This window comes from Vibrio sp. BS-M-Sm-2, from assembly GCF_041504345.1.
GTDB lineage: Bacteria > Pseudomonadota > Gammaproteobacteria > Enterobacterales > Vibrionaceae > Vibrio > Vibrio satsumensis.
This window is the reverse complement of record NZ_CP167894.1, coordinates 1,960,829-2,018,499: the sequence shown is the minus strand read 5'-3', so window position 1 is coordinate 2,018,499 and position 57,671 is coordinate 1,960,829. Positions and strand designations below refer to the sequence as shown.

Below are 57,671 nucleotides of genomic sequence, written 5' to 3'. Positions count from 1 at the left end.
AAACAGAGCGGTAATTAATTTTTTCATTTTGCATATCGTGATTATTAACTCAATGCCCCCTATAATCGCACCACACTCAGGAAAAGCAATAGGATAGAAAGGATGAACGAGACTGAATTTCATCAACTAGTCGATATACAGATGCAAAACATCGAAGAAGCTATCGACGATTCAGAGGCAGATATTGATTACGAAGTGACTGGTAACGTGATGACGCTCGAGTTTGAGAACCGCAGCCAAATTATTATTAACCGCCAAGAACCAATGAAAGAAATCTGGTTGGCGTCTAAATCTGGTGGCTTCCACTTTAAATTAATCGACGACAAGTGGACATGCTCTAAGACGGGCATGGAGCTGTTTGAGATGGTAAAAGAAGAATGCGTGAAGCACGCAGGTGAAGAGATCGATTGGGTCTAATCATTTGTAAGCAAAACTAAAAAGGAGTGAATCAATCACTCCTTTTTTAATATCAATCAGTCTCAATAAGCCTAGATGTTGACTATCTTTGAACTCCGAGAAGACAAGGTAGCGTCGTTACGGTAAGGCACAACATAAGAGTTACCCTCTTCAGGGTGCACGATCTGGTAGTACTGAGGGAGATTGAAGTTAATCAACTTAGACGACATCTTCGACTCATCTTTTACCGATGTGTAGAAAGAATTCACGTTCGCGATCATCTCATCTTTTTCACCATTGTACTGGTGATACACCTCTACTTGATTCGACTCGTCCAATACATAGATATTGAAACCTTTATCGGTATCTTCAAAGAAGAACTGAATTAAACCCTCACTCGCAAAACCATCCACCACTTCTGGCAGTTGATACTCCTGCTCTTTATCGAGCATCAGTAACGGTGAACCCTTCAACTTATTGGTTGAGATACTACGGTAGAAATCAACCGAGTTTTCCAACATCTGTACCGATACACCACGACGCTCGAAGAACAGACCAAACATCTTATTAGCTAAACGAATAGCCTTAAAGCGGCGACGCTTCTCTGGTTCAATCGGTTTCAATCGTAAGTCGATACACTCAGCAAGCAGTTGATACACCATATTACGCATCACACCACGCAGGTTTTTGCTGTAACAGAACACATCCACCGACTCTGGCGGCAACGCATCTTGGTGCATTTTGCCAAGAACCGTTTTAAGTGCATCCAGCATTGCTGTATCACCTTGGAAATGAAGCGTACGTACTTCATGCCAAGAGTTACGATAAACCAGATCGACACTGCCGACTAAGCTCTTACCTTCTTCACCAAAGCTGAAGATATCAGCATTCTTGAGGTCCACTTTTAATGCACGACCACTTAACTCAGAAGTTGGGTCATTTTCAAAGTTGATGAACATCGCGAGCTGGCTTATCTCACACGGACTCGCCAGTGCTTGCATACTCGGGCGACGCTTACGCAAAGAAAACGTATTACGCAGATCGCTCACCATTTGATAGAACTTATCGATATCAATGTGAGCATCACGCACCACAGAGTGCAAACGCGTCGACTCCGTAATCAAGCCATTAAAGAATGACCAAGCAACCAGTTTACTCAAGTACTCATGGTGCTCAAGTGAAGGCTGACCAAGAATACGATGCGCTACCAATGGCTGCTTATACAGGTACCAGCCGGCTTTATTCGACTGACCCTGACGAACTTCGATAAAGCTCAAGTCTGGTTCATGCAGATCAGGAGAGATTTGCGGATTCAGTAACGTCACTTTACCTGGCAATACCTCAAACGCAGCGTAAAGCTTACGCGCCAAAATACTAATATCTTGTGGGCTAATTGCAGAAGTGATGTCGTTGCGACGCGCAAATTGAATCAGATTACGATAGCTCAGCATCAAGGCATCAAGCAGTGCATGGTGTACCACTTTAACCTGCTCAACCTTCCAGTTACGGCGGTTATCGAGCTCAGCAATGGTTTCATGTCCCCAATTCCAAGACTTAGTCATCTCAGTTAAGGCTTCACGACGCCACGCAACAGAACCAATGCCCGCATCTCGTGACAACTTCTCGTGGGTCTTAAGGTAGAAACAACGTCTCACCAAGTCCAATCGAGTGTGGTCGTTAATGCGTTCTAGATAGCGCGTTACCTTCTCAAGCATCAGATAGTAGCTATCCATGCCATACAGATCCGGTTCATCCGCGAAGAAGCGACGCTTGGTATCAATACTCAGCAGTTGAGTGTTTGGGTATTCCCATGAATAGGCTTCTAACAGGATCGCCTTTAACACCGATTTATACGGAGAGTCGATACTCTTATAAAGCTGCCATAAGTTTGAACCAAAGTACTCTTCAGCGGGAATACGATTTAGCTTACCGAAATCGATCCACTGCGAGCAATCAAGATAGCCGTCCTGACATAAACCTTGAACATACTCGTCGTAGCACTCTTCCATTTCAGGCGGAATGATTTGCCACAACAAACGTTGACCGGCTAAACGAACCGCTGAGCGATAGAACTCATCAAGCAGTAACAAGTGCTGTGAAGAACCACAGTTATCACCGGTCATCTCTTCCGAATGATTCGAACGGAAACGCTGTTCATCCATCAAGAAGAAGTTAGCTTCCACACCTAAGGTCTCAGCCCAATCGGTAATAAGCAGACACTTGTTGGTCAAGCTATCACGAGATGCGCCATCCATATCTGGAGAAACACACACCCAGATATCAAGATCACTTGAGGTACTTTGCCCAATAGAAGAAGTACTACCCATGGTGTACAAGCCAAGGATTGCAGGTTCAGCAGCCTCGGTAAGTTTGCCACCCAGCGTTAATTCGGTATCAGAGACAAATTGCTTTTGGAATTCATTAAGCGTGAAGCTACGAATTCCAAAAGGAACTTGTTGGTCATAATAACCCGGCATCATCGGGTGATTGAAGTGAAGCAGTGCGGGAATAAGGTTGAAAACTCGCTGGCCTTGCACATTCATCAACGCCAACGCACGATCAATGCGCTGCTGATTTAGATTGTCTAATCGTTGAATCAAAGTTTGAGTGTAAGCCTGCAAGGTAAGTCCTTGGTTTGAGGTTAAGTGCAGTTCTGTTTAGTTACTGAACGAAAGCAGCAACAAAACGTGATCAATTTAACACTTTTACCCTTAGTGGTAAAGCAAAGGAATCCGTCATACTGGTCAATTCCTTGATGACAGAAAGTTAAACTCACGGCGCCGTAGTGTCCTCTTTATTGACTATTTCTAATAATAGCCCATGTTTCAAATGAGATACCAATCACACTATTTTGGTGAACTAATGAAAATCTCTCAGCTATCAAAGTATCGAATGATCAAACAGTAAGAATTCTCGCCTCATAATGGTAGGATTAGGCTATTACAGAACCTATATCGGAACCACCATGACAAATTCAGCACCAATCCGTATCGCGACCAGAAAAAGCCCTCTTGCCCTTTGGCAGGCATACTTTGTAAGGGATGCACTGCAAGCTGCTCACCCTGGTTTAGAGGTTGAGTTGGTAACTATGGTGACCAAAGGTGACATCATCCTCGATACTCCGCTTGCTAAAGTTGGCGGTAAGGGCCTGTTCGTTAAAGAACTTGAAGTAGCAATGCTAGAAGGTCGTGCTGACCTAGCAGTTCACTCAATGAAAGATGTCCCAGTAGACTTCCCAGAAGGTCTAGGTCTGGTGACGATTTGTGAACGTGAAGATCCTCGTGATGCTTTCGTTTCAAATACCTACAACAATATCGACGAGCTACCACAAGGTGCCGTCGTGGGTACATGCAGCCTGCGTCGTCAGTGTCAATTACTTGAGTCTCGCCCTGACTTAATCATCAAAGAGCTGCGCGGCAACGTTGGTACTCGTCTAGGTAAACTCGATGATGGTCAATACGATGCGATCGTACTGGCTGCTGCTGGCCTTAAGCGTTTAGAGCTAGAAGAGCGTATTCGCAGCTTCATCGAACCAGAACAGTCTCTACCAGCTGTAGGCCAAGGCGCTGTTGGTATTGAGTGCCGTCTAGATGATGAACGTCTAATCAAGCTTCTTGAGCCGCTGAATCATAAAGACACGGCTGATCGTGTACTTTGCGAGCGAGCAATGAACCTTACTCTAGAAGGTGGTTGCCAGGTGCCTATCGGTAGCTATTCACTATTAGATGGCAACAACATCTGGCTACGTGCATTAGTTGGTGAACCGGATGGTTCGAAGATGGTTCGTGGTGAGATCTCTGGTCCTCGTAAAGACGCAGAAGCGCTTGGCGTGACTCTAGCAAATCAATTGCTGGATGATGGTGCAAGAGAAATCCTAACCAAACTCTACGCTGACCAAGAATAACCATGACTGTGTTGGTGACTCGCCCCGGTTCAGAGGGGCAATCGCTTTGCCAACAACTAGCGGATGAAGGAATTCAAGCAATCCATCATCCGCTGATTCGTATCGTTGATAATCCAAACTCTTCGGATTTAAGCACCCAGCTTAATAACAGCGATATCATTATTGCAGTCAGTCACCACGCCGTGACCGCTGCTCAAAACATCCTTTCGAAAACCTCATCCATTTGGCCCACTTCGCCGCTTTATCTTGGCGTTGGTCAAAAAACTGCGCACGTTTTAAGCAAAGTCTGTAAACAAAAAGTAAACTACCCTCAAGTTAGTGATAGTGAACATCTTCTTAAACTTACTGAACTTAATGGCGTAGAAAATAAGTCCGTTTTGATACTACGTGGTAATGGTGGGCGTGAGCTCATTAGAGATTCCCTACTCAATCGAGGTGCACAAGTCTCTTATTGTGAGACCTACCGTAGAGAATATATTCCCATTAGCGACCACAATACCTATCAAACATGGATAAACAAAAAAGCGTCCAAAGTTGTCATCACTAGTCAGGAACAATTGGAGTATCTCTGCTCAATTACCCCTGATGAGTATTTGGCTTGGCTGTCAACAAGACATCTATTTGTCCCAAGCCAGCGCATTGTAGAACGAGCACAACAACTCGGTTTCTCGAACGTGACCAATACTCACAGTGCTACGAACCAAATATTACTGGCTGCTCTCCGGCCCTAGCTAGAAACAGGAAATAAGCATGACAAGCAAAAAAAATAATGAGCATATTGAACCTGAAAAGAAACAAGACACTCAGCCAGTTGTTGTTGAAAGCGAAAAAGCTGACTCTACAGAGACAAAACAATCTGAACAGAAGCTCGATGCCTCTGTCTCAAATACCGCTAATAATGAACAGCCTCAAGCTGAGCATAAAGAGCAAATAGAGAAAGCAGAAAAGCAAGGTAAGCGCGGTGTCAAGCTAGGTGCTATTGCGATCGCTATTTCTATTATTTTCAGTGGCGGTATCGCATTTCAAATGCAGCAAAAGAGTGCTGAGTACTCAGCTCAAATCGCCACTCTTCAAGCGCAACTTCAGAATACCCAATCTGCAGTAAATAAAGACCTGCAAACCATCAAGCAAGAGACTATCCAAGAAGCGTCGCACGCGGTGGAGAAAACTCAGGTAGTACAGTCTCAACAGCAAAAGAGCATTCAAAGCCTACAGTTAGCAGTGGCTGACGTTAAAGGTCGCCGCCCGAATGACTGGTTACTTGCCGAAGCCGATTACCTTGTGAAACTAGCAGGACGTAAACTGTTTCTAGAGCATGATGCCGTTAGCGCAACTAAGTTAATGGAAAGTGCCGATCAACGTATCGCAGCACTGAACGACCCTAGCTTAGTGTCACTGCGTCAATCAATGACCAATGACATTACCAAGCTTCGCACTATTCCTCTGATCGACCGTGATGGCTTAGTTCTACGCATCACAAGTCTTCAGCAGCAAGTCGATTCGCTGCCACTTGCCAATGCTATTCTTCCAGAAGCCGCAATTGTTGAGAAAAAAGCAGTATCGCAAGATATTAATGATTGGCAAAATAACCTGATGACGTCGATGAAAGACTTCTCAGAAAACTTCATCACATTCCGCAGTCGTGATGGCGAAGTTATCCCTCTACTTTCTCCTGAGCAACACTTCTACCTGCGTGAAAACATCAAAGGTAAATTAGAGACCGCTATTCGCGCCGTCTACAAAGAGCAAGGTGAACTCTATAGTGTAGCTCTTAATACCGCTAGCGAGTGGTCGAAAGCGTACCTAAACCAAGATAACAACTCAGTGATTGAATTTGAGAAAGCGATTAAACAGTTAAGTGAACAGAACATCTCTGTGAAATACCCTGTAAAGCTTGAGTCTCAGAATGAGTTATCAGATGTGATACGTGAGCGCCTACGACGTGAAGTCACCGTTATGACCACGGAGGAAAAATAATGATTCGTTGGATTTTTCTTTTTCTCGTTCTCGGTGCTGGGTTAATTGTTGGTACTCAGTTCTCTGGTCAACAAGGCTACGTTCTGATCTCAATTGCCAATAAGACCATTGAGATGAGCGTGACAACACTGGTTATCTTTGTTATTGCTCTTCTAGCTGCTCTGTTCGGCTTAGAGTACTTGTTTAAAAAGCTTATGTACGCAAGCTCGACAACTTGGAACTGGTTCAGTGTTCGTAAACTGAAACGCTCTCGTCGTTATACCAATGAAGGCATCATCAAACTTCTTGAAGGTGACTGGAAAGGCGCAGAGAAGAAGGTAACTCGTTGGGCTAACCACCACGACATGCCGCTGCTTTGTTATTTAGTCGCTTCTCAAGCGGCACACGAACAAGGGAATACGGGTGAACGTGACAAATACATCGAGCTCGCTAGCCAGCAAGACAACTCATTACTTGCCGTTGAGCTAACCAAGGCTAAACAACAGATCAGTGAATCGAACTACGAAGCGGCTTTCGATACACTTTCAACATTGAAAGGTTCGTACCCGAATAACACTGCTGTACTTGGCCTGCTAAAAGCCACTTACATGCAGCTTAAGTTGTGGCAGCCATTGTTAGAGCTAACGCCTAAGCTAGCTAAGAACAAGCTTCTTACAGCTGAAGAGCAAGTTGAGTTGGAGCAGAAAGCACAATGTGGCTTACTTCACGATGTGGCACAGCAGCAAGGTAGCGAAGGTTTAATCAGCCATTGGAACAAGCTTTCCAGAAAGCAGAAACAAAGCTCTCATCTTGTTTCCTGTTTTGTGAAACAACTGATCGCTCGTAAAGCTGATTCAGAAGCCTTCACAGTGATTAAAGAGAACATCGCGAAGAATAGTTCAAATGAACTCTATATGTTGCTTCCTGAGCTAAACCTTGCTGATCACCACCCAGTCGTCGTAATGCTAGAACGCGCTATCAGTAAAGATGGTAGCAATGCTGAAGCACACAGCGCATTGGCTCAGTTCTACCTCAGAGAACAGAAGTGGGCAGAAGCACAAAGTCACTTTGAAAAAGCACTGGCACTTCGTTCAAACGTTTCAGACTACGGATACTTGTCTGATGCACTGGAGAAACAGAACCTAACCAAAGCAGCCCATGAAGTTTCTCGTAAAGCGCTCGCTCTAGTTCAACCCGCTTAACTCGAAGCAACTCAAACGAAGCCGATGCCTAGCATCGGCTTTTTTATATCTGTTGTTTATCCCCAGATAACCTCAACGATACTTATAAACCATATTCTATCGAGCCCTTACTCGCCTTCCCCACCAAACCAAGTGTATTAAAGTAACTATGAAATTGTGCGTTAGGGCCTCCCAAACACACATAGAACTACTTTAATTGTGTCTGTATGTAGTTTACGATTTTTATAAACAAGCTCTTAGAAGAGATTCAAGAGGAATCATAGAGAAAAGTGACACCTTTAAGCCCAAGAGTAAATGGAGATCACCTTGAGAAAAGGCGTTTAAAGATATTTACCCGCAGACAGATGCCCACTTAAAGTCACGCTGAATTAACAAAATAGCCATCAATAGTCCAACTATAAACCGTTATAACCGAGGCTTCACGTAACGGCCCTGTAGATTCATTCATGAAGTAAAAGGGATAAAGCAAGAGTTACAGACCAACAAAACCTTGTTATTAAAAACGAAGCATCTTTATCAGCCAGTTAAAATTAATAGGAAGTAAAGATCTCGGAGACAGATAATAAAACTCAGATATCGGAAACGACGAAAGCCTAGTCGTCAAACTAGGGTTTCTAATACGTAATGAAGGGAGTAGCGAGAACGCTAAACGCAGGGTCGCCAATTGAGGACTAAACCTTTGTGGGACTGATTCTGCTAGAGAAAAACACTTTTCTTCAAATGTAAAAAAGCCCTGCTATTGCTAGCAGGGCTTTTCTAATAAGTGGCGGAGTGGACGGGACTCGAACCCGCGACCCCCGGCGTGACAGGCCGGTATTCTAACCAACTGAACTACCACTCCGCAGTGGAAGACTTGTCGTCGCTGACAAGTGTTCAAATTTAAAGCCTGGCGATGTCCTACTCTCACATGGGGAAGCCCCACACTACCATCGGCGCTATTGTGTTTCACTTCTGAGTTCGGCATGGAATCAGGTGGGTCCACAATGCTATGGTCGCCAAGCAAATTTTAAAATTCGGAAAACTGCTTCTCTATTTAATAGAGCTATAAAAGTTATTTCTCTTCAAACTCATTCAAGGTCTGTCTTTGAGTCCACAAAACCCCTTGGGTGTTGTATGGTTAAGCCTCACGGGCAATTAGTACAGGTTAGCTCAATGCCTCGCAGCACTTACACACCCTGCCTATCAACGTCGTAGTCTACGACAACCCTTTAGGACACTTATAGTGCCAGGGAAAACTCATCTCAAGGCTCGCTTCCCGCTTAGATGCTTTCAGCGGTTATCGATTCCGAACTTAGCTACCGGGCAATGCCATTGGCATGACAACCCGAACACCAGAGGTTCGTCCACTCCGGTCCTCTCGTACTAGGAGCAGCCCCTTTCAATTTTCCAACGCCCACGGCAGATAGGGACCGAACTGTCTCACGACGTTCTAAACCCAGCTCGCGTACCACTTTAAATGGCGAACAGCCATACCCTTGGGACCGACTTCAGCCCCAGGATGTGATGAGCCGACATCGAGGTGCCAAACACCGCCGTCGATATGAACTCTTGGGCGGTATCAGCCTGTTATCCCCGGAGTACCTTTTATCCGTTGAGCGATGGCCCTTCCATTCAGAACCACCGGATCACTATGACCTGCTTTCGCACCTGCTCGAATTGTCATTCTCGCAGTCAAGCGGGCTTATGCCATTGCACTAACCACACGATGTCCAACCGTGTTTAGCCCACCTTCGTGCTCCTCCGTTACTCTTTGGGAGGAGACCGCCCCAGTCAAACTACCCACCAGGCACTGTCCGTAATCCCGATTCAGGGACCAACGTTAGAACATCAAAACTACAAGGGTGGTATTTCAAGGACGACTCCACCACATCTAGCGACGCGGTTTCATAGTCTCCCACCTATCCTACACATGTAGGTTCAATGTTCAGTGCCAAGCTGTAGTAAAGGTTCACGGGGTCTTTCCGTCTAGCCGCGGGTACACTGCATCTTCACAGCGATTTCAATTTCACTGAGTCTCGGGTGGAGACAGCGTGGCCATCATTACGCCATTCGTGCAGGTCGGAACTTACCCGACAAGGAATTTCGCTACCTTAGGACCGTTATAGTTACGGCCGCCGTTTACCGGGGCTTCGATCAAGAGCTTCGACCGAAGTCTAACCCCATCAATTAACCTTCCGGCACCGGGCAGGCGTCACACCGTATACGTCATCTTACGATTTTGCACAGTGCTGTGTTTTTAATAAACAGTTGCAGCCACCTGGTATCTGCGACTCTCGTCTGCTCCATCCGCAAGGGACTTCACTGATAAGAGCGTACCTTCTCCCGAAGTTACGGTACCATTTTGCCTAGTTCCTTCACCCGAGTTCTCTCAAGCGCCTTGGTATTCTCTACCCGACCACCTGTGTCGGTTTGGGGTACGATTCCTTACAATCTGAAGCTTAGAGGCTTTTCCTGGAAGCATGGCATCAATGACTTCACTACCGTAGTAGCTCGACATCGTATCTCAGCGTTAGTAGCGGTCCGGATTTACCTAAACCACCCGCCTACGTACTTGAACCTGGACAACCGTCGCCAGGCCCACCTAGCCTTCTCCGTCCCCCCATCGCAATTGTAAGAAGTACGGGAATATTAACCCGTTTCCCATCGACTACGCCTTTCGGCCTCGCCTTAGGAGTCGACTTACCCTGCCCCGATTAACGTTGGACAGGAACCCTTGGTCTTCCGGCGAGGGAGTTTTTCACTCCCTTTATCGTTACTCATGTCAGCATTCGCACTTCTGATACCTCCAGCAGCCCTTACAGACCACCTTCAACGGCTTACAGAACGCTCCCCTACCCCACGCACCCTAAGGTACGTAGCCGCAGCTTCGGTGTATAGCTTAGCCCCGTTACATCTTCCGCGCAGGCCGACTCGACCAGTGAGCTATTACGCTTTCTTTAAATGATGGCTGCTTCTAAGCCAACATCCTGGCTGTCTGAGCCTTCCCACATCGTTTCCCACTTAGCTATACTTTGGGACCTTAGCTGGCGGTCTGGGTTGTTTCCCTCTCCACGACGGACGTTAGCACCCGCCGTGTGTCTCCCGGATAGTACTTACTGGTATTCGGAGTTTGCAAAGGGTTGGTAAGTCGGGATGACCCCCTAGCCTTAACAGTGCTCTACCCCCAGTAGTATTCGTCCGAGGCGCTACCTAAATAGCTTTCGGGGAGAACCAGCTATCTCCAGGTTTGATTGGCCTTTCACCCCTAGCCACAAGTCATCCGCTAATTTTTCAACATTAGTCGGTTCGGTCCTCCAGTTGATGTTACTCAACCTTCAACCTGCCCATGGCTAGATCACCTGGTTTCGGGTCTAATCCTAGCAACTGTACGCCCAGTTAAGACTCGGTTTCCCTACGGCTCCCCTAAACGGTTAACCTTGCTACTAAAATTAAGTCGCTGACCCATTATACAAAAGGTACGCAGTCACACCACGAAGGTGCTCCTACTGCTTGTACGTACACGGTTTCAGGTTCTATTTCACTCCCCTCACAGGGGTTCTTTTCGCCTTTCCCTCACGGTACTGGTTCACTATCGGTCAGTCAGTAGTATTTAGCCTTGGAGGATGGTCCCCCCATATTCAGACAGGATATCACGTGTCCCGCCCTACTCGTTTTCACTGATGATGAGATGTCGATTACGGGGCTATCACCCTTTACTGCGGCACTTTCCAGAGCCTTCATCTGTCTCATTAAAAGCTTAAGGGCTAATCCAATTTCGCTCGCCGCTACTTTCGGAATCTCGGTTGATTTCTCTTCCTCGGGGTACTTAGATGTTTCAGTTCCCCCGGTTTGCCTCCTATTGCTATGTATTCACAACAGGATACTTACTTATGTAAGTGGGTTTCCCCATTCAGGAATCCCAGACTCAAAAGGTTATTACTACCTAATCTGGGCTTATCGCAAGTTATTACGCCTTTCATCGCCTCTGACTGCCAAGGCATCCACCGTGTACGCTTAGTCACTTAACCATACAACCCGAAAGGGTCTTGTGTATGGCAACTAACCAAGGTTTTTGGTTGTCATCAAGAAGGGTTAATTCTTGATAACTGTTTGCCGGACTCAATGTGATTCAAACAAGTTTGAATCGAATACAAGACACTTGAATGTGTTTGTTGTGTTTACCATAAAGGTAAACATTGAGAACTTTTAAATTTGATTGAATTACTCGTAAGTAATCAATCAGTCAGCTTTCCAAATTGTTAAAGAGCTTGATTCAATAAATTGAACCATTTTTAAAGACTCTCTTAAGAGAATACTTAAAGATGGTGGAGCTATGCGGGATCGAACCGCAGACCTCCTGCGTGCAAGGCAGGCGCTCTCCCAGCTGAGCTATAGCCCCATCTAGGTCGATATTGGTGGGTCTGAGTGGACTTGAACCACCGACCTCCCGCTTATCAGGCGAGCGCTCTAACCAGCTGAGCTACAGACCCAATATCGTCTCTTAACTTTTCTAAACCTAATCAATCTGTGTGGACACTTATCGTGAATATCTTCGTATAAGGAGGTGATCCAGCCCCAGGTTCCCCTAGGGCTACCTTGTTACGACTTCACCCCAGTCATGAACCACAAAGTGGTGAGCGTCCTCCCCGAAAGGTTAAACTACCCACTTCTTTTGCAGCCCACTCCCATGGTGTGACGGGCGGTGTGTACAAGGCCCGGGAACGTATTCACCGTAGCATTCTGATCTACGATTACTAGCGATTCCGACTTCATGGAGTCGAGTTGCAGACTCCAATCCGGACTACGACGCACTTTTTGGGATTCGCTCACTATCGCTAGCTTGCTGCCCTCTGTATGCGCCATTGTAGCACGTGTGTAGCCCTACTCGTAAGGGCCATGATGACTTGACGTCGTCCCCACCTTCCTCCGGTTTATCACCGGCAGTCTCCCTGGAGTTCCCGACATTACTCGCTGGCAAACAAGGATAAGGGTTGCGCTCGTTGCGGGACTTAACCCAACATTTCACAACACGAGCTGACGACAGCCATGCAGCACCTGTCTCAGAGCTCCCGAAGGCACACCTGCGTCTCCGCTGGCTTCTCTGGATGTCAAGAGTAGGTAAGGTTCTTCGCGTTGCATCGAATTAAACCACATGCTCCACCGCTTGTGCGGGCCCCCGTCAATTCATTTGAGTTTTAATCTTGCGACCGTACTCCCCAGGCGGTCTACTTAACGCGTTAGCTCCGAAAGCCACGGCTCAAGGCCACAACCTCCAAGTAGACATCGTTTACGGCGTGGACTACCAGGGTATCTAATCCTGTTTGCTCCCCACGCTTTCGCATCTGAGTGTCAGTATCTGTCCAGGGGGCCGCCTTCGCCACTGGTATTCCTTCAGATCTCTACGCATTTCACCGCTACACCTGAAATTCTACCCCCTCTACAGTACTCTAGTTCACCAGTTTCAAATGCAGTTCCGAGGTTGAGCCCCGGGCTTTCACATCTGACTTAATGAACCACCTGCATGCGCTTTACGCCCAGTAATTCCGATTAACGCTCGCACCCTCCGTATTACCGCGGCTGCTGGCACGGAGTTAGCCGGTGCTTCTTCTGTTGCTAACGTCAAGAGATAACGCTATTAACGCTACCCCCTTCCTCACAACTGAAAGTACTTTACAACCCGAAGGCCTTCTTCATACACGCGGCATGGCTGCATCAGGCTTTCGCCCATTGTGCAATATTCCCCACTGCTGCCTCCCGTAGGAGTCTGGACCGTGTCTCAGTTCCAGTGTGGCTGATCATCCTCTCAGACCAGCTAGGGATCGTCGCCTTGGTGAGCCATTACCTCACCAACTAGCTAATCCCACCTAGGCATATCTTGACGCGAGAGGCCCGAAGGTCCCCCTCTTTGGCCCGTAGGCATTATGCGGTATTAGCCATCGTTTCCAATGGTTATCCCCCACATCAAGGCAATTTCCTAGGCATTACTCACCCGTCCGCCGCTCGACGCCCATTAACGCACCCGAAGGATTGTTAGTGTCGTTTCCGCTCGACTTGCATGTGTTAGGCCTGCCGCCAGCGTTCAATCTGAGCCATGATCAAACTCTTCAATTTAAGATTTTGTGACTCAACGAATACTGACTTCAAAACTAATATTCATTCGAAAATGAACATGTAATTCTAAAGCTATTACCATTCCAACAGAATGATAATGAATTGACTGTGCCAAATAACCGAAGTTATTTGTATTGTTCACTCAGTTCATTGAAATCAATTTTGATTCCGAAGAATCTGTTTTATCTAACGATAAAACGTTTTGATATTCATCAACGAGTGCCCACACAGATTGATAGGTTTAAATTGTTAAAGAGCTTTGCTTTCAGTGCCTTAGCACTTAAGCAGGACGCGTATAATACGCTTTCTACTTTGAAAGTCAACATAAAATACTAAGAAAACTTAGAACTCTATGGTGACTTGTCTACTTTGTAGACAAAGTCGAAATTAAAGCCTGGCGATGTCCTACTCTCACATGGGGAAGCCCCACACTACCATCGGCGCTATTGTGTTTCACTTCTGAGTTCGGCATGGAATCAGGTGGGTCCACAATGCTATGGTCGCCAAGCAAATTTTGCTTTTACTTTCAGCTTTTTAAAAACTGAAGGCAAAATAATCTGGAAAGCTTATCTAAAAGTTATTCTCTTCAAACTCATTCAAGGTCTGTCTTTGAGTCCACAAAACCCCTTGGGTGTTGTATGGTTAAGCCTCACGGGCAATTAGTACAGGTTAGCTCAATGCCTCGCAGCACTTACACACCCTGCCTATCAACGTCGTAGTCTACGACAACCCTTTAGGACACTTATAGTGCCAGGGAAAACTCATCTCAAGGCTCGCTTCCCGCTTAGATGCTTTCAGCGGTTATCGATTCCGAACTTAGCTACCGGGCAATGCCATTGGCATGACAACCCGAACACCAGAGGTTCGTCCACTCCGGTCCTCTCGTACTAGGAGCAGCCCCTTTCAATTTTCCAACGCCCACGGCAGATAGGGACCGAACTGTCTCACGACGTTCTAAACCCAGCTCGCGTACCACTTTAAATGGCGAACAGCCATACCCTTGGGACCGACTTCAGCCCCAGGATGTGATGAGCCGACATCGAGGTGCCAAACACCGCCGTCGATATGAACTCTTGGGCGGTATCAGCCTGTTATCCCCGGAGTACCTTTTATCCGTTGAGCGATGGCCCTTCCATTCAGAACCACCGGATCACTATGACCTGCTTTCGCACCTGCTCGAATTGTCATTCTCGCAGTCAAGCGGGCTTATGCCATTGCACTAACCACACGATGTCCAACCGTGTTTAGCCCACCTTCGTGCTCCTCCGTTACTCTTTGGGAGGAGACCGCCCCAGTCAAACTACCCACCAGGCACTGTCCGTAATCCCGATTCAGGGACCAACGTTAGAACATCAAAACTACAAGGGTGGTATTTCAAGGACGACTCCACCACATCTAGCGACGCGGTTTCATAGTCTCCCACCTATCCTACACATGTAGGTTCAATGTTCAGTGCCAAGCTGTAGTAAAGGTTCACGGGGTCTTTCCGTCTAGCCGCGGGTACACTGCATCTTCACAGCGATTTCAATTTCACTGAGTCTCGGGTGGAGACAGCGTGGCCATCATTACGCCATTCGTGCAGGTCGGAACTTACCCGACAAGGAATTTCGCTACCTTAGGACCGTTATAGTTACGGCCGCCGTTTACCGGGGCTTCGATCAAGAGCTTCGACCGAAGTCTAACCCCATCAATTAACCTTCCGGCACCGGGCAGGCGTCACACCGTATACGTCATCTTACGATTTTGCACAGTGCTGTGTTTTTAATAAACAGTTGCAGCCACCTGGTATCTGCGACTCTCGTCTGCTCCATCCGCAAGGGACTTCACTGATAAGAGCGTACCTTCTCCCGAAGTTACGGTACCATTTTGCCTAGTTCCTTCACCCGAGTTCTCTCAAGCGCCTTGGTATTCTCTACCCGACCACCTGTGTCGGTTTGGGGTACGATTCCTTACAATCTGAAGCTTAGAGGCTTTTCCTGGAAGCATGGCATCAATGACTTCACTACCGTAGTAGCTCGACATCGTATCTCAGCGTTAGTAGCGGTCCGGATTTACCTAAACCACCCGCCTACGTACTTGAACCTGGACAACCGTCGCCAGGCCCACCTAGCCTTCTCCGTCCCCCCATCGCAATTGTAAGAAGTACGGGAATATTAACCCGTTTCCCATCGACTACGCCTTTCGGCCTCGCCTTAGGAGTCGACTTACCCTGCCCCGATTAACGTTGGACAGGAACCCTTGGTCTTCCGGCGAGGGAGTTTTTCACTCCCTTTATCGTTACTCATGTCAGCATTCGCACTTCTGATACCTCCAGCAGCCCTTACAGACCACCTTCAACGGCTTACAGAACGCTCCCCTACCCCACGCACCCTAAGGTACGTAGCCGCAGCTTCGGTGTATAGCTTAGCCCCGTTACATCTTCCGCGCAGGCCGACTCGACCAGTGAGCTATTACGCTTTCTTTAAATGATGGCTGCTTCTAAGCCAACATCCTGGCTGTCTGAGCCTTCCCACATCGTTTCCCACTTAGCTATACTTTGGGACCTTAGCTGGCGGTCTGGGTTGTTTCCCTCTCCACGACGGACGTTAGCACCCGCCGTGTGTCTCCCGGATAGTACTTACTGGTATTCGGAGTTTGCAAAGGGTTGGTAAGTCGGGATGACCCCCTAGCCTTAACAGTGCTCTACCCCCAGTAGTATTCGTCCGAGGCGCTACCTAAATAGCTTTCGGGGAGAACCAGCTATCTCCAGGTTTGATTGGCCTTTCACCCCTAGCCACAAGTCATCCGCTAATTTTTCAACATTAGTCGGTTCGGTCCTCCAGTTGATGTTACTCAACCTTCAACCTGCCCATGGCTAGATCACCTGGTTTCGGGTCTAATCCTAGCAACTGTACGCCCAGTTAAGACTCGGTTTCCCTACGGCTCCCCTAAACGGTTAACCTTGCTACTAAAATTAAGTCGCTGACCCATTATACAAAAGGTACGCAGTCACACCACGAAGGTGCTCCTACTGCTTGTACGTACACGGTTTCAGGTTCTATTTCACTCCCCTCACAGGGGTTCTTTTCGCCTTTCCCTCACGGTACTGGTTCACTATCGGTCAGTCAGTAGTATTTAGCCTTGGAGGATGGTCCCCCCATATTCAGACAGGATATCACGTGTCCCGCCCTACTCGTTTTCACTGATGATGAGATGTCGATTACGGGGCTATCACCCTTTACTGCGGCACTTTCCAGAGCCTTCATCTGTCTCATTAAAAGCTTAAGGGCTAATCCAATTTCGCTCGCCGCTACTTTCGGAATCTCGGTTGATTTCTCTTCCTCGGGGTACTTAGATGTTTCAGTTCCCCCGGTTTGCCTCCTATTGCTATGTATTCACAACAGGATACTTACTTATGTAAGTGGGTTTCCCCATTCAGGAATCCCAGACTCAAAAGGTTATTACTACCTAATCTGGGCTTATCGCAAGTTATTACGCCTTTCATCGCCTCTGACTGCCAAGGCATCCACCGTGTACGCTTAGTCACTTAACCATACAACCCGAAAGGGTCTTGTGTATGGCAACTAACCAAGGTTTTTGGTTGTCATCAAGAAGGGTTAATTCTTGATAACTGTTTGCCGGACTCAATGTGATTCAAACAAGTTTGAATCGAATACAAGACACTTGAATGTGTTTGTTGTGTTTACCATAAAGGTAAACATTGAGAACTTTTAAATTTGATTGAATTACTCGTAAGTAATCAATCAGTCAGCTTTCCAAATTGTTAAAGAGCATAAAGCAAAAAGCTTTAATCAATAACTTACGTTATTAATTAAAGCTCTGGCTTTAACTAAATCTAAACCATCAATCTGTGTGGACACTTATCGTGAATATCTTCGTATAAGGAGGTGATCCAGCCCCAGGTTCCCCTAGGGCTACCTTGTTACGACTTCACCCCAGTCATGAACCACAAAGTGGTGAGCGTCCTCCCCGAAAGGTTAAACTACCCACTTCTTTTGCAGCCCACTCCCATGGTGTGACGGGCGGTGTGTACAAGGCCCGGGAACGTATTCACCGTAGCATTCTGATCTACGATTACTAGCGATTCCGACTTCATGGAGTCGAGTTGCAGACTCCAATCCGGACTACGACGCACTTTTTGGGATTCGCTCACTATCGCTAGCTTGCTGCCCTCTGTATGCGCCATTGTAGCACGTGTGTAGCCCTACTCGTAAGGGCCATGATGACTTGACGTCGTCCCCACCTTCCTCCGGTTTATCACCGGCAGTCTCCCTGGAGTTCCCGACATTACTCGCTGGCAAACAAGGATAAGGGTTGCGCTCGTTGCGGGACTTAACCCAACATTTCACAACACGAGCTGACGACAGCCATGCAGCACCTGTCTCAGAGCTCCCGAAGGCACACCTGCGTCTCCGCTGGCTTCTCTGGATGTCAAGAGTAGGTAAGGTTCTTCGCGTTGCATCGAATTAAACCACATGCTCCACCGCTTGTGCGGGCCCCCGTCAATTCATTTGAGTTTTAATCTTGCGACCGTACTCCCCAGGCGGTCTACTTAACGCGTTAGCTCCGAAAGCCACGGCTCAAGGCCACAACCTCCAAGTAGACATCGTTTACGGCGTGGACTACCAGGGTATCTAATCCTGTTTGCTCCCCACGCTTTCGCATCTGAGTGTCAGTATCTGTCCAGGGGGCCGCCTTCGCCACTGGTATTCCTTCAGATCTCTACGCATTTCACCGCTACACCTGAAATTCTACCCCCCTCTACAGTACTCTAGTTCACCAGTTTCAAATGCAGTTCCGAGGTTGAGCCCCGGGCTTTCACATCTGACTTAATGAACCACCTGCATGCGCTTTACGCCCAGTAATTCCGATTAACGCTCGCACCCTCCGTATTACCGCGGCTGCTGGCACGGAGTTAGCCGGTGCTTCTTCTGTTGCTAACGTCAAGAGATAGCGCTATTAACGCTACCCCCTTCCTCACAACTGAAAGTACTTTACAACCCGAAGGCCTTCTTCATACACGCGGCATGGCTGCATCAGGCTTTCGCCCATTGTGCAATATTCCCCACTGCTGCCTCCCGTAGGAGTCTGGACCGTGTCTCAGTTCCAGTGTGGCTGATCATCCTCTCAGACCAGCTAGGGATCGTCGCCTTGGTGAGCCATTACCTCACCAACTAGCTAATCCCACCTAGGCATATCTTGACGCGAGAGGCCCGAAGGTCCCCCTCTTTGGCCCGTAGGCATTATGCGGTATTAGCCATCGTTTCCAATGGTTATCCCCCACATCAAGGCAATTTCCTAGGCATTACTCACCCGTCCGCCGCTCGACGCCCATTAACGCACCCGAAGGGTTGTTAGTGTCGTTTCCGCTCGACTTGCATGTGTTAGGCCTGCCGCCAGCGTTCAATCTGAGCCATGATCAAACTCTTCAATTTAAGATTTTGTGACTCAACGAATACTGACTTCAAAACTAATATTTACCGCTCTTTCGAAAAAGAACAGAAACATGTAATTCTAAAGCTATTATCATTCCAACAGAATGATAATGAATTGACTGTGCCAAATAACCCCTCTCTATAAAGAAAGTAATTATTTGTATTGGTCACTCAGTTCATTGAAATCAATTTTGATTCCGAAGAATCTGTTTTATCTAATGATAAAACGTTTTGATATTCATCAACGAGTGCCCACACAGATTGATAGGTTTAAATTGTTAAAGAGCTTAACTTCTTGAGCGTTCCTTTTAAGTAAGGGACCTCTCGAAGTGGACGGTCATTCTAGCGAATTAACATTCAGTGTCAAACACTTTTTGAAAATTAATTTTTTGTCGCTTTCCGTCTTACTGATTCTTGCTGAAGCCTTGTGGCGTCTGCCGTCTCAGTGGTGTCGCATTATAGGGAACCCTCTCAGCTTAGCAACTACTTTTTCATAAAAAATGAATAAATAAGGGTTAACTGCCTAATAGTTCACCTAAACGTAAAAAAGAGAGCATTTCTGCTCTCTTTTTGCTCAAAACCTAAGGGTATTGTTAGATAAATGCGTAAGCATCTGCGTACATATGGTCACGCTTTGCTTCTTTATTCTGAGTAAATAGGTCTCTTGCAGCGCCCGCCATTTCAAAACGACCTGCAATATAGATATCGAAATCAGCTAATGATTCGAAACTTTCCGTAATAGCCTCAAGCACATTACCAGTTTGACCGTGCCAAACTTCCGGTGCTTCTTCTACTACCGGTACAAAGTGCACATTGCTATGCTTTTCTGCAATGCCAACCAGCTCTTCTTTCGCATATAACTGGCACTCATCTTTTGCGCCCCAGTATAGGTAGATCTCTTTCGAGCTATTTTGCGCGATGCAGTGATCAAGAATAGAGCGCACGTAGCTGAAACCCGTGCCACCAGCAATAAGTAATAAAGGGCGATCGCTTTCTTCTTTGATCCAAGCATCTCCGTGTGGAGCATCAATAGCAATATCGCCATCTTCAGCTTGTGCCTTCTTCATCGCTTCAACTACTTCTAGTGCGTAAGCATTATGCTCGGCAGCACCAATATGTAGCTCAAGCTCACCTTCGTGCCGGCAAGGGCTACTTGCGATAGAGAATGGGCGCTTATCTTTCTCGCCCATTTCAACCATCAGGTACTGGCCCGCTTTAAAAGCGACCGGTGTTTCTGGGTGAAGTAGGATTTGGTAAGTATTACAAGCCAAAGGCTCGATAGACTTCACTTTACATTTAATAGTCATGTTCTTCCTCTTACTAACCCTTAATCGGCAAAGGTTAGAACTAAATTACTTTCTGCAAATGCTTGGCAAGCAAAAATCCAGCCTTGTTGCTGCTCTTTCTCTGTGAGCATGGGTTCAAGGTGGTAACTCACTTGCCCTTCTAATTTTTTGCACATACACATTGCGCATGCGCCAACTTGGCAACGGTTTGGGAAATAGATATCGCTGTTGAGCGCAGCATCCAAGACCGTTTGCCCTTTTTCTACTGTGAAACTGATGTTTTCTGGGTATAAGACTACTTGGTAGCTCATGAAATTCCTAGCTGTTCCCAGATGCTATCAATCTTTTTCACAACATCAGGATCTTTTGTGATTGGTACACCCCACTCACGCAAGCATTCACCTTCCCACTTATTGGTCGCATCGAGGCCCATTTTTGAGTGTCCAGTTTCATTCTGTAGGAATAACGTATCTCTGGCCGGATCCATTCTTGTCGTTACCGCCCAAATGATGTCATTCCAACCACTCACATTGACATCGCCGTCACACACGATAACAAACTTGTTCTCATCAAATTGAGACCAAACCGCTTCCATGATTTTCTTGCCATTACCGGCTGCTTGCTTATCAATACACACCACAATCATGCTGGCATTGTCGTTTTGCAGGTGAATATCAATAATTTCAGGGTGAGCCTTGGTTAGCTCAGCCAAGCTACCCTCTATATATTCACTATTTACAGGTGCTGCTTGGACATCTGGCGATAGCGCTAACTCTGCGTCCCACTTCTTAGTGATATCTAGGCCCATCTTAGAACCTAACCCAACCACGGGTGAGGCAAAATCCAATGAATCGATCGGCGTGTTCTCTATCATCAGGCTATCGCGTGACGGATCCATATGTTCGCACATCGCTGCGGTTACTTGAGACCAATCGCGTGCATTCACATCTTCATCGCACACCAATACAAATTTGGTGTACATGAATTGGCGTAAGAAAGACCATACACCCATCATCACTCGCTTAGCGTGACCTGGGTATTGCTTCTTCATGGTCACTACTGCCATTCGGTACGAACAACCTTCAGGCGGTAGATAGAAATCTTCAATCTCTGGGAACTGCTTTTGAAGAATAGGAACAAACACTTCATTTAGCGCAACCCCCAATACCGCAGGCTCATCCGGTGGACGGCCAGTATAGGTGCTGTGATAGATCGGGTTCTCGCGCATGGTTACATGAGTAATAGTAAACACATGGTGCTTTTCTTTCTCGTTGTAGTAACCAGTATGGTCTCCGTAAGGCCCTTCATCCGCAAATTCATTCGGGTCGATGTAACCTTCCATCACGATTTCCGCACTTGCAGGAACCTCTAAGTCGTTGCTGATTGATTTAACGACCTCAGTTTTACTACCACGTAGTAAGCCTGCAAACGCGTACTCAGATAAAGTATCCGGCACTGGCGTAACCGCACCAAGAATGGTAGCTGGGTCAGCACCAAACGCTACCGATACCGGAAATGGTTTACCAGGGTTGGTTTCCATCCAATCGCGTAAATCCAGCGCTCCACCACGGTGGGCTAACCAACGCATGATGATTTTATTCTTACCGATTTTTTGCTGGCGATAGATGCCTAAGTTTTGGCGCTTCTTGTTTGGACCACGAGTAACCGTTAAACCCCATGTTAGTAATGGTGCGACATCGTCAGCCCAACAGCTCATCACCGGGATTTTATCTAAGTCGACGTCATCGCCTTGCCATACCACTTGTTGGCAAGCCGCTTTGCGAAGGCGTTTAGCCGGCATATTTAAGACTTGCTTAAATACAGGTAATTTATCAAGAGCGTCTTTAAAGCCTTTCGGTGGCTCAGGTTCTTTTAGGTAAGCAAGCAACTTGCCCACTTCACGTAGTTCTTTGACTTCCTGACGACCCATACCAATAGCAACACGGTTAGGTGTACCAAATAGGTTGGTCAAAACAGGCATGTTATAGCCTACTGGATTTTCAAACAAAAGAGCCGGGCCACCAGCACGTAGAGTACGGTCGCTAATCTCGGTCATTTCGTAGTCTGGATCGACTGGATGAGAAATGCGTTTCAACTGACCAATACTTTCAAGATGGTCGATAAAATCACGTAAATCTTTAAAACTCATAGGACTTCTACATGCTGATTATTCTGCACTCAGTATATCAAAAAGGGTGACGCTGAGATCCCCCTTTTTAGTGTGGTTATTGAGAGGCAAAATCCACTTTACGGTAATGCTTGCTCGATCAAAGAGCTCTTCACCTGAGGGTTATCATTGACGAGATCTTGCAACCATCGCGTATGACCTTGTTTGGCAAGTTCACGCGCGACTAAAGGCGCTTCATCGGCAATCGCCATCCTAGAGACAAGAAACTGCTTCACCTCTTCTGATAACGGGTTAACCTTGGTAAGCAAAGTAATCGCTTCATCTTTCAAACGCGGGTTTTTGGTCGCTGCCATCACCTGTTCAAGTGCGAACGTTTGTTTGGTTCCAGCAAGGCGCACTAGCTCAGCTTGGCTATGATAATCGGCCTTCATTCTCCATAGAATTTTGTAGACCTCTGGGTCTTCGCTCACTTGCGCTAATCGAACCACCACCTCAGTAGAAGGTAACCAACTAACAATAGAAGATGCAGTGAGCTGCTTAGTTAGGTAATCAACCGCTTCAGGAGACAAACTGCCTAACTCTCTGATGAGCAGCGCTTCTCGCGTTTGAACTTGATGTTCAGATCCAGATAACCACTCTTTTAGGTCGAGTTCCTGCTTCTCTGCATCTAGTACAAACACCAGTGTCTTCTGATCTTGACGCCACTGTTTGATGAGACGATTAGCTATTGAAGGATAATTAAAGGCAGGTACCGTAAACTCGTAGCCATCTCCACGCTCTAATACTTGATAAGTGGGCGTGATAGCGAGTTGCTGCTCGACGAAGATGGACATCTTAGGTGTGAGTACGGTTTTTTGCTGTTCGAGCTTCTTCAAGAGTTGGTAACGAGCCACCTCTTGTTGGGGAAATGTCAGGCGCTCAAGTGCAAAACGTAGCGAATTGACTTCGTCACGTACGACAAGCTCGAGTAGTTCAGCAGTTTTCAGTTTTACTTGATCATTCTCAAGCCAAGACTCTACTGTAAATGGAGACATCTCGGTGGCATAGCTCATACCAACCGGTGAAAATAACAGTGAAGTAGACAGGAGTAATGATGACAACAGTCCATGTTGCATTTTAACTTCCTTGTAACACTTTTGATCATTCTGCAAGCTGTCGCTACAAAATGCAAATAAAAAGCGCCACCCGAAGGCAGCGCTTATTAAATAACGATCAGCTAATCAAGATTACTGACGACGCATTGCGTCAAAGAACTCATCGTTCGTTTTGGTCATTGCTAGCTTATCGATAAGGAATTCCATTGCGTCGATTTCGCCCATTGGGTGAACAATCTTACGCAGAATCCACATCTTCTGTAGTTCATCGTTCTTCGTAAGAAGCTCTTCACGACGAGTACCAGAGCGGTTGAAATCAATCGCTGGGAATACGCGCTTTTCCGCAATCTTACGGTTAAGGTGCAGTTCCATGTTACCTGTGCCTTTGAATTCTTCGTAGATAACTTCATCCATCTTAGAACCAGTATCAACCAGTGCTGTTGCGATGATCGTTAAGCTACCGCCTTCTTCTACGTTACGTGCCGCACCGAAGAAACGCTTTGGACGATGTAGAGCATTCGCATCAACACCACCAGTAAGAACTTTACCTGATGAAGGAATCACAGTGTTGTAAGCACGAGCTAGACGAGTAATAGAATCCAGCAGGATAACCACGTCTTTCTTGTGTTCAACAAGGCGTTTCGCTTTCTCGATAACCATTTCTGCAACTTGTACGTGGCGAGATGCTGGCTCATCGAATGTTGAAGCAACTACTTCGCCTTTAACTAGACGCTGCATTTCAGTTACTTCTTCTGGACGCTCATCGATAAGTAGAACCATTAGTTCACATTCAGGATGGTTACGAGCAATGCTTTGGGCAATGTTTTGCAGAAGCATTGTCTTACCCGCTTTAGGCGGAGCAACAATCAGACCACGCTGACCTTTACCAATAGGAGATGCAAGGTCAAGAATACGGGCCGTAATATCTTCAGTCGCACCATTACCCGCTTCCATCACCATACGTTCGTTGGCGTGAAGAGGAGTAAGGTTTTCGAAAAGAATCTTGTTACGAGCGTTGTCTGGCTTGTCGTAGTTAACCGTGTTTACTTTAAGCAGTGCAAAGTAACGTTCGCCATCTTTAGGTGGACGGATTTTACCGCCAATAGAGTCACCAGTGCGAAGGTTAAAACGACGAATTTGGCTTGGAGATACGTAGATATCATCTGGGCCAGCCAGGTATGAACTGTCGGCGCTACGTAGGAAACCAAAACCGTCTTGAAGAATTTCTAGAACACCATCACCAAAGATGTCTTCACCACTTTTTGCATGCGCTTTAAGGATGGAGAAGATAATGTCTTGTTTTCTTAGGCGAGCTTGATTTTCAAGACCTAAGCTTTCGCTAAGTTTAACAAGCTCAGACACAGGTCTGTTCTTCAGTTCAGTAAGATTCATAGTGGTGGAAGTTTGTTTAGTCAAAATAGGATCTGTTTTCTTAAGTTAAGAAGGATTTGGTCACAGGATCGACCAAGAAGAGAAATTCGTTCAATTAACGTGCGATAAATTAGCACTAAAACTAAGACTAGTCCATAGCTTAGAAAAAACAAAACCGCGCATTTGTTAACTGCACGGTTTCTTTTCAAATGCTGACCCGATTAAAGGTTAGCGTCTAAGAACTCTTTAAGTTGAGTTTTAGACAATGCACCAACTTTAGTCGCTGCTACGCCACCATCTTTGAAAAGAAGTAGCGTTGGAATACCGCGAATACCAAATTTTGGTGGAGTACCAGCATTTTGGTCGATATTTAATTTACCGATTGTGAGCTTGCCTTCGTACTCGTCTGCGATTTCATCAAGAATCGGCGCAATCATTTTACATGGACCACACCATTCTGCCCAAAAATCAACAAGAACAGGGCCTGCAGCGTTGATTACATCGTTATCAAAACCGTCATCAGTTAGCTGCAAAATCTTATCACTCATCTTCCACTCCAATGTATTTTTTAGAACTGGTTGGATGATAACCAGTAAATAGATGCCCTATTGGAATGTATTTACTTTCGTATTGCAAGCTTAAGCTGATATTCTATAGCAATGAAAAAGACGCATATCACAGAGCAAAAGTTCGCCGACTTGGATTTACTTCCGCAAGTCATTGAAGGATTGGAGAAAAAAGGGTTCGATTATTGTACCCCTATTCAAGCCTTGGCGCTCCCGGTACTGCTCACCGGCCAAGACATTGCAGGCCAGGCCCAAACGGGTACTGGTAAAACGCTTGCGTTTCTTACTGCTACTTTTAACCACCTGCTAAAAACACCTGAGCATGAAGGGCGTAAGCCTAACCAGCCACGTGCGATTATTATGGCACCAACGCGTGAACTCGCGATTCAGATCTACAACGATGCTGACTCTCTGGTTGAAAGCACAGGTATCAAGGCAGCACTTGCTTACGGTGGCGAAAGCTACGACAAGCAACTAGGTAAGATCGAAGAAGGCGCAGATATCTTAATTGGTACGACTGGCCGCATCATCGATTTCTACAAGCAAAAGGTATTTAACCTTAACCACATTCAAGCCGTTGTTCTTGACGAAGCTGATCGCATGTTCGATCTTGGTTTCATCAAAGACATCCGCTTCTTATTTCGCCGTATGCCTGAGCCAAAAGATCGTCTGAACATGCTGTTCTCTGCGACATTGTCTTACCGCGTACAGGAGCTAGCGTTCGAACACATGCACAACCCAGAGCATGTTGTTGTTGAGCCAGAGCGTAAAACAGGTCACCGTATTCAGGAAGAGCTGTTCTACCCGTCAAACGAACACAAAATGGCACTTCTGCAGACGCTAGTTGAAGAAGAGTGGCCTGAACGCGCTATCATCTTCGCTAACACTAAGCACAAGTGTGAGTCTGTTTGGGGTCACCTAGCTGCAGATGGTCACCGTGTTGGCCTGCTAACTGGCGATGTTCCTCAAAAGAAACGTGAAAAGATTCTTGAGCAATTCACTAAAGGTGATGTTGACCTGCTTGTCGCAACCGACGTTGCAGCACGTGGCCTACACATTCCTCAAGTAACACACGTATTCAACTTCGATCTACCTGATGACTGTGAAGATTACGTTCACCGTATCGGCCGTACCGGTCGTGCTGGTGCAAGTGGTCACTCAATCAGCTTTGCTTGTGAAGATTACGCAATCAACTTGCCACCAATCGAAGAATACATTGAGCACGCTATCCCTGTGTCTGACTACGATGCTTCTGCACTGCTAGAAGATCTACCAGCACCATTGCGTTTACGCACACGTAACCCGCAACAACGCCGCTCAAATAACAATGGCCCACGCAACGGCAACCGTAAACCAAACCAGAACCGTCGCCCACGCCAACCGCGTCATAACAAGGAAGCTTAGTCGCTTATGAGTCAAACAGTGTCACCACCGCTTTACGCTGCAATCGACCTCGGGTCGAACAGTTTTCATATGCTCGTTGTGCGTCATATCGATGGCAGCGTACAAACCATGGCTAAAATTAAGCGCAAAGTGCGTTTAGCTGCAGGCTTAGATGAAAATAATGCGCTTAGTACAGAAGCCATGCAGCGCGGTTGGGACTGTTTGAGTCTCTTTGCAGAGCGACTGCAAGATATTCCAAAAGAAAATATCCGCATTGTCGGTACAGCGACCCTACGTACCGCTATCAATGTGGATATCTTTCTTGAGAAAGCGAACCAGATCCTTGGTTACGACATCAATGTTATCTCCGGTGAAGAAGAGGCTGCGACTATCTATAAAGGCGTAGCACACACTTCTGGTGGCAGTGGCCGCCGGCTGGTTGTTGATATTGGTGGCGCAAGCACCGAGATGATCATTGGTGAAGGCTTCTCAGCGAAAGCACTAACCAGCCTAAAGATGGGCTGTGTTACTTGGCTTGAACGCCACTTTAAAGATCGCCAATTAACCGCAACCAACTTTAACAACGCTATTGAAGCGGCGAAGTCGACGTTGGCTCCTATCCTCGATAGCTACACTGATATCGGATGGGATGTGTGTGTGGGCGCCAGTGGTACCGTTCAGGCACTACAAGAAATCATGTTGGCTCAAGGCATGGATGAAGTAATTACTCATGCCAAACTTAAGCGCCTACAGAAACAAGCGATGATTACTGAGCGCTTGGAAGAGCTAGAAATTGAAGGACTGACTCTTGAACGCGCATTGGTGTTCCCGAGTGGACTTTCAATTCTTATTGCTATTTTTGAGCTGCTTGAAATTGATTCAATGACACTCGCAGGCGGTGCACTCCGTGAAGGCCTAGCCTACGAGATGGTTGATGAGTTGCGCCAAGAAGACATTCGTGCACGTACCATTAAGAGTGTTCAATCACGCTACCAAATGGACGTAAGCTACGGTGAACAAGTTGCTGTAGTCGCACAAACGCTGCTAGAGCAAGCAGGCGCCGAAGCGTGGGTTTCAGAACCTCAAGCTGGTGTGCTACTGCAAACGGCAGCTAAACTTCATGAGATTGGTTTAACCATCGATTTCAAAAAAGGCGGTGAGCACAGCGCATACCTACTGCAGAACTTAGACCTACCAGGCTTTACTCGAGCGCAAAAGCACTACTTGGGTGAGTTAACTCGTCGCTACCGTGAACAGTTAACCTCATTACCAGAGCAGCACGCTATCTCAGGCACCAGCAGCAAGCGTATTTTACGTATTTTGCGTTTAGCTATTTTGTTGACTCACCGTCGCAATCCAGCACTAGAGCCTGAGTTTAAGCTTGCAACCGATGGTAACAATCTGACCTTGACGCTTTCTAAGCAATGGCTAGCAGACAACCCGCTGACCGCTGCTGAGCTAGAGATCGAGTCGAATAGACAAACCGATATTGGCTGGCCATTGAATATTGAATGCCTCTGATATTAGTACCTGACGCTAGGAATTAAAAAAGCCCAAGTTTGAACTGACCCCCAATAGTTGGACACCAATTATTGGGGGTCTTTTTATGTCCAAATATAGCCGAGAGCTAAAATGTATCATTGCTAAGCAATACTTAGATGGCACGTCATCTCTCTACTTAGCAAAACAATATTCAATTTCTTCAAGACAGATACGGTATTGGGCTCAAGTCTTTGCCATCCATGGTACTGATTCATTTTTACCAACTAACCATGCGGCTACTGCTCAGACAAAACGAAAAGCATTGAATTTAATGTGGACGAATGAATGGTCTCTCACGCACACTAGCGCAGTATTAAACCTCTCATCCCCTGGGATACTCTCAGTCTGGCTCAAACGATTTAATGAGCTCGGTATCAAAGGGCTCAAAATGCGCCAGAAAGGAAGACCCTCAATGAAACAGCAACCTCAACGTACCACTAAGCCTGATAATGAAATGACGCTTGAGGAGCTAAAAGAGGAGTTGGTTTACTTACGAACCGAGAATGCCGTTCTAAAAAAGTTGGAAGAGTTGGAGCAGGAAAAAAACCGTCGAACAAAGAAAAAGCGGTCATAGCTCTAACTCTTAAAGGCAAGTACCCGTTGAAGCACTTACTGCACACTCTACAGCTGGCAAAAAGTGTCTTTTATTATCAGGCTCAAACGAGCAAGCGCCCAAATAGCTACGAACGTGAGCTGCGGTTGATAAAGTCAATTTATCATGAGCATAAGGGCCGATACGGCTACCGCCGTATTCACTTGGAATTAAAAAATCAGGGGTTCGTGCTTAACCACAAAACGGTTCAAAGGCTTATGGCTCAGCTCAACCTTAAATCGACGGTCAGGATTAAAAAGTATCGTTCATACCGAGGAGAGTCTGGAACAGCTGCTCCCAACGTGCTTGAAAGAGATTTTAGTGCGACTCAACCCGACGAAAAGTGGGTAACTGATGTCACGGAGTTCAAAGTCAAAGAGCAGAAAGTATACTTGTCTCCCGTTGTCGACTTGTTTACTCAGGAAGTGGTTGCTTATAGAGTGGCCAAAAGTGCCTGCTTGCCGCTAGTCACGGATATGCTGACGGAAGCCATATCAAAGCTTAAACCCAACTCAAAGCCAATTATACATAGCGATCAAGGTTGGCAATATCGCCATCGACAGTATCAAAAAAAGGTAGCGGAGAGTGGGTTAACACAAAGCATGTCGAGAAAAGGTAACTGCTTGGATAATGCGGTTGCTGAAAACTTTTTTGCTTTACTCAAAACAGAGATGTATCACAACCAAAGCTTTGAAGATGCAGATGCTCTGATAGAGCAAATTAAAGAATACATCGAGTACTACAATACCAAACGTATAAAAGTGAAACTAAAAGGCCTGACTCCGATAGAATATCGAACTCAGGCCTTGAAAGCCGCTTAACAGAAATGTCCAACTTTACGGGGTCACTTCAGTTAGTAGACTAACTTGGGCTTTTTCTTATCTTTGCATTAATGCGTTTCTAATCTGATCCTTAAACGTTCACGCCTGTCGCTTTAAAGTCAGGGTTCACAGCCGTTAGCTTTCTAACAATGTAGTTCAGAAGCACGCCGTACATAGGCACGAATAAACCTAAGCTGATGATAAGTTTGAATCCGTAATCGACTAAGGCAATCTCAGTCCAATGCTCGGCCATGAATGGATCTGGGCTTTGGTAGAAAGCAATCGCAAAGAACGCGATGGTATCAATAGCATTACCGAATAACGTTGAGCATGTTGGGGCAACCCACCATTGTTTAAGCTGACGTAGGCGGTTAAAAACATGCACATCCAAGATCTGACCAAGCAAGTAAGCCATGAAGCTCGCCGCGGCGATACGTGCAACAAACAGGTTGAACTCGCCTAGTTGGCTAAACCCTTGGAATGAACCTTCAAAGAATACCACTGACAAGAAATAAGAAACGGCCAGTGCAGGTAGCATCACTAAGAAAATGATTTTACGAGCAAGCTGCGCGCCAAAAATGCGTACGGTCAGATCGGTCGCTAGGAAGATAAACGGGAAAGTGAAAGCACCCCAAGTGGTGTGCATACCGAAAACGGTAAAAGGTAGCTGAACCAGATAGTTGCTTGATGCAATAATGACTAAATGGAACAAAACTAATAATGCTAGGGCTTTGCGCTGTTGCGCAGGGGTAAAGTTACTCATGCTGTACCTTTTTAGTTTGGTTTGGGGGTGAGGGAACCCAAATCGAGTCATTTCTTCGAATAATCTAAGAAAGCTCTTACCAATAATGTGAATTAAAAAATGTATCAAAAAATTGCTCTACTGAGCGGCGGGCGATTATACATTAATCAATATTGGCTGCAACGGTGAGAACAGACGCAAACGTTTATTCTCACTTTTATTGGTGAGCGAAGTTAAAAACCGCGTTTGAAAAGCGTCGCGAGATAATCAAACTCTTCTCGGCTTTCTTCAGCGTTTAGCGACTCAAACCAGATTGATTCACTGTAATGTTCAGACTTTAAAAACATCCGACAATCTTCAAAATCAATCAACCAAGAGTGCATGTCAGCGTCCCATTGTTTTTCAACCACAGAAGCGGACAGTAACGCCACCAACTTTTCACCTAACACTTCATAAGAATCAAAATCAAAACTTGGAGACGTAATCAATAAACGCCCTTCCTCAGCTAAATACTCTCTTAAGCCAAATTCTGTTTGTGTTGTCATGTCCCTATCAACCTTATTCTTTTTCTATGACCTAGTCGTTTTTAGAAGTTAAATGATTCTGCAAACTAACCGTGTGTAGTGATGTGTTCTTGAATCAAATCTAAGAATGGATCTGCGTACTTATCGAGTTTACGCTGACCAACACCGTTAACCGCCAACATCTCACCGTATGAGGTTGGCAGTACTTCGGCCATATCAATCAGAGTCGCGTCACTGAATACCACATAAGGTGGCAAACCATCTTCATCAGCAATCGACTTACGCAGCTTACGCAGTTTGGCAAACAGCTTCTTATCGTAATTCTTGCTACTCAGTTTATCGGACTTAGCATTGCGCACTGCCGTGTCTAAACGAGGCACTGCCAGCTCCAAAGACATCTCACCACGCAGTAGCGGACGGGCTTCTTCTGTTAACTGTAACGTCGAGTTACGGGTGATATTCTGGAACAACAAGCCCTTGTGAATTAACTGACGGAAGATACTGATCCAGTAGTCGTGGCTGTGATCGCGGCCAATGCCGTAAGTAGACAGCTTGTCATGACCATTATCGCGGACACGGATGTTCTGCATACCGCGCATCACTTCAACCACATAGCCCATACCAAACGACTGATTCACACGGTACACACAAGACAATGCCTTCTGCGCCTCTTGGGTCGCATCAAAATGCTTAGGTGGGTCGAGACAGATATCGCAGTTGCCACATTGCTTCTCACGATATTCACCAAAGTAGTTAAGCAGAACCTGACGACGACAGGTTTGTGCTTCAGCAAAGGCACTCATCGCGTTCAGCTTGTGCATCTCAACTTGTTTTTGCGGGCCTTCTTCTTTCTCATCCAACATACGACGCAGCCAACCCATATCAGCAGGGTCAAACAGCATCATGGCTTCAGCAGGCAAGCCATCACGACCAGCACGGCCAGTCTCTTGATAGTAAGACTCAATGTTGCGTGGAATATCAAAGTGCACCACAAAGCGAACGTTGGGTTTGTTGATACCCATACCAAACGCCACGGTTGCAACAACGATCTGGATATCATCACGTTGGAAGGCTTCTTGAACGTAAGCGCGCTCATCGGTGTCCATGCCTGCGTGATAACCCGCAGCACGAATACCGTTGTTACACAGCTTCTCGGTCACCATTTCTACTTTCTTACGACTACCACAGTAGATGATGCCGCAATTGCCCTTTTGTGTTTCTAAGTAGCGAACCACCTGTGACACGGGCTTATGCTTCTCAACTAGGTTATAGCGAATGTTAGGACGGTCAAAACTACCCAAGTAGGTATGTGGATCCACCAGCTGCAGGCGCGAGATAATATCTTTACGTGTTGCATCGTCAGCGGTTGCCGTCAGCGCCATATATGGCACATGCGGGAAATACTGTTTAAGTTGACCTAATGATGCGTACTCAGGGCGAAAGTCGTGACCCCATTGAGAGATACAGTGCGCCTCATCCACCGCAATCATCGAAAGCGGTAAACCTTGAAGACGTTCGATAAAGTCGCGCATCAACACACGCTCTGGCGACACATAAACCATCTTCAATTGGCCCGAATTCATGCGATTGAACACACTCATCAGTTGGTCTCGTGGCATTGAAGAGTTAATGCACTCAGCCGCAACACCGTTCGCCTTCAATTGATCGACCTGGTCTTTCATAAGAGAGATCAACGGTGAGATAACCAGAGTGAGCCCTTCACGAACCAAAGCAGGAATCTGGTAACACAGTGATTTACCACCACCGGTTGGCATAATCACCAAGCTGTCTCGGCCTTCAACGGCCAGGTCAATGACCTCTTGCTGACCATCGCGAAAGCTTTGATAACCAAACACATCTTGTAAGATGGTTTGCGCATCATTCGCGGGAGTTGGTATTTGCTCAGCAATCAGAGTGGCGGTCATTGTGGTTCCTAATCGAGGTATGAAATCAGCAAGCATCTTCGGCAAGCAAGTCGCACATTGTAGAGGGGAACGCTGGCGAATTAAACCGCAAATTGTTAGGTGAAAAGGGTTATCGCTCCTATACTGACCAACTCTCTTATAAATCTTATTAATAAGCACTCTGTGCTAGAGAAAGATGCATGACTCCAGAAGAACAACAACGTACGCGCCAAGGTATTTTGCTTGCTATCGGTGCTTACACCATGTGGGGTATCGCCCCTATATATTTCAAATCTTTAAGTGACGTTTCCCCGTTAGAGATCCTTAGCCACCGTGTAGTATGGTCTTTTTTCCTACTCGCTTTTTTACTACACATTGGCCGCAGCTGGCGTAAAGTGCGCGACACCTTGACATCAAAACCAAAAATGCTCTATTTGGTAGCGACCTCTACTTTAGTGGGTGCCAACTGGCTGATCTTTATCTGGGCGGTCAACTCCAATCACATGCTTGATGCCAGTTTGGGGTATTACATCAACCCGCTAATTAACGTGTTGCTCGGTATGCTCTTCCTAGGCGAACGCTTGCGTAAACTACAATGGTTTGCGGTTGGTCTGGCTGCCATTGGTGTATTAGTCCAACTGATTGCATTTGGCTCAGTGCCGATCGTCGCCATTGCCCTAGCCTTCAGCTTTGGTTTTTATGGTTTGCTACGTAAGAAAGTCAGCTTAGAAGCGCAAACGGGGTTGTTCATTGAAACTCTGGTGATGCTACCTCTCGCAGCTACCTACTTACTGTTTATTGCTGATAGCCCAACTTCAGACTTATCGATGAACCCGATGCAACTCAACCTATTACTGGTTGCAGCAGGTGTTATTACAACCATTCCACTACTGTGTTTTACTGGCGCTGCAACTCGCTTGAAGCTATCGACACTCGGTTTCTTCCAGTACATCGGCCCAAGTTTGATGCTACTGCTGGCCGTGCTGATTTATGGAGAAGCATTCACCCAAGATAAAGTAGTCACCTTCGCCTTTATCTGGGGCGCGCTGCTTGTCTTTACCTTTGATGCGTATCGAGCGAATAAAAAGAGTAAAAGGCAGCTCTAACCTCAAGTGTATAATCAACCTAAACATCAACTCAGAGCTTGGGGATCACGCCAAGCTCTCCCCCTTTAGCTATAAACCCTGCTACAACCCATTCACCACAGATGACTCAAAGTAACTCCAAGTGACATTCACAGAACTGATCTATCCAATAAATTCATACATTTAGATGGCATTCCACTTCAACATTTCAATATGCAACACCGAGCATTTCATCGGAGTTTTCACACAGGTTCACACTCTCGGGAAGCCCTCAACTTCTAACTAGATTCATCTCCTTTTAGCAACTAACTCTTAATACACCCGAAATATAAATGGAAACCAGCTATTCATTTTCTGGGGACCACTATTTGGCTAGAGGAAATCATATGGATAACTTAACTCACCAACAGGCTTCTCGATTCTTAGACTTGGCAACCATGGGTGTTCGTCAATCCGAGCTAAATGCGTTTAAAGAACAAGACAATCGCTCTTATTGGATAGATCAACAAATCGGCACACCACATATGCGCCACCTTGATCGTACTTATCACCAAGCAAATCGTAGAAATCTCAGTAACCCAAATCAAGATTGCCGTGTCGGCGCATGGTTTGATATTGCATTATGGGACGAGGCGCAGCTTCGTCAACGCGTGGCCTTTGCACTAAGCCAAATATTTGTAGTCAGTGAAAAAGACCCCAATCTCGCCACCGATCCAGAAGCGTTAGCAAACTACTATGACTTGCTTGCCGACAATGCCTTTGAATCATTTGCTACGCTACTTAAGCGCATCACTCTCTCTCCTGCTATGGGACAGTATCTCACCATGAATGGTAATAAACCGGAAAGCGTGACCGGACAAGCACCCGATCAGAACTACGCCAGAGAAGTCATGCAACTTTTTACCATTGGGCTTTATGAGTTAAACCAAGATGGAACTCAAGCCACTTACCCGGATGGTAGCGTTATCGAGACGTATGATGATGTCGATGTTGAAGGAGCTGCAAGAGTCTTTACCGGTTGGGATATCACCAATAACAACACGCTTGAGCCCATGACAGCAGACAACTCACTGCATGACATGGATGAAAAATGGGTACTTGGTCAGTATTACCCTCCCGGCCAAACTGCTGAAGAAGATCTTGACCAATTTATTGCCCAAATAACCACCCATGCCAATGTCGCGCCTTTTATTTCAATAATGCTGATTAAACAGTTAACGACCTCCAACCCAACTCAAGCGTACGTTTCTCGCGTATCCGCTGAATTTATTAATTCAGGTGGAAATTTAGGCTCAGTGATCAAAGCAATTTTAACCGATTCAGAGTTACTCAAAACCAGTGATATCAATGTCACCAAAGTCAGAGAGCCTATCCTAGCGATGACTTATCTCTATAGAGCAATGGAAGCGTACGTAGGTGGCAGCGGAGATATTGTTTATGACCCAATGAACTATAAAGAAAGCTTTAATCAGTACCCACTTGGGTCTAATTCGGTATTTAATTTTTATCAGCCGAGTCACAGCCCACAAGGCGCGCTTGCAGATGCAGGCCTAACCGCACCCGAGCTAGAGATTATTGACTGGAATCAACTGATCGACATGAACAACATCTTCTATCGAACCTTACTGGATTTCGGTCAAAATCGAGGCAACAGCAGTAACGGTAAAGAGCTGTATATTGCCCCAACTGACTTAGAGGGTATGGCGAGAGCAGAAAGCAAAGACGAGCTACTACAAGCAATCAACCTGAGAATTTTAAATGGTCAAGCATCCCAAGAAGTCACCGCTCTTCTAACCGCTGTCTATAACGGACACGGCAATAAATATTACGCAGTACCCAAGATGCTGTTCATGGCGTTCATTTCACCCGATTTCATGGTTCAGGAGTAGATTATGTCAATTACACGCAGAAGCTTTCTCAAAGGTGCATCAGGTACAGCCGTATCAGGGATGGTACCACTCTCTTTATCTATTCCAGTCAGCAGTGCCTTTGCGAATGAGCAAGGTGGATATAAAGCGTTGGTCTGCCTTTTCTTACATGGAGGAAATGACTCGTTCAATATGATCGTGCCTACCGACGCTAAAAACAAAAATAACTACCGAGCCGCAAGACCAAATATTCAACTTGCTGACTCTGAAATCTTAGCGATTCCAAGTACTGAATCGGGTCAAGCTCTTGGTATCAATTCTCGTATGTCTAATTTAGCTAATATGATGAATTTGGGACAAGCAGCCACCGTAGTAAACGTGGGACCATTGGTTGAGCCCACCAATAAGTCTAATCTCTACGATGTGCGAAAGCCGTCTAACCTTGGGGCTCACAACAAGCAACAAGCCGCTTGGCAGTCGAGTTGGGGCGAAAATGGTTACCATAGCTATGGTTGGGCCGGGATGATGATGGATGTGCTTCGCAGTGAAACAGCAATCATTTCCGACTCCATTTCATTTGCTGGAAATGAACTATTAACTGGCGCAAACTCCAAAGATATCTCAATGTCTTCTGGTGGTGTGAGAGCTATGGATGCTCTTGGGCATTCAAGTGCAATAAACAATAACTTCATCAAATTGGTTAATGCACCTTACGGTTCACCGTTCAAACAAGAGTACACAAAACGGCTGAAAGGCATATTAGATTTTCAGCAGGAGATCCAACTCGTGCTCGATTCATACCCAGGAGACAGCTCCATTCCAAGTAGCTCACTAGGATCACAGCTTAGAATGGTCAGACGCATGATACAAGCATCATCGGATCTCGGTCATAGCCGTCAGGTGTTTTTCGTCAATATTGGTGGGTTTGATAACCACAGCAGTCAGAGAGGACGTCACGATGGTTTGCTTTCAACCATTGACCAAGCCGTTAGCGCTTTCCATGCCTCTCTTGCTGAACTTGGCTTGGAAGACAGTGTTGTGACATCGACCATGTCAGATTTTGGACGAACCATAGAAAACAACAGTAAATCAGGCACTGACCATGGTTGGGGAAGTAATCAGCTAGTGGTCGGTAATGCCGTCAATGGAGGTAACAGCTATGGGCGATACCCCGAATTTATCAAAGATGGTCAAGATGCTTGGGGCAATAAATTTATCCCGGGCCAATCCTCAGAACAGCTTGCTGCGACCTTATGCCGTTGGATGGGGTTAAGTGAACAAGGTGTGGATGTCATTTTCCCATCGCTTTCGCCAGCCAACAGCAACCCATTTGCTAGTCGATATCTTGGCGTTCTGGGAGACTATCATCAGGAAGCGCAGGAAACCGAACTATCCATTGCTAACGTCAGTGCTACGGAAACTCGCGCCGACCATACACCGCAAATGGCCGTAGACGGAGACAGTACAACCAAGTGGACGGCGAAAGGGCAAGGTATTCAATATCTAATTGAACTTAGCAGCGCTGCGAACGTCACTAAGCTCCTCTACTCCCAAGCTAAAGGAGATGTTCGACAATACCTATTTGATCTCGAAGTGAGTAGCGATGGCATTAACTTCGATCTGGTAACCAACGTCTTGACGCCTGGAACCACAACCAGTTTGGTGGAACAAGCCGTGAATAGAGCATCGGTTAAGTTTATTCGCCTCACTTGTAACGGTAATAATGGCGATGTTTCAAGCTTAGTTCTATGGAATAACTTCCAAGAACTCAAAGTGGTCGGTTATTAGTATCACGACACTTCAATAATCAGACAAAGCTTTTATTCTCTTTCCCTTTAAAGGATCGACCCTATAAAAACTCAGTCAGAAACCACTAGCACTGATCGTTTTTTACAAGACAATTTCGAAATACGAAGATAAGCTTGGTTGAATTGATGACTATTTAACCAAGCTTTTTTGTACCATGGATAAAGTCCACTATTACTCCACCCCAACAGATGATATCAGCCTGATCCAAGCTCAATACCAAGAGTTTGCCTTTCAGCGCCACTATCATTTGGACTTTCACATTGGTTTAATTACCCAAGGGCAGCAAAAATTCGCCTATAAAGGGACTAGCCATCATGTTGGCGCAGGCCAAGTTGTCATCATGCCACCCGATGAACTGCATGATGGGCATTCCAAACTCGATTCGGGTTATCAAGTCAGCGTGTTCGCAGTTTCTCCCCAGTGGTTTCAAGATCTTGCCGATCCCAAGCAAAATGGTCACACATTAGGCTTTTCTGAGTTGATCCTCTCCGATCAAGCTGCATTTTCACAATTACGCAACCTACACGGTCTGTTAATCAATCAAAACATCAGCCAACTCGCTCAAGATTGCTTACCATTCGAGGGATTCTCGACGATTGTCGATCGTTATGCGAAATTTGGATCCAAGAGCGACATCAAATTGGGTAATCAATCGATTGATACGCTAAAAGACTATTTGATGGCAAATTTGGATCAGCCAGTGCGATTAGAACAACTGTCTGAGCTGTGCGGCTTAACCACAACTCAATTCCAACGCCACTTTAAAAACAGAATGGGCATCACGCCATACGCATGGCTGAGCCGCTTACGTATGGAGCAGAGCATGCGCCTGATTAAATCTGGGATATGTGGTACCAAGGTCGCGTACCAAGTGGGCTTCTATGATCAAGCACACTTCTCCAAAGCATTCAAAACTACATTCGGCGTCCCGCCCTCACAAATCAACTAAGTGTTGATAATTTACAATTGCTCGATTTCAAATCACGGTAAGCTACGCTCAATACGATTACTTATTTAAAAATAGCGGCAGCGTTATTGAGAACTAACATGAATGAAGTCACCATACTGATCACCCTCGCCTCAATCCACTTCATCGCTTTGATGAGCCCCGGCCCTGACTTTGCGTTAGTCGTGCAAAATGCGACGCGTCACGGCAGACAAACAGGCTTGTACATCGCGCTTGGCCTATCTTGTGGGATTTTACTGCATTCATTGCTGAGCCTGACGGGAATCAGTTATCTAGTCCACCAGCACCCAACTCTTTTCGCCACCATACAGTTAGCTGGCGGTAGCTACTTGCTGTATTTAGGCTACGGTGCACTAAAAGCAACCTGGCAACTCATTCAGAACCACGACGATGACGCCGATACCGTCAATTCCAAAGATCTGATTCTCACGAATAAGCGTCAGGCATTTTCGAAAGGGTTTGCGACCAATATTCTCAACCCAAAGGCTTTGGTGTTTTTTATCAGCTTGATGTCGAGCTTAGTGCCTGCCGACATGTCACTTTCAGGCAAAGGGTTTGCACTGCTGATCCTGTTCGGCCTATCACTGTTCTGGTTCTCTCTATTAGCGTGGATGCTTTCTACGAAGGCACTACAAAAGAAACTGAGTGAAGCGACGGTCTACATTGATGGCTTATGTGGCGTGGTGTTCAGCCTAATTGGCGTCAGTATTCTTTGGCAGTCGCTGTCTGGTCTAATCGCTTAAATTCGAATCAAGATTACAATTCGTTAACAACGCACTGGCTATCTTATCTTTCCACTGCCAATCTAGCTCTGCATATGAAAAGGAGAAGATCATGCAGTGGAAAACAAAACTAACAACCCTCGCCACTTCTACCCTACTTTTTGCCTCTCACGTCAGTTGGGCAAATCAAGCTGCCGATTCCGTCGCTCCCGAACAAAGTAGTGGTTTAGAAACCAAACAGCTCGTTAAAGCTAACGACTGGATGGTCACCGCGGCCAACCCTCTTGCGACCCAAGCAGGTGCCGATGTACTTGCTCGTGATGGTAACGCGATTGATGCCATGGTTGCCGTACAACTGATGCTCGGCTTAGTTGAGCCGCAATCGTCAGGTATTGGTGGTGGCGCGTTCCTTGTTTATTTTGATGGCAAGGACAAGCAACTCAAAACCTACGATGGCCGTGAAACTGCACCACTTGATGCCACACCACGTCTATTCCAAGACGAAAACGGACAACCGCTTAAGTTTTACGAAGCTGTGGTTGGTGGTCGCTCTGTTGCTACACCGGGAACAGTCCAATTGCTGTGGGACACTCACCAGAAGTACGGCAAGCTCGAATGGGCATCACTGATTAAGCCTATTGCTCAGCTGGCTGAAGAAGGTTTTACTATTAGTCCACGTTTAGCGACCTTGATTGAACATGACCAAGAGCGACTAAGCCGCTTTGCGACAACTAAAGCCTACTTCTTCAATGCCGATGGCAGCCCGAAAACCGCAGGTACTCTACTTAAGAACCCAGAATACGCTGCAACGTTAAACGCTATCTCAAAGGATGGTGCTAAGGCTTTCTATCAAGGCGAGATTTCTACTGACATCATCAACACTGTGCAAACGGCTAAAGGTAACCCGGGCGTCTTGGCACAAAAAGACTTCGATGCGTATTCAATTAAGCAACGTGAACCGGTTTGTTCCGCTTATGAGAGTTACGATATCTGTGGAATGGGACCACCAAGTTCAGGCGCATTAACGGTTGGACAGATCTTAGCGATGACCGAACAGTTTGACCTCAAATCCTGGGGGCCTAACGATGCGAGATCTTGGCAAGTGTTAGCGGACGCTTCTCGCCTAGCCTTTGCAGACCGCGGGATGTACATGGCAGACCAAGATTACGTACCAATGCCAACTCAAGGGTTAGTGAATACTGACTATTTGCAGGAACGTGCCCAGTTAATTACCGCAGGTAAGGCACTAGAGAGTGCGCCATCAGGCACCCCGCCGTGGGATCACGCAATGCTGCGCAGCCAAGATGTATCTATTGAACTGCCGTCCACCAGCCACTTCAATATTGTTGATAGCGATGGCAATGTCGTTTCGATGACTACCACCATTGAGAATGCCTTTGGCTCACGCTTGATGGTGAGAGGCTTCCTACTCAACAATGAGCTAACGGACTTCTCATTCAAGACGCACAACGATGGTAAGCCTATCGCCAACCGACTTGAACCGGGCAAGCGTCCACGCTCTTCAATGGCACCCACCATAATCATGCAAGACGATAAGCCTTACATGGCGATTGGTTCTCCGGGCGGCAGTCGAATCATAGGTTACGTGGCACAAGCAATCATTGCCCATACCCAGTGGGACATGGATATTCAGCAAGCGATCAACCAACCACACTTCCTAAACCGTTTCGGAACCTTAGATTTGGAAAAAGGAACATCAGCGGAAAACTTCAAACCTGAGCTAGAAAAGATGGGATTTGAGGTCAACGTTCGCGATCTTAACTCCGGTTTACACGCTATTCGTCTCACAAAAGATGGTCTAGAAGGCGCTGCAGACCCTCGTCGTGAAGGTGCAGCCATTGGTCAGTAGGGAATAATTCTCCCTTTTTACTCGCTGCCTTGTGCGAGATCTCTCACAAGGCAGTGAGTAAATATCGATATTTAACTGCGAAATTAAGTACCCATACACTGTAACCAATTGAAATTAAACAATACGTACATTTATCATTCAAATAATTATATAGAAATTCGCTTATGCACCATTGCTGATAAATAAGGAATCGGTAATATGAGTGGTGTCGGAAGGATGCTGACACGGAACAGGAAACGCCAAGGATTTGGTTATCTTCAGGATGAAGATTCGATTACTCAGGATGAATAATCGGCATGGATAGCGAAATGGACATTGAATGGACGCAATAGTAACTAGGATGGTTGCTACTAAGGAAAGACAATGGACACCTCTGGACGAGGAAAGGACTGAACATCAGGATGATGTAAAGGACACCGCTCAAGGAACAAGTGACGCGCGCTAACGAGGATTGTTGGCAGATCAGGATAAGATCAAGGACACCGCTAGGAAGGCGACGAAAGGAATACGCTGAAGGATAACAGCACACTATCATGGATTTGATGCATGGAGCACACTTAGTAGCCGGATTGCTGCGAGTAAGACTATAGACCCCGATGAGCGCAAGCTCTCGGGGTTTTTCTTTATCTGTCGTTTCATTTATTCCTCTCTCAAACAAATAAATCAAAGACCTTTGATTGCAATTCTGACATTTAAAGCATTCACTTCTTAACCACTTCCGAGTAACGTAAGTCGAACTAGGCTCAACTAGTTTCATAACCATAATTAAACTAAGGACAAATTCATGTCACACGTTACCTTCAAAGGCGCTGCTGTACCGCTAACTGGCAAATTCCCACAAACTGGCGAACAGGCACCAAGTTTTGCACTGACTGCAGGCGATCTTTCTGAACTGACTCTTGCTTCCCTTGAAGGCAAGAAAGTGGTTCTAAACATCTTCCCAAGCATCGACACAGCCACTTGTGCAACGAGCGTACGCACGTTCAACGCAAAAGCGGCAGAGCTTGAGAACACGGTTGTTGTTTGTATTTCTGCTGACCTACCGTTTGCTGCGGGTCGCTTCTGCGAACTAGAAGGCATTGAAGGCGTTCAACACGCCTCAACTTTCCGTTCTCCTGCATTCGCATCAGACTACGGCGTAGCGATCGCTGAAGGCCCACTATCAGGCCTAACAACACGCGCAGTTGTCGTTGTTGATGAAAAAGGTGTGGTAACACACAGCGAGTTGGTTGCAGAGATCACTGAAGAACCAAACTACGAAGCGGCACTTGCAGCACTGTAAGTCCTACTTTATGCAGAAATACCTTAAGCTCGATTCAGCCGATTCAGCCGATTCAGCCGATTCAGCCGATTCAGCCGATTCAGCATAGTACCAAGCAATAAAAAAGAGCAGCCATTGGCTGCTCTTTCTGTTTTTTATACGGATTACTTTTCAATGCTGAATAGTTTCAGATATCGAACTATTTTCTACATGCTGAAGTAGCAAATTACAACTGTTCTAAACGAGCATAAGCCGTTACTAACCACTTGATGCCTTCACCGTTAAACGCGACTTGAACTCGGCTCTGCGGGCCACTTCCCTCGAAGTTGATGATAGTGCCTTCACCAAACTTAGGGTGCTTAACGCGAGAACCCAAACTAAACCCTGTTTCGTTAAAGTTCTCTTTCACGGCGGTTTGGCTAAAGCGGCCACTGCTTGCTGGACGGCTCACTTGCGCTTTCATACGAACTTCATCCAAACAGGTTTCTGGCAGCTCACGAATAAAGCGTGATGGTTTGTGGTACTTGTCCTGACCGTACAAGCGACGCATCTCAGCGTAAGTGATATAAAGCTTCTCCATCGCACGGGTCATGCCTACATAGCACAAGCGACGTTCTTCTTCTAAACGCCCCGCTTCTTCTGCAGACATCTGGCTTGGGAACATGCCTTCTTCAACGCCAACCATGAATACTATTGGGAACTCTAGGCCTTTGGCACTGTGCAGGGTCATTAACTGAACCGCATCATCAAACTCATCAGCCTGACCTTCACCCGCTTCCAAAGCTGCATGAGTCAAGAATGCCGTTAGCATGCTCATTTCATCTGCTTCTTCTGGCTTCTCGAACTGACGAGTTGCAGTTACCAATTCTTCCAAGTTCTCAATACGCGCTTTCGATTTCTCGCCTTTCTCTTGCTCGTACATCGCAAATAGACCCGACGACTTAATCACATGGTCGGTTTGTTCATGCAGGCTAAGTTCTAGCGTATCATCTTCAAGCGCATTAATAAGCTCGATAAAGCGACTCAATGCACCCGCAGCACGACCGGGGAGCACTTGTTCTTCTATCAAAGCAACACTTGCTTCCCACATGGTTGCACCACGATCACGAGCTGCAAGACGAATCGTTTCTAACGTTTTATCACCCAAGCCACGCGTTGGCGTATTGACGACACGCTCAAACGCAGCATCATTACTGCGATTACTCATTAGGCGCATGTAGCTCAAAGCATCTCTGATTTCTTGACGCTCGAAGAATCGCATGCCGCCGTAGATTCGGTAAGGCAGACCACCTTGAATCAACGCTTCTTCAAGAACACGCGATTGGGCGTTATTACGATAAAGCATTGCCGTATCTTCTAGCGCGCCGCCTTTCTCCTGCCACTCTTTGATTTTGCTGACCGTGAAACGCGCTTCATCGAGCTCGTTGTATGCTGAGTACACAGAGATTGGCTCGCCATCGTTACCATCGGTCCACAGCTCTTTACCCATACGTTCAGTGTTGTTCGAGATAAGCTCGTTCGACGCCTGTAGAATGGTTTTGGTTGAACGGTAGTTTTGTTCGAGTCGAACCGTCGAAGCTCCTGGGAATTCATCCAAGAACTTCTGAATATTTTCGATCTTCGCACCACGCCAGCCATAGATAGATTGGTCATCATCACCCACGATCATCACACGGCAATCCGGGCCTGCCATCATACGTAACCAAGCGTATTGGATGTTGTTGGTATCTTGAAATTCGTCGACAAGAATGTGCTTGAAACGAGCTTGGTAATGCTCGCGGATGTGTTTCTTATCGCGCAATAGTTCATGCGATCTCAACAAGATCTCAGCAAAGTCGACCAAGCCAGCACGATCACATGCCTCTTGGTAAGCAGAGTAAATCTTTAACCACGTTTGAGTTATTGGATCATGGTAGGCGTCAATGTGACTTGGGCGCAGCCCTTCGTCTTTCTTGCCATTGATCCACCAAGAAGCTTGCTTGGCTGGCCACTGCTTTTCATCAAGGTTTTGCGCCTTGATTAAGCGACGTAGTAAGCGAATCTGATCATCTGAGTCAATGATCTGGAAGTCTTCTGGCAGTTTTGCATCGAGGTAGTGAGCACGAAGAATACGATGACAGATACCGTGGAAGGTGCCGTTCCACATACCTGACGAGCTGCCCATCATCAACTCTTCAATACGACCACGCATCTCTGCTGCCGCTTTGTTGGTGAAGGTAACCGACATGATAGAGAACGGCGATGCTTGCTCTACGCTTTGCAGCCAAGCGATGCGATGCACCAACACTCGCGTTTTACCACTGCCAGCACCTGCCAGAATAAGTAGGTTTTCTAAAGGTGCTGCGACCGCCTCACGTTGTTTATCGTTTAGGCCATCGAGTAAAAGCGAAGGATCTATCATTGGATATGCTCACTACTGGGTATTTATACATAAAAGCTGATTATAACCTAAACACTAGGCTGCGTTTAGGATAATAAGAAGAAAAAACAATCAAAAAATAACATCATATAATCAGCAACTTAATAGCTAACACATCATTAATATTGATATTTTTTATAATGCAGTGAAATTATTTCCGAGTTCTTCCTATCCTTTTTAGTAAGCAAGTTAACAACTTATTAACCTGCGATATAAAAATACTATTAAGTCCTAGAGGGAATGACTATGAAAAATTCTAATCTTGCTGTTACAGCTGCAATCACAAGTGTACTAGCGTTCGGCGGTGCAGTTCTTACATCAGCACCTGCGGAAGCAGCAGCGAAAGAAAAATGCTACGGCGTGGCAAAAGCTGGCCAAAATGATTGTGCAACCAAAACAAGCTCATGTGCAGGTACAGCAAAAGAAGACAACCAATCAGATGCATTCGTAGTCGTTCCTAAAGGACTATGTGGCAAGTTATCAGGTGGTAGCACCCAATCATCATAATTGAGCTGCTTAGTATGGTGGGCTGACATTCAGCTCACCTCCACTTCCAATTAGGAGAACCGTTGTGACTCAAACTCTTCACCCCAATGCAGGGGTTGGCCTTAGAACACCGCACTTAGATTTCTTTAGCCAAAATCCATCTCTAGTGAGTTGGTTAGAGGTTCACAGCGAGAACTACTTTTTAGCTCAATCACCGCAACGCCAACAACTCAGAGAAATTCGTAACGCACACAGCATAAGTTGCCACGGTGTTGGGTTGTCTCTCGGTTCTGTTGAGCGCATCAACCCAAATCACTTACTGCAGTTAAAAGATCTGATTGATGATATCGACCCCTTCTTGGTTTCTGATCATCTCAGCTGGAGTCAGACCGGCGGTCATTACTTCAATGACTTGCTGCCGCTGCCTTATACCGAAGAGGCGTTAGAAGTCTTTTGCCGTAATGTCATCGAGGTTCAAGACAGCCTGCAACGCCCGATGCTGATTGAAAATCCATCGAGTTATCTAGCCTTCAAGCATTCAACCATCCCTGAGTGGGAGTTTTTGGCTGAGGTACAAAAGCGTACTGAGTGTCGCCTACTGCTCGATTTCAATAATATTTTCGTCTCATCTTTTAATCATGGCTTTAGTTGTGAAGAGTACTTAAGCGGAATACCTGCAGACAAAGTGGAAGAGATTCACTTGGCAGGTTTTACCAAAAAGAAGCTTGAACAAGGTGAGATCTGGATAGACACACACAGTAAACCTGTCTGTGACGAAGTGTGGAAACTCTACACTGACTGGGTAGCACAACATGGTTTGCGCCATACCTTGATTGAGTGGGATCTCGATATCCCAGAGCCACAAGTTTTATTGGCTGAAGCAACCAAAGCCAGTGACATCTTGTATCAACACGACAAGTTCAACCAAAGGAGTCGCGCATCATGAGCCACTCCCTAGCAGATGTTCAATTGGAATTTGCTAACGCCCTGCGCTACCAAAACAATGGTGAGCACTGCAACATAGTGAGCGACCATTTTACCGATGAACAGCGAATCCAGATTTACCGTAATAACTTTGTGATCAGCTTGAGCGAAGTTCTGGCAGCAACCTACCCACTCACTGAAATGTTGGTTGGTGAAGAGTGCTTCCAACAGATGGCTCGTCAACATGTCTTAAGTTATCCATCTACTTCTGGTGATGTGAGTGGTTACGGTGAACATTTTGAACAGACTATCAAAGCCTTTCCTGCCGTTATTGAGGCTGCACCTTATCTCGGTGAAGTGGCTTTGTATGAATGGCAGAAAGACAGTTTGATAAGGTGTACGTCACAAGCACATGTCGACCAGAGACCTCTTTCTTGTCTAGCAGATGTACCACAAGAACGACAAGGCGCTTTGGTCTTTCATCTCAAAGATTCAATAACACTGATTCATTCTAGTTACACGATTATCGCGCTTGAGCAGGCGATTTATCAGCAACAGCTCGACGGGTTAGACATCAACCAACCTGAATTTGGGGTGTTAATCCGAGCTGAGAATTCACAGGTTGAGAGTCATTGTTTGACAGAAGAATGCCACCAACTATTAACTGAATTGCAATCGGATCAAGCGCTCGCTGAGATTGACCCTTCACTACTACAACATCTGAATACTGTCATGGCGCTTAACGTCATCTCAGGTTTTTCAATCGATGCCGAATTGGAGACATAATATGGATAACAACACAGTCACGAACATGATGGCTCAATACGACAATTTGATTGAGAAATCACAGGCACTTTTTGTTCCTGTCCTACTTCTGTTTTGCCGCCTATGGGTGGCGTGGGTCTTCTTTAACTCTGGGCTCACCAAGATAGCAACCTGGGATAGCACGCTTTACTTGTTTGAGTTGGAATACCAAGTGCCACTGCTACCTTGGGAATTAGCGGCTTACATGGGTACCGCCGCTGAGTTAATTCTGCCGGTGTTCTTAGCGCTCGGTTTATTAACACGACCTATGGCTGCGGTGTTGTTCGTTTTCAATATCATTGCCGTTGTGTCATACCCTGTATTGTGGGCGCAAGGCTTCTACGATCATCAGCTTTGGGGATTAATGATTCTTATCGTTGTCGTGTGGGGACCAGGACCATTTTCATTGGATAGAATCTTAAAAAAGCAATTTAGCAACTAGTCCTCATCACTGGCCCAAAACGCAAAAAACCACTCAATTGAGTGGTTTCTTTTTAACTGGGATAAGCTTACTTATTCAGAAAAGCTTGTAGCTCTTCAGCAGAGATACCTTGCTCGGCTAGCTCTTTTGCTAGTAGCTGAACCTGCTCACCCTTACGAGACTCTACCACACGCTGAAATTGGTAAATGATGTCTCGTAAAGTATCGATTGGAACTTGTTTTGCCGCACTGCGAATACGCTCTTCACTTTGGTTGCCTAGCTCTTTAAGCAGTTTACCAAACATGACCTTTTCAGGTGCATCTTCCATTTGTTCTAAGACGCGCGCCATTTCGTAGGTTGTTAATGACATTACAGTATTTTCCGTTGGGGACTAACGTTTCAATGAGTGACAAATATACCATGTTTTAACGTTTCGCAAACCGCCATTTGTATATTTTGTCACCCTTGAGACTTACGCCTTGGCAAACGTCGTGTGCCACGACTTACCTGCTTTGCTCGCAAGCACTAATAATGCCGGAACAATAAGGAACATTTGCAGCGCAATCATCACTTGCGACGTTAAATCAAGACGCTGCATGGTACCAACAAGTAATCCTGAACCGCTCATCTGGAACAAGCCAAGCAACGCAGCTGCGGTACCCGCACGATCACCAAAAGGTTCAAGCGCCTTACCAGCTGCGGCACCGAGAATCCAAGCAAAGCCCACTGAAGATAAGAAGATTGGCAGCATGAATGCGATTGGGCTAGCGTGTTCTGCAAGCACTAACATAATCACGCCCGCTAAACCTAGCGTTGAGATACCAACGACCAGTGCTTTATAGGTACCAAAACGGTCCATAAATTTAGGTGCTGTAAACGCAGCTACGATGTTGATGGCTGCATTAACACCAAACCAGAAAGTAAACTCTTTCATGGTCAAGCCTAGATTCTCCATCAACACAACCGGTGCCGAGGTTACATAAGCTAGGATGACCGCCATCGCCATCAGACACAAGGTTGCGTGGAAAAGGAATGATGGTGTTTTCAATACTGACCAGTATCGCTCAAGCTTGAACACCGCAACCTTTTCTGTCGCAGGGTTGGACTCTTTCATTTGGAAGAATAGGATAGTGCCAACAACGACTGCGAAGCCTGCCATAAAACTAAAGTTCGAACGCCAACCAAATTGATGAGTTAACCAAGCACCCAGAATCGGTGCCAGCGCAGGAATAAAGCAAATTGCACCGTTAAGGTAACTGATCATACGGCCACTTTTCTCCGGGCCAAATAGATCGCGAACCGTCGCAAAGGCTGCTACAGAAGTCGCACAAGCTCCTAAGCCTTGTAGCAGCCGAGCTATTAGCATCATATCAATCGATTGAGCTGCCCACGCCAAGCAAGCACTCAATGCATAGATACTAACACCTCCCAATGCAACGGTTCGACGTCCTAACTTATCAGCCAAAGGACCTGCAAATAATTGCCCGACACCCATGGCGAATAAAAACCAAGTAATCGTATCTTGTGCTAATGCGTGTTCCACGTGAAACGCTGTTGAAATTTGTGGCAGAGCTGGAAGATAAATATCTATAGCCAAAGGGCTAAATAGAACCAGCATTGCCAATAAAGCAACCTGCAGTTTACTAGGGGTTGGAAGCGCGTTAGAAGGCACAAGATTCTCCGAATGAGTTAATTTAGGTGCATAATAACCAACTAAAGATATGAACAAAAATGGCATATACTCATTAGCATTATTCCAAATAGGAAACTCACATGAATATCGAGAAACTATCACGCCTCGACCTCAATCTATTGGTTTGCTTGCAGGTACTGATGGAAGAGCTGAGTGTCACTCGCACCGCACATCGATTATGCTTGAGCCAGTCAGCGGTGAGTAAGTCGCTAGCCAAGCTTCGTGAACAATTTAATGACCCCCTTTTTACACGAAGTGCTCATGGCCTACGACCAACACCGAAAGCTGTTTTCCTTAAGCCTCGGTTAGAAACGTTGATCAACCAACTTGATCTGATCACTCAACCTGAGACCTTCATTCCCAACAACAGTGACCACAGTTTTCACATTGCGGCTGTTGAAAGTGTGTACCCGCTGATTCTTCCCCACTTCTTACCGGCTATATTTCGACAAGCCCCTAAAGTGAATATCAACACCCACGCTTGGACTGAGCAAACCTTTAAGAAATTACAGCTAGGTGAGCTCGATATCGGACTCACAGGTAGAGACATCGACATCAACGACGCGCGTTTAACCATGCTGCCGCCAGATGATATTTGCGAACAGGAGATCTACCGTGATGCACAGATGTGTGTATTAAGACGCAACCACCCTGCTCTGAGCGGTAAATGGGATCTGGAAACCTACCTTGCACAACGTCATGTACAAGTAAGATGTGATGGTAATGATCGTTGGTTACTAGACTACAAACTGGCTGATCTTGGCCATCAACGTGATATCGCTATTTCTGTTCCAGATTTCAATAGCGCTGCAAGCCTGTGCACCTACACCGACTTTGTGTTTACGGCACCAAGCCACTTTACTTACCTCGTTGCCAAGCAACTCGACTTGGTGGTTGTTCCTTTACCAATGGAATTCCCGCCAATGGCATACACTCTGTTTTGGCACCGTGACAGAGAAAATGACCCAGCCTTAACTTGGCTGCGAGATATCATCAAAGAAAAACTCTGCACCTTAGATAAAAATGGCGTACAGCGTTTGCAGCAAACGAACAAAAGCGCTAGCTTATTGACCTAATAAGTCCCCTCATAGGTATATCGACTGTGAGTGTTAACAAGGACCCTAACAATAAGGATAAAGACAGATGCACAATATCACTGCTGAACGCGTTGCTGCGGTTAGAGCTTGGCTTAAAACAAACAACCTAGATGCCGTTGTCATTCCACACGAAGACGAATATCTAGGTGAATACGTTCCCACTCATAACGAGCGACTTCACTGGTTAACAGGTTTCACTGGCTCTGCAGGTGCCGCTGTTATTACTCGTGAAACTGCTGCTATTTTTGTTGATGGTCGCTACACCGTTCAGGTTCGTAAGCAAGTACCAGCGGAGTTATTTGAGTATCGCCACCTTATTGAAGAGCCGGCTTTAGATTGGATCATCAATTCATTGCCACAAGGCAGTAAGGTTGCATTCGACCCACGCATGCACACCGCAGCTTGGTTGAAGGGCGCACAAGCAAAACTAGCAGAGAAAGTTGAGCTAACGACACTCTCTTCGAATCCAATTGATGAGCTTTGGTCTGATCGCCCTGAGCCTGTCGTGTCTGATGTGCGCTTAATGGCAACAAATGCCGTTGGTCAATCAAGTGAGAGTAAGCGCTCTGAGATCGCTGGCTTACTAAAAGCAAAAGGTGCGGACGCCGCTATCCTGACCGAGCTTGACTCAATATGTTGGTTGCTTAACATTCGTGGCTTGGACGTATCTCGCCTACCTGTTGTGTTATCCAACGCGATCATCCACGCCGATGAAAGCGTCGACTTCTTCCTAGACCCAGCACGCATCCCGGCAGGCTTTGAAGCTCACGTTGGTAATGGTATTCGCGTTTCTCACCCATCAGAACTTGAAGCACGTCTTCAGTCTCTAGAAGGAAATAATGTGTCTGTCGATTCAGGCACGAGCAATGCTTGGTACACACTGGTTCTACAAAACGCTGGCGCTCATATCATTGAAGCAGCAGACCCATGTCTAATGCCAAAAGCCGCTAAGAACGCAACTGAAATCGCGGGCATGAAAGCGTGTCATATTCGTGATGGCGTTGCTATGGCGAAATTCCTATCTTGGATTGATGCCGAAGTCGCGCAAGGTAACCTGCACAACGAAGCGGTATTGGCTGACAAAGTACAATCATTCCGTGAGCAAGACCCGACGCTGATGGACCTAAGTTTTGATACGATTTCTGCAGCAGGCGGAAATGCAGCTATGTGTCACTACAACCACGAGAACCAACCTGAACCAGGTCAGTTAGAACTGAATACTTTGTACCTAGTCGATTCAGGCGGCCAGTATCTAGATGGTACGACCGACATCACTCGTACTATCGCGATTGGCCAACCAAGCGACGAAATGATTCAGCAGTTCACTCTCGCACTGAAAGGTCATATCGGTATCGCACGAGCTCGTTTCCCACAAGGCACTCGTGGTTTCCAACTGGATATCCTAGCGCGCCAGCACCTTTGGGCAGAAGGCTTCGATTACGACCACGGTACTGGCCATGGTGTTGGTCACTTCCTAAGTGTTCATGAAGGTCCGCAAAGCATCTCTAAGAAGCTTATCGACGTACCTCTTGTTGAAGGCATGGTGTTATCAAACGAGCCGGGCTACTACCGTGCTGATGAGTTTGGTATTCGTATCGAGAACCTAGAATTGGTTGTTGAGCTACCAACTCAAGGTGACTTCTCCGTATTAACGTTTGAATCGCTAACACGTTGCCCTATCGATAAGCGCAACATCAACGTCGATTTACTGACACGACCTGAACTTGCGTGGCTGAACGATTACCACCAGAAAGTATGGAACGATGTCAGTCCATTAGTTGAAGGTGATACGTTGGAATGGTTACGCCAATCAACAACACCACTTGCTCACGCTTAATGCCGTGCTAGGCAGGTAACTGAGCCAAAACTAGTTGGCTCAGTTAGATATTAAAACGGCTACCCTTAGGTAGCCGTTTCTGTTTGTCGATTTCACATCATTGATGTTTCACGTGGAACATCAGCCAAGATGTTAATTAGCCTGAGTAAGCGCTATGCCAATCGCGCCACACTGGATCAAACCCGCGTTGACGAATCATAGCCTCAACATCAGCCGCACTTCGCTCATCACTTATCTCAAACTGTTCAAGCTCTTCCTCACCCGAAGCATAACCGCCCGGTTGAGTTTTTGACGCAGCAGACATGCTAGTGATACCTAGCGGCAACACGTTATCGCGGAAGGTTGCCGACTCACGAGTAGATAGAGATAACTCGACCTCAGGATTCAAGAGTCGATATGCGCAGATAAGCTGAACCAACTGTTTATCGTTCATGACCGACTTAGGCTGTAAGCCTCCACTAGACTCCCCACCTTCACACGGGCGAAGACGTGGGAATGAAATCGAGTAACGTGTCTGCCAATAAGTACGCTCCAGGTAATCTAAATGAGCAGCAACAAAGAAGCAGTCGGTTCGCCAATCTTCCAAACCAATCAAAGCACCAATACCTATCTTATCAATACCCGCCTTTGCCAAGCGATCAGGGGTTTCAAGACGATATTCAAAATCCATTTTATTGCCACGTAGATGATGCTCAGCGTAGGTCCTTGGTTGATAGGTCTCTTGATAAACCATCACCGCATCTAAACCGAGAGTTTTAAGTTCAGCGTAATCTTGTTGACCAAGTGGCTGCACTTCCATCGCAAGGTAGTTAAATTGCTTTTTGATATTCGGCAACACCTGTCGAAAGTAATTCATCCCAACCTTGGTTTCATGTTCACCGGTGACCAACAAAACACTATCGAACTTCATCTTTTTGATAGCCGCACTTTCAGCATCAATTTCATCCAAAGTAAGCGTGCGGCGCTTGATACGGTTTTCCATTGAAAAACCACAATACGTGCACGCGTTAGCGCACAGGTTAGAAAGGTATAAAGGAATATAAAGCGACATAGTATTACCGAACCGCTTACGTGTTAGCGCCAACGATTGTTGTGCCATCTGCTCTAAGTAAGGTTCTGCTGCCGGAGAAATTAAAGCCTTAAAATCTTCTAAGTCACGTTTGGGTTTACTCAGAGCACGTTCAACATCCGCCGCCGTTTTACTAAAGATGGACATACCAATGTCATCCCAGTTGAGCTGTTTAAATCGATCAACAAACGTCATAGCAATACTACTCGTCTAGGAATGAAGTTAACGGGCTTGAAGCAACCGCATGAGACACTTTTCCTGCAAGTCCAGCGAGGTAAGCCATACGCCCCGCGTCAACTGCCAACTTAAAAGCAATCGCCATTTCAACAGGCTGTTGAGAAGCAGCAATCGCGGTATTCACTAACACTGCGTCTGCGCCCATTTCCATTGCACGTGCTGCATGTGACGGAGCACCAATGCCCGCATCAACAATCACAGGGACATTCGCTTGGTCGATAATGATCTCTAAGAAGTCTGCAGACGCAATACCCTTATTGGAACCAATCGGTGCACCGAGTGGCATCACAGCAGCACAACCAACCTCTTCTAAGCGCTTACACAATACAGGGTCGGCGTGGCAATAAGGCAACACAACAAAGCCATCTTTGACCAGTTGCTCAGCGGCTTTAAGCGTTTCAATAGGGTCTGGCATCAAGTACTTTGGATCTGGGTGAATTTCCAGTTTGAGCCAGTTTGTGCCCAACGCTTCACGAGCCAAATGCCCAGCAAAGATGGCGTCTTTTGCATTCTTCGCACCAGAGGTATTCGGAAGTAGATTAACGCCAGCATCAATAATTGGCTGTAAAATATCATCTTGCTCAGAACGAATATCGACTCTCTTTAGTGCCATGGTTGCCAGTTGAGAACCGGAAGCTTCGATAGCACTCGCCATCAAATGCTTGTTTGCGAACTTGCCGGTTCCAGTGAACAGACGTGATTGAAACGTTTTATCTGCGATGGTTAACATGGTTAGCCCCCTGCAATAGCTTGGAAAAGAGATATAGCGTCGCCTTCATTGACGACCGTTTGTTGCCACTGGCTGCGTGGGACAACCGCATTATTGATTGCAAATACACAACCCAAGTCAGGTAGTGATAAAGCGTGGATAATGTCCGTTAGAGACGACGAGTGCGCTACCTGTTCTGGTTGCTCGTTTATCGAAATCGTTATATGGCTCATTGGGTTTCTTCTTCTAAATGCTTAACTGCAGACGCACTGCACACGGGACATTCACTATCTTGAGTAACCATAAGGTTTTGCCAATTCATCGTCTGGCCATCGAACAGTTTGAGTTGATGTGTTGCGACCTGAAACTCACCACGAGTTAAACGTTGAATAGCAGCTAAAGCTTGAAGGTTACCTATGGTGCCAACAACCGGGCCTATGATGCCGCTATCGCTGCAACGAGTCGTTTGTGGATGATGACTGAACGGGAACAAACAGTGGTAGCACCCTTTCTGATTCTGATAGTCAAATACAATAAACTGGCCTTTCCAACCGATTGCAGAACCAGAAATCAAAGGGGTCTTCGCGCTGAAACATGCCTGGTTAACCTGCTGGCGTGACTCGAAGTTGTCAGTACAATCCAACACGAGATCAGCCAACATTACTTCTAATTCAAGTTGGCTTTCACTCATTCGTTGATTGATGGTTCTTATTTGGCTTCGCCCATTGAGCTCATTCAGTTGTTGTTTAAGTGCTTCGACCTTAGGTGAACCTAATTGGCTCTCCTTAAACGCTACCTGTCTCTGCAGGTTGGACGAATCAACACAATCATCATCGACCAACACAATTCTTCCCACACCAGAAGCTGCGAGATAAAGAGCAGCGGCATTACCCAAACCGCCGCAACCAATCACCAACACATGGCTGTTTAACAGGTTTCGTTGCCCTTGCTCACCAACCTCAGGTAATGCAATTTGTCGTTGGTAACGAATGAACTCAAAGTCACTCAGCATAGCTAGGCTCCTGCATAACCTCTTCTTTGGTAGTCGGAGGTTTAGGCGTCATCAGTTTTTCGAAAAATTCGATCACTTTTTGTGGGTCTTCCGCCAATGTAATCGCACGAACAACCGCTAAGCTCGATACACCACAATTCCAAACTTGCGCAGCTGTCGATTGGTCAATACCGCCAATAGCAACCGTCGGATAACCAACAAGCTTTTCTGTGTATGGGATGGTATCAATTAGCTGTTGGTACAGAGATAAACGAACTAAACCCTGAGGCTTCGATGGCATCTGTTTAGTTGTTGTTGGGAAGATGTGCCCCAGCGCAATATAGCTTGGGTTGATTTGCACAATACGTAGCAACTCGTAATAACCATGAGTCGATAGACCGATCTTAATACCCGCTTGGCTCAGTTGGGAAAGGTTTGATTCTTCAATATCCTCTTGCCCAAGGTGTACACCAAAAGCACCATGCTTGAGCGCAAGCTGCCAGTAATCGTTAATAAAAACCTGAGCGTTATGTTCTCGACCAAGTTCGATAGATCGCGCAACTTGTTGCTCCAAGTCGGCTTGTTGAGGGTTCTTAATACGCAGTTGGACAGTGTTGATTCCAAGCTTGAGCAGCCTTTCGATCCACTCAATATCATCAACAACCGGATATAAGCCGAGGCTATTTTTGCTCAACTCAGGGAAGGAAAGTGATGTCCCTTGGTTGGCCCAACCGACACTTATATCCAGTCGTTCATCTTCTAGAACTGGGATAGGAAAATTTTGATAGTGTGCTGGCCATGTTCCACGTGAAACATTTGATGCAGCGCGAGCTAAAACCAGCACGTCTTCCAATGGAAATTCCAACGCCAATAAAGTAAGTAACCAAGCGAAGTGACCACGATTATCTAATTCTTGATGAGCTGTAGTGTCACTCTTGATAACGCGATTAGCATTTAAGTGTGACCAGATATCTAACACAGCTGAATCATCGGAGACTCCGATATAGACGGTGTTCGAAGCTTGGGTCAAAGCAGAACACACATCGGTCAACGCAACTGAATTACTGTAATCAACAACATGGCTCAGTTGCGCTAACTGACACTCCGCCAATGAATCAACATCACGAGCAAAGCCAATAGATAATGCTTGTTGAGCATAAACGATAGAGAAGTATTGAGTTGGGCTTACACCCAACTCAACTGCATCAGTTGCTAAACCTTGTTGCTTAGCAACCAATAGACAGTTTTGAACCTCCCCCGTTAACTCGATGTATTGAGATGGGATGAGAATCTTCACTGTCATTATTCCTCTAATTGAGCTTCTTTTGCGCCTACAGCAAGGTGATAAAGTTCAGAGCCAGTATCACGGAACTCTTGCGATTTTTGACGCATTCCCTCCAACGGGTTATCTAGCATCTTAATCTCTATAGCCTGATCTGCAGCTACTTGTTCTGTGTCTTTCGCATACTCTCGAACTTCTTGAGAAATCTTCATCGAGCAGAACTTAGGTCCACACATAGAGCAGAAGTGAGCAACCTTGCCCGACTCTTGTGGCAGAGTTTCATCGTGGAAAGAACGTGCTGTTTCTGGATCTAAAGCTAGATTAAATTGGTCTTCCCAACGGAATTCAAAACGAGCTTTTGATAATGCATTATCTCGGATTTGTGCACCTGGGTGTCCTTTGGCCAAGTCTGCTGCATGTGCTGCCAGCTTGTAAGTAATCAAGCCAGTCTTCACATCTTCTTTATTTGGTAAGCCCAAATGCTCTTTAGGTGTTACATAACAAAGCATCGCACAGCCGTACCAACCAATCATGGCCGCGCCAATACCAGAGGTAATGTGGTCATAACCCGGTGCGATATCTGTAGTCAGTGGACCTAATGTATAAAAAGGCGCTTCATGGCAGTGCTCTAACTGCTCGTCCATGTTCTCTTTAATAAGGTGCATAGGTACATGTCCAGGACCTTCAATGATCACCTGAACGTCGTATTCCCAAGCCACTTTAGTTAACTCACCTAGAGTACGTAACTCCGAGAATTGAGCCTCATCGTTGGCATCTGCAATAGAGCCAGGACGCAAGCCATCACCTAGTGAAAGAGCAACATCGTACTTCGCACAGATCTCGCAGATCTCGCGGAAGTGTGTGTATAAGAAGCTTTCTTGGTGATGTGCAAGACACCATTTCGCGATGATAGATCCACCACGAGAGACAATGCCAGTCACACGTTTAGCCGTCATAGGAACGTAACGAAGAAGCAAACCGGCATGAATAGTGAAGTAATCAACGCCCTGCTCCGCTTGTTCAATCAAGGTATCGCGCATCACTTCCCAGTTAAGGTCTTCGGCTACGCCATTCACTTTCTCAAGCGCCTGATACATAGGAACCGTACCAATCGGCACCGGGCTATTACGTAGGATCCATTCACGAGTCTCGTGGATATTACGGCCAGTGGAAAGGTCCATTAC

42 protein-coding genes, 3 tRNA genes and 6 rRNA genes (2 of these 51 running past the window's edge) are annotated in these 57,671 nt (G+C 46.2%); 22 read left to right on the top strand and 29 right to left on the bottom strand.

Annotated features, from left to right (window positions below):
* Positions 1–123, bottom strand: the 5' portion of a protein-coding gene (locus AB8613_RS09140) for a lipoprotein (protein ID WP_032554288.1). 90 nt of this gene lie to the left of the window's left edge; the window shows 123 of its 213 coding nt (coding positions 1–123); the start codon lies at positions 121–123; the stop codon falls past the left edge of the window.
* On the opposite strand from AB8613_RS09140, the gene cyaY reads away from it, so the two are divergent.
* Positions 103–417: an iron donor protein CyaY gene (gene cyaY / locus AB8613_RS09135; protein ID WP_004740462.1), complete on the top strand. Its 315-nt coding sequence runs from the start codon at positions 103–105 to the stop codon at positions 415–417. The genes AB8613_RS09140 and cyaY overlap by 21 nt on opposite strands.
* Before the next feature lie 71 nt (positions 418–488).
* Here cyaY and AB8613_RS09130 read toward each other — a convergent pair whose 3' ends face one another.
* Positions 489–3,017 (bottom strand): class I adenylate cyclase, encoded by a 2,529-nt coding sequence (locus AB8613_RS09130; RefSeq protein ID WP_132982607.1) that lies wholly within the window; start codon positions 3,015–3,017, stop codon positions 489–491.
* Positions 3,018–3,361: 344 nt separating this feature from the next.
* Here AB8613_RS09130 and hemC point away from each other — a divergent pair, with 344 nt between their 5' ends.
* From hemC to AB8613_RS09110, 4 genes are read left to right on the top strand one after another with little or no spacing between them, the layout of a single operon-like run.
* Positions 3,362–4,300, top strand: coding sequence for a hydroxymethylbilane synthase (hemC, locus tag AB8613_RS09125; RefSeq protein ID WP_019825210.1), 939 nt, complete (start codon positions 3,362–3,364; stop codon positions 4,298–4,300).
* 2 nt (positions 4,301–4,302) lie between these two features.
* The gene (locus AB8613_RS09120) at positions 4,303–5,031 is read left to right on the top strand and encodes a uroporphyrinogen-III synthase (RefSeq protein WP_132982608.1); all 729 of its coding nucleotides are present in this window, start codon (positions 4,303–4,305) and stop codon (positions 5,029–5,031) included.
* Between the two features lie 19 nt (positions 5,032–5,050).
* Complete coding sequence (locus tag AB8613_RS09115) at positions 5,051–6,277, top strand: uroporphyrinogen-III C-methyltransferase (RefSeq protein WP_285954872.1); 1,227 nt, start codon at positions 5,051–5,053, stop codon at positions 6,275–6,277.
* The gene (locus AB8613_RS09110; RefSeq protein WP_372383747.1) at positions 6,277–7,458 is read left to right on the top strand and encodes a heme biosynthesis protein HemY; all 1,182 of its coding nucleotides are present in this window, start codon (positions 6,277–6,279) and stop codon (positions 7,456–7,458) included. The genes AB8613_RS09115 and AB8613_RS09110 overlap by 1 nt, the downstream gene beginning before the upstream one ends.
* A gap of 764 nt (positions 7,459–8,222) precedes the next feature.
* On the opposite strand, the gene AB8613_RS09105 is transcribed toward AB8613_RS09110, so the two are convergent.
* The 15 genes from AB8613_RS09105 to trxA form a co-directional block, all read right to left on the bottom strand.
* Positions 8,223–8,299 (bottom strand) — tRNA-Asp (locus tag AB8613_RS09105).
* Between the two features lie 43 nt (positions 8,300–8,342).
* Positions 8,343–8,458: ribosomal RNA gene (rrf, locus tag AB8613_RS09100) — 5S ribosomal RNA — on the bottom strand.
* A gap of 113 nt (positions 8,459–8,571) precedes the next feature.
* Positions 8,572–11,465: ribosomal RNA gene (locus tag AB8613_RS09095) — 23S ribosomal RNA — on the bottom strand.
* Positions 11,466–11,760: 295 nt separating this feature from the next.
* Positions 11,761–11,836: transfer RNA gene (locus AB8613_RS09090), tRNA-Ala, on the bottom strand.
* Between the two features lie 14 nt (positions 11,837–11,850).
* A tRNA-Ile gene (locus AB8613_RS09085) sits at positions 11,851–11,927 on the bottom strand.
* A 67-nt stretch (positions 11,928–11,994) separates the two neighbouring features.
* Positions 11,995–13,548, bottom strand: a 16S ribosomal RNA gene (locus tag AB8613_RS09080).
* Positions 13,549–13,940: 392 nt separating this feature from the next.
* Positions 13,941–14,056: ribosomal RNA gene (rrf, locus tag AB8613_RS09075) — 5S ribosomal RNA — on the bottom strand.
* 130 nt (positions 14,057–14,186) lie between these two features.
* Positions 14,187–17,080 (bottom strand): 23S ribosomal RNA (locus AB8613_RS09070).
* Positions 17,081–17,428: 348 nt separating this feature from the next.
* A 16S ribosomal RNA gene (locus tag AB8613_RS09065) occupies positions 17,429–18,983 on the bottom strand.
* Together the 16S, 23S and 5S rRNA genes with 3 tRNA genes alongside form the textbook arrangement of a ribosomal RNA operon.
* Before the next feature lie 593 nt (positions 18,984–19,576).
* Positions 19,577–20,290 (bottom strand): NAD(P)H-flavin reductase, encoded by a 714-nt coding sequence (fre, locus tag AB8613_RS09060; protein ID WP_146491413.1) that lies wholly within the window; start codon positions 20,288–20,290, stop codon positions 19,577–19,579.
* A gap of 20 nt (positions 20,291–20,310) precedes the next feature.
* A complete protein-coding gene (locus tag AB8613_RS09055) occupies positions 20,311–20,580 on the bottom strand; it encodes a 2Fe-2S iron-sulfur cluster-binding protein (RefSeq protein ID WP_008224727.1) in 270 nt (89 codons plus the stop codon).
* Positions 20,577–22,418 carry a 4-hydroxy-3-polyprenylbenzoate decarboxylase gene (gene ubiD, locus AB8613_RS09050; RefSeq protein WP_372383746.1) on the bottom strand — a complete coding sequence of 614 codons (1,842 nt, stop codon included), beginning with the start codon at positions 22,416–22,418 and terminating at the stop codon, positions 20,577–20,579. The genes AB8613_RS09055 and ubiD overlap by 4 nt, the downstream gene beginning before the upstream one ends.
* 98 nt (positions 22,419–22,516) lie before the next feature.
* The gene (locus AB8613_RS09045; RefSeq protein ID WP_372383745.1) at positions 22,517–23,512 is read right to left on the bottom strand and encodes a hypothetical protein; all 996 of its coding nucleotides are present in this window, start codon (positions 23,510–23,512) and stop codon (positions 22,517–22,519) included.
* A 111-nt stretch (positions 23,513–23,623) separates the two neighbouring features.
* On the bottom strand, positions 23,624–24,883 hold the full coding sequence (rho, locus tag AB8613_RS09040; RefSeq protein ID WP_017062978.1) for a transcription termination factor Rho: 1,260 nt from the start codon (positions 24,881–24,883) through the stop codon (positions 23,624–23,626).
* A gap of 200 nt (positions 24,884–25,083) precedes the next feature.
* The gene (gene trxA / locus AB8613_RS09035; RefSeq protein WP_010440700.1) at positions 25,084–25,410 is read right to left on the bottom strand and encodes a thioredoxin TrxA; all 327 of its coding nucleotides are present in this window, start codon (positions 25,408–25,410) and stop codon (positions 25,084–25,086) included.
* 111 nt (positions 25,411–25,521) lie between these two features.
* Here trxA and rhlB point away from each other — a divergent pair, with 111 nt between their 5' ends.
* From rhlB to AB8613_RS09015, 4 genes are all read left to right on the top strand, one after another.
* Positions 25,522–26,832, top strand: a complete 1,311-nt coding sequence (rhlB, locus tag AB8613_RS09030; RefSeq protein ID WP_048610414.1) for an ATP-dependent RNA helicase RhlB — start codon at positions 25,522–25,524, stop codon at positions 26,830–26,832.
* 6 nt (positions 26,833–26,838) lie between these two features.
* Positions 26,839–28,332 carry a guanosine-5'-triphosphate,3'-diphosphate diphosphatase gene (gppA, locus tag AB8613_RS09025; RefSeq protein WP_123285668.1) on the top strand — a complete coding sequence of 498 codons (1,494 nt, stop codon included), beginning with the start codon at positions 26,839–26,841 and terminating at the stop codon, positions 28,330–28,332.
* 85 nt (positions 28,333–28,417) lie between these two features.
* The gene (locus AB8613_RS09020; RefSeq protein ID WP_146492455.1) at positions 28,418–28,927 is read left to right on the top strand and encodes a helix-turn-helix domain-containing protein; all 510 of its coding nucleotides are present in this window, start codon (positions 28,418–28,420) and stop codon (positions 28,925–28,927) included.
* On the top strand, positions 28,924–29,766 hold the full coding sequence (locus AB8613_RS09015; protein ID WP_327784266.1) for an IS3 family transposase: 843 nt from the start codon (positions 28,924–28,926) through the stop codon (positions 29,764–29,766). Before AB8613_RS09020 ends, AB8613_RS09015 begins: the two co-directional genes overlap by 4 nt.
* A 91-nt stretch (positions 29,767–29,857) precedes the next feature.
* Here the strand turns inward: AB8613_RS09015 and AB8613_RS09010 are convergent, their stop codons facing one another.
* The 3 genes from AB8613_RS09010 to recQ form a co-directional block, all read right to left on the bottom strand.
* A complete protein-coding gene (locus AB8613_RS09010; protein WP_048613244.1) occupies positions 29,858–30,529 on the bottom strand; it encodes a 7-cyano-7-deazaguanine/7-aminomethyl-7-deazaguanine transporter in 672 nt (223 codons plus the stop codon).
* 212 nt (positions 30,530–30,741) lie between these two features.
* Complete coding sequence (locus AB8613_RS09005; protein WP_017061332.1) at positions 30,742–31,053, bottom strand: DUF3630 family protein; 312 nt, start codon at positions 31,051–31,053, stop codon at positions 30,742–30,744.
* Between the two features lie 65 nt (positions 31,054–31,118).
* Positions 31,119–32,957 carry an ATP-dependent DNA helicase RecQ gene (gene recQ, locus AB8613_RS09000; protein ID WP_146491416.1) on the bottom strand — a complete coding sequence of 613 codons (1,839 nt, stop codon included), beginning with the start codon at positions 32,955–32,957 and terminating at the stop codon, positions 31,119–31,121.
* A 179-nt stretch (positions 32,958–33,136) separates the two neighbouring features.
* Between recQ and rarD the strand changes: the two genes are divergently transcribed.
* The 7 genes from rarD to tpx all read left to right on the top strand — a co-directional run bounded on the left by rarD (position 33,137) and on the right by tpx (position 42,539).
* A complete protein-coding gene (gene rarD / locus AB8613_RS08995; protein ID WP_146491417.1) occupies positions 33,137–34,042 on the top strand; it encodes an EamA family transporter RarD in 906 nt (301 codons plus the stop codon).
* A 365-nt stretch (positions 34,043–34,407) separates the two neighbouring features.
* Positions 34,408–35,910, top strand: coding sequence for a DUF1800 family protein (locus AB8613_RS08990; protein ID WP_372383744.1), 1,503 nt, complete (start codon positions 34,408–34,410; stop codon positions 35,908–35,910).
* A gap of 3 nt (positions 35,911–35,913) precedes the next feature.
* Entirely contained in the window at positions 35,914–37,677 is a 1,764-nt protein-coding gene (locus tag AB8613_RS08985) for a DUF1501 domain-containing protein (protein ID WP_146491419.1), read from the top strand.
* 175 nt (positions 37,678–37,852) lie between these two features.
* Positions 37,853–38,647 (top strand): AraC family transcriptional regulator, encoded by a 795-nt coding sequence (locus AB8613_RS08980; protein WP_086715439.1) that lies wholly within the window; start codon positions 37,853–37,855, stop codon positions 38,645–38,647.
* Between the two features lie 98 nt (positions 38,648–38,745).
* Positions 38,746–39,408, top strand: coding sequence for a LysE family translocator (locus AB8613_RS08975; protein ID WP_372383743.1), 663 nt, complete (start codon positions 38,746–38,748; stop codon positions 39,406–39,408).
* A 91-nt stretch (positions 39,409–39,499) separates the two neighbouring features.
* The gene (gene ggt, locus AB8613_RS08970) at positions 39,500–41,257 is read left to right on the top strand and encodes a gamma-glutamyltransferase (RefSeq protein ID WP_146491422.1); all 1,758 of its coding nucleotides are present in this window, start codon (positions 39,500–39,502) and stop codon (positions 41,255–41,257) included.
* Between the two features lie 784 nt (positions 41,258–42,041).
* Positions 42,042–42,539 (top strand): thiol peroxidase, encoded by a 498-nt coding sequence (gene tpx / locus AB8613_RS08965; protein WP_372383742.1) that lies wholly within the window; start codon positions 42,042–42,044, stop codon positions 42,537–42,539.
* A gap of 205 nt (positions 42,540–42,744) precedes the next feature.
* Here tpx and uvrD read toward each other — a convergent pair whose 3' ends face one another.
* Positions 42,745–44,919: a DNA helicase II gene (uvrD, locus tag AB8613_RS08960; protein WP_146491423.1), complete on the bottom strand. Its 2,175-nt coding sequence runs from the start codon at positions 44,917–44,919 to the stop codon at positions 42,745–42,747.
* 264 nt (positions 44,920–45,183) lie between these two features.
* Between uvrD and AB8613_RS08955 the strand changes: the two genes are divergently transcribed.
* The 4 genes from AB8613_RS08955 (at position 45,184) to AB8613_RS08940 (ending at position 47,593) form a co-directional block, all read left to right on the top strand.
* Positions 45,184–45,444, top strand: coding sequence for a DUF2282 domain-containing protein (locus tag AB8613_RS08955; protein WP_060983713.1), 261 nt, complete (start codon positions 45,184–45,186; stop codon positions 45,442–45,444).
* Between the two features lie 64 nt (positions 45,445–45,508).
* A complete protein-coding gene (locus AB8613_RS08950; RefSeq protein ID WP_285955200.1) occupies positions 45,509–46,369 on the top strand; it encodes a DUF692 domain-containing protein in 861 nt (286 codons plus the stop codon).
* Positions 46,366–47,133 carry a DNA-binding domain-containing protein gene (locus tag AB8613_RS08945; protein WP_210447892.1) on the top strand — a complete coding sequence of 256 codons (768 nt, stop codon included), beginning with the start codon at positions 46,366–46,368 and terminating at the stop codon, positions 47,131–47,133. Before AB8613_RS08950 ends, AB8613_RS08945 begins: the two co-directional genes overlap by 4 nt.
* Before the next feature lies 1 nt (position 47,134).
* Complete coding sequence (locus AB8613_RS08940) at positions 47,135–47,593, top strand: DoxX family protein (protein ID WP_146491426.1); 459 nt, start codon at positions 47,135–47,137, stop codon at positions 47,591–47,593.
* A 67-nt stretch (positions 47,594–47,660) separates the two neighbouring features.
* On the opposite strand, the gene AB8613_RS08935 is transcribed toward AB8613_RS08940, so the two are convergent.
* Both AB8613_RS08935 and AB8613_RS08930 read right to left on the bottom strand, forming a co-directional pair.
* Complete coding sequence (locus tag AB8613_RS08935; RefSeq protein WP_009848181.1) at positions 47,661–47,942, bottom strand: hypothetical protein; 282 nt, start codon at positions 47,940–47,942, stop codon at positions 47,661–47,663.
* A 102-nt stretch (positions 47,943–48,044) separates the two neighbouring features.
* Positions 48,045–49,244 carry a multidrug effflux MFS transporter gene (locus AB8613_RS08930; protein WP_210447893.1) on the bottom strand — a complete coding sequence of 400 codons (1,200 nt, stop codon included), beginning with the start codon at positions 49,242–49,244 and terminating at the stop codon, positions 48,045–48,047.
* 101 nt (positions 49,245–49,345) lie between these two features.
* Between AB8613_RS08930 and AB8613_RS08925 the strand changes: the two genes are divergently transcribed.
* Both AB8613_RS08925 and AB8613_RS08920 read left to right on the top strand, forming a co-directional pair.
* Positions 49,346–50,341, top strand: coding sequence for a LysR family transcriptional regulator (locus tag AB8613_RS08925; RefSeq protein ID WP_372383741.1), 996 nt, complete (start codon positions 49,346–49,348; stop codon positions 50,339–50,341).
* Positions 50,342–50,408: 67 nt separating this feature from the next.
* Positions 50,409–52,199, top strand: a complete 1,791-nt coding sequence (locus AB8613_RS08920; protein WP_372383740.1) for an aminopeptidase P family protein — start codon at positions 50,409–50,411, stop codon at positions 52,197–52,199.
* Positions 52,200–52,335: 136 nt separating this feature from the next.
* Here AB8613_RS08920 and thiH read toward each other — a convergent pair whose 3' ends face one another.
* The 6 genes in view from thiH to thiC are tightly spaced (at most 7 nt apart) and all read right to left on the bottom strand, a layout consistent with a single transcriptional unit that may run on beyond the window.
* Positions 52,336–53,463: a 2-iminoacetate synthase ThiH gene (gene thiH / locus AB8613_RS08915; protein WP_146491430.1), complete on the bottom strand. Its 1,128-nt coding sequence runs from the start codon at positions 53,461–53,463 to the stop codon at positions 52,336–52,338.
* A gap of 7 nt (positions 53,464–53,470) precedes the next feature.
* The gene (locus AB8613_RS08910) at positions 53,471–54,235 is read right to left on the bottom strand and encodes a thiazole synthase (protein ID WP_210447895.1); all 765 of its coding nucleotides are present in this window, start codon (positions 54,233–54,235) and stop codon (positions 53,471–53,473) included.
* A 2-nt stretch (positions 54,236–54,237) separates the two neighbouring features.
* Positions 54,238–54,447, bottom strand: a complete 210-nt coding sequence (gene thiS / locus AB8613_RS08905) for a sulfur carrier protein ThiS (protein ID WP_146491432.1) — start codon at positions 54,445–54,447, stop codon at positions 54,238–54,240.
* Complete coding sequence (locus tag AB8613_RS08900) at positions 54,444–55,226, bottom strand: HesA/MoeB/ThiF family protein (RefSeq protein ID WP_210447896.1); 783 nt, start codon at positions 55,224–55,226, stop codon at positions 54,444–54,446. Before AB8613_RS08900 ends, thiS begins: the two co-directional genes overlap by 4 nt.
* Positions 55,216–56,508, bottom strand: a complete 1,293-nt coding sequence (locus tag AB8613_RS08895) for a thiamine phosphate synthase (RefSeq protein WP_372383739.1) — start codon at positions 56,506–56,508, stop codon at positions 55,216–55,218. The genes AB8613_RS08900 and AB8613_RS08895 overlap by 11 nt, the downstream gene beginning before the upstream one ends.
* Positions 56,508–57,671 carry the 3' portion of a phosphomethylpyrimidine synthase ThiC gene (thiC, locus tag AB8613_RS08890; protein WP_285955195.1) on the bottom strand. It continues 786 nt past the right edge of the window, so only the last 1,164 of its 1,950 coding nucleotides appear in the window; the start codon falls outside the window, past its right edge — the gene reads right to left on this strand; it ends in the stop codon at positions 56,508–56,510. Before thiC ends, AB8613_RS08895 begins: the two co-directional genes overlap by 1 nt.

What these genes read in the sequence shown, in the direction of transcription:
- cyaY (WP_004740462.1), top strand. Translation starts at nt 103, where the DNA reads ATGAACGAGACTGAATTTCATCAACTAGTCGATATACAGATGCAAAAC.
- hemC (WP_019825210.1), top strand. Translation starts at nt 3,362, where the DNA reads ATGACAAATTCAGCACCAATCCGTATCGCGACCAGAAAAAGCCCTCTT.
- AB8613_RS09120 (WP_132982608.1), top strand. Translation starts at nt 4,303, where the DNA reads ATGACTGTGTTGGTGACTCGCCCCGGTTCAGAGGGGCAATCGCTTTGC.
- AB8613_RS09115 (WP_285954872.1), top strand. Translation starts at nt 5,051, where the DNA reads ATGACAAGCAAAAAAAATAATGAGCATATTGAACCTGAAAAGAAACAA.
- AB8613_RS09110 (WP_372383747.1), top strand. Translation starts at nt 6,277, where the DNA reads ATGATTCGTTGGATTTTTCTTTTTCTCGTTCTCGGTGCTGGGTTAATT.
- fre (WP_146491413.1), bottom strand. Translation starts at nt 20,290, where the DNA reads ATGACTATTAAATGTAAAGTGAAGTCTATCGAGCCTTTGGCTTGTAAT.
- AB8613_RS09055 (WP_008224727.1), bottom strand. Translation starts at nt 20,580, where the DNA reads ATGAGCTACCAAGTAGTCTTATACCCAGAAAACATCAGTTTCACAGTA.
- ubiD (WP_372383746.1), bottom strand. Translation starts at nt 22,418, where the DNA reads ATGAGTTTTAAAGATTTACGTGATTTTATCGACCATCTTGAAAGTATT.
- AB8613_RS09045 (WP_372383745.1), bottom strand. Translation starts at nt 23,512, where the DNA reads ATGCAACATGGACTGTTGTCATCATTACTCCTGTCTACTTCACTGTTA.
- rho (WP_017062978.1), bottom strand. Translation starts at nt 24,883, where the DNA reads ATGAATCTTACTGAACTGAAGAACAGACCTGTGTCTGAGCTTGTTAAA.
- trxA (WP_010440700.1), bottom strand. Translation starts at nt 25,410, where the DNA reads ATGAGTGATAAGATTTTGCAGCTAACTGATGACGGTTTTGATAACGAT.
- rhlB (WP_048610414.1), top strand. Translation starts at nt 25,522, where the DNA reads ATGAAAAAGACGCATATCACAGAGCAAAAGTTCGCCGACTTGGATTTA.
- gppA (WP_123285668.1), top strand. Translation starts at nt 26,839, where the DNA reads ATGAGTCAAACAGTGTCACCACCGCTTTACGCTGCAATCGACCTCGGG.
- AB8613_RS09020 (WP_146492455.1), top strand. Translation starts at nt 28,418, where the DNA reads ATGTCCAAATATAGCCGAGAGCTAAAATGTATCATTGCTAAGCAATAC.
- AB8613_RS09010 (WP_048613244.1), bottom strand. Translation starts at nt 30,529, where the DNA reads ATGAGTAACTTTACCCCTGCGCAACAGCGCAAAGCCCTAGCATTATTA.
- AB8613_RS09005 (WP_017061332.1), bottom strand. Translation starts at nt 31,053, where the DNA reads ATGACAACACAAACAGAATTTGGCTTAAGAGAGTATTTAGCTGAGGAA.
- recQ (WP_146491416.1), bottom strand. Translation starts at nt 32,957, where the DNA reads ATGACCGCCACTCTGATTGCTGAGCAAATACCAACTCCCGCGAATGAT.
- rarD (WP_146491417.1), top strand. Translation starts at nt 33,137, where the DNA reads ATGACTCCAGAAGAACAACAACGTACGCGCCAAGGTATTTTGCTTGCT.
- AB8613_RS08990 (WP_372383744.1), top strand. Translation starts at nt 34,408, where the DNA reads ATGGATAACTTAACTCACCAACAGGCTTCTCGATTCTTAGACTTGGCA.
- AB8613_RS08985 (WP_146491419.1), top strand. Translation starts at nt 35,914, where the DNA reads ATGTCAATTACACGCAGAAGCTTTCTCAAAGGTGCATCAGGTACAGCC.
- AB8613_RS08980 (WP_086715439.1), top strand. Translation starts at nt 37,853, where the DNA reads ATGGATAAAGTCCACTATTACTCCACCCCAACAGATGATATCAGCCTG.
- AB8613_RS08975 (WP_372383743.1), top strand. Translation starts at nt 38,746, where the DNA reads ATGAATGAAGTCACCATACTGATCACCCTCGCCTCAATCCACTTCATC.
- ggt (WP_146491422.1), top strand. Translation starts at nt 39,500, where the DNA reads ATGCAGTGGAAAACAAAACTAACAACCCTCGCCACTTCTACCCTACTT.
- tpx (WP_372383742.1), top strand. Translation starts at nt 42,042, where the DNA reads ATGTCACACGTTACCTTCAAAGGCGCTGCTGTACCGCTAACTGGCAAA.
- uvrD (WP_146491423.1), bottom strand. Translation starts at nt 44,919, where the DNA reads ATGATAGATCCTTCGCTTTTACTCGATGGCCTAAACGATAAACAACGT.
- AB8613_RS08955 (WP_060983713.1), top strand. Translation starts at nt 45,184, where the DNA reads ATGAAAAATTCTAATCTTGCTGTTACAGCTGCAATCACAAGTGTACTA.
- AB8613_RS08945 (WP_210447892.1), top strand. Translation starts at nt 46,366, where the DNA reads ATGAGCCACTCCCTAGCAGATGTTCAATTGGAATTTGCTAACGCCCTG.
- AB8613_RS08940 (WP_146491426.1), top strand. Translation starts at nt 47,135, where the DNA reads ATGGATAACAACACAGTCACGAACATGATGGCTCAATACGACAATTTG.
- AB8613_RS08935 (WP_009848181.1), bottom strand. Translation starts at nt 47,942, where the DNA reads ATGTCATTAACAACCTACGAAATGGCGCGCGTCTTAGAACAAATGGAA.
- AB8613_RS08925 (WP_372383741.1), top strand. Translation starts at nt 49,346, where the DNA reads ATGAATATCGAGAAACTATCACGCCTCGACCTCAATCTATTGGTTTGC.
- AB8613_RS08920 (WP_372383740.1), top strand. Translation starts at nt 50,409, where the DNA reads ATGCACAATATCACTGCTGAACGCGTTGCTGCGGTTAGAGCTTGGCTT.
- thiH (WP_146491430.1), bottom strand. Translation starts at nt 53,463, where the DNA reads ATGACGTTTGTTGATCGATTTAAACAGCTCAACTGGGATGACATTGGT.
- AB8613_RS08910 (WP_210447895.1), bottom strand. Translation starts at nt 54,235, where the DNA reads ATGTTAACCATCGCAGATAAAACGTTTCAATCACGTCTGTTCACTGGA.
- thiS (WP_146491432.1), bottom strand. Translation starts at nt 54,447, where the DNA reads ATGAGCCATATAACGATTTCGATAAACGAGCAACCAGAACAGGTAGCG.
- AB8613_RS08900 (WP_210447896.1), bottom strand. Translation starts at nt 55,226, where the DNA reads ATGCTGAGTGACTTTGAGTTCATTCGTTACCAACGACAAATTGCATTA.
- AB8613_RS08895 (WP_372383739.1), bottom strand. Translation starts at nt 56,508, where the DNA reads ATGACAGTGAAGATTCTCATCCCATCTCAATACATCGAGTTAACGGGG.